Source organism: Streptomyces sp. NPDC006655, from assembly GCF_040703965.1.
GTDB lineage: Bacteria > Actinomycetota > Actinomycetes > Streptomycetales > Streptomycetaceae > Streptomyces.
In genome coordinates, this window is record NZ_JBEYJU010000029.1 from 54,518 (window position 1) to 95,078 (window position 40,561).

The 40,561-nt window shown below is 70.6% G+C and carries 70 protein-coding genes (1 of these 70 only partly in view); 15 read left to right on the plus strand and 55 right to left on the minus strand.

What is annotated here, in order from left to right:
* The 10 genes from AB0958_RS18840 to AB0958_RS18885 form a co-directional block, all read right to left on the minus strand.
* Nucleotides 1-214 carry the 5' portion of a PhlD gene (locus AB0958_RS18840; RefSeq protein WP_366891560.1) on the minus strand. 860 nt of this gene lie to the left of the window's left edge, so the window shows 214 of its 1,074 coding nt (coding positions 1-214); it begins with the start codon at nucleotides 212-214; its stop codon lies off the left edge, out of view.
* A 97-nt stretch (nucleotides 215-311) separates the two neighbouring features.
* On the minus strand, nucleotides 312-1,163 hold the full coding sequence (locus AB0958_RS18845) for a helix-turn-helix domain-containing protein (RefSeq protein ID WP_366891561.1): 852 nt from the start codon (nucleotides 1,161-1,163) through the stop codon (nucleotides 312-314).
* A 481-nt stretch (nucleotides 1,164-1,644) separates the two neighbouring features.
* A complete protein-coding gene (locus AB0958_RS18850; RefSeq protein WP_366891562.1) occupies nucleotides 1,645-1,941 on the minus strand; it encodes a hypothetical protein in 297 nt (98 codons plus the stop codon).
* A gap of 12 nt (nucleotides 1,942-1,953) precedes the next feature.
* Complete coding sequence (locus AB0958_RS18855) at nucleotides 1,954-2,688, minus strand: hypothetical protein (RefSeq protein WP_366891563.1); 735 nt, start codon at nucleotides 2,686-2,688, stop codon at nucleotides 1,954-1,956.
* Nucleotides 2,685-3,194, minus strand: a complete 510-nt coding sequence (locus AB0958_RS18860) for a hypothetical protein (RefSeq protein ID WP_366891564.1) — start codon at nucleotides 3,192-3,194, stop codon at nucleotides 2,685-2,687. The genes AB0958_RS18855 and AB0958_RS18860 overlap by 4 nt, the downstream gene beginning before the upstream one ends.
* Nucleotides 3,191-3,856, minus strand: coding sequence for a hypothetical protein (locus AB0958_RS18865; RefSeq protein WP_366891565.1), 666 nt, complete (start codon nucleotides 3,854-3,856; stop codon nucleotides 3,191-3,193). Before AB0958_RS18865 ends, AB0958_RS18860 begins: the two co-directional genes overlap by 4 nt.
* Nucleotides 3,853-5,037, minus strand: a complete 1,185-nt coding sequence (locus tag AB0958_RS18870) for a DUF2637 domain-containing protein (protein ID WP_366891630.1) — start codon at nucleotides 5,035-5,037, stop codon at nucleotides 3,853-3,855. The genes AB0958_RS18865 and AB0958_RS18870 overlap by 4 nt, the downstream gene beginning before the upstream one ends.
* A gap of 93 nt (nucleotides 5,038-5,130) precedes the next feature.
* A complete protein-coding gene (locus AB0958_RS18875) occupies nucleotides 5,131-5,325 on the minus strand; it encodes a hypothetical protein (protein WP_366891566.1) in 195 nt (64 codons plus the stop codon).
* On the minus strand, nucleotides 5,325-5,516 hold the full coding sequence (locus AB0958_RS18880) for a hypothetical protein (RefSeq protein ID WP_366891567.1): 192 nt from the start codon (nucleotides 5,514-5,516) through the stop codon (nucleotides 5,325-5,327). Before AB0958_RS18880 ends, AB0958_RS18875 begins: the two co-directional genes overlap by 1 nt.
* 225 nt (nucleotides 5,517-5,741) lie before the next feature.
* Nucleotides 5,742-5,999, minus strand: coding sequence for a hypothetical protein (locus AB0958_RS18885; protein ID WP_366891568.1), 258 nt, complete (start codon nucleotides 5,997-5,999; stop codon nucleotides 5,742-5,744).
* 208 nt (nucleotides 6,000-6,207) lie between these two features.
* Here AB0958_RS18885 and AB0958_RS18890 point away from each other — a divergent pair, with 208 nt between their 5' ends.
* Genes AB0958_RS18890 through AB0958_RS18910 form a run of 5 tightly spaced genes read left to right on the plus strand, consistent with a single transcriptional unit; the run spans nucleotide 6,208 to nucleotide 8,609 of the window.
* Nucleotides 6,208-7,038 (plus strand): hypothetical protein, encoded by an 831-nt coding sequence (locus AB0958_RS18890; RefSeq protein ID WP_366891569.1) that lies wholly within the window; start codon nucleotides 6,208-6,210, stop codon nucleotides 7,036-7,038.
* Nucleotides 7,035-7,400 (plus strand): hypothetical protein, encoded by a 366-nt coding sequence (locus AB0958_RS18895; protein ID WP_366891570.1) that lies wholly within the window; start codon nucleotides 7,035-7,037, stop codon nucleotides 7,398-7,400. The genes AB0958_RS18890 and AB0958_RS18895 overlap by 4 nt, the downstream gene beginning before the upstream one ends.
* A 10-nt stretch (nucleotides 7,401-7,410) precedes the next feature.
* Nucleotides 7,411-7,539, plus strand: coding sequence for a hypothetical protein (locus AB0958_RS18900; protein WP_366891571.1), 129 nt, complete (start codon nucleotides 7,411-7,413; stop codon nucleotides 7,537-7,539).
* Nucleotides 7,540-7,551: 12 nt separating this feature from the next.
* Complete coding sequence (locus AB0958_RS18905) at nucleotides 7,552-7,986, plus strand: hypothetical protein (protein ID WP_366891572.1); 435 nt, start codon at nucleotides 7,552-7,554, stop codon at nucleotides 7,984-7,986.
* Nucleotides 7,983-8,609 carry a hypothetical protein gene (locus tag AB0958_RS18910; RefSeq protein ID WP_366891573.1) on the plus strand — a complete coding sequence of 209 codons (627 nt, stop codon included), beginning with the start codon at nucleotides 7,983-7,985 and terminating at the stop codon, nucleotides 8,607-8,609. The genes AB0958_RS18905 and AB0958_RS18910 overlap by 4 nt, the downstream gene beginning before the upstream one ends.
* Before the next feature lie 154 nt (nucleotides 8,610-8,763).
* Here AB0958_RS18910 and AB0958_RS18915 read toward each other — a convergent pair whose 3' ends face one another.
* The 3 genes from AB0958_RS18915 to AB0958_RS18925 all read right to left on the minus strand — a co-directional run bounded on the left by AB0958_RS18915 (nucleotide 8,764) and on the right by AB0958_RS18925 (nucleotide 9,944).
* The gene (locus tag AB0958_RS18915; RefSeq protein WP_366891574.1) at nucleotides 8,764-8,916 is read right to left on the minus strand and encodes a hypothetical protein; all 153 of its coding nucleotides are present in this window, start codon (nucleotides 8,914-8,916) and stop codon (nucleotides 8,764-8,766) included.
* Nucleotides 8,917-8,952: 36 nt separating this feature from the next.
* Entirely contained in the window at nucleotides 8,953-9,087 is a 135-nt protein-coding gene (locus AB0958_RS18920) for a hypothetical protein (protein ID WP_366891575.1), read from the minus strand.
* A 221-nt stretch (nucleotides 9,088-9,308) separates the two neighbouring features.
* On the minus strand, nucleotides 9,309-9,944 hold the full coding sequence (locus AB0958_RS18925) for a hypothetical protein (protein ID WP_366891576.1): 636 nt from the start codon (nucleotides 9,942-9,944) through the stop codon (nucleotides 9,309-9,311).
* 123 nt (nucleotides 9,945-10,067) lie between these two features.
* Between AB0958_RS18925 and AB0958_RS18930 the strand changes: the two genes are divergently transcribed.
* The 10 genes from AB0958_RS18930 (at nucleotide 10,068) to AB0958_RS18975 (ending at nucleotide 15,298) form a co-directional block, all read left to right on the plus strand.
* A complete protein-coding gene (locus tag AB0958_RS18930; protein WP_366891577.1) occupies nucleotides 10,068-10,490 on the plus strand; it encodes a hypothetical protein in 423 nt (140 codons plus the stop codon).
* A gap of 355 nt (nucleotides 10,491-10,845) precedes the next feature.
* A complete protein-coding gene (locus tag AB0958_RS18935; protein ID WP_366891578.1) occupies nucleotides 10,846-11,499 on the plus strand; it encodes a hypothetical protein in 654 nt (217 codons plus the stop codon).
* Between the two features lie 140 nt (nucleotides 11,500-11,639).
* Nucleotides 11,640-11,984 carry a hypothetical protein gene (locus tag AB0958_RS18940; RefSeq protein WP_366891579.1) on the plus strand — a complete coding sequence of 115 codons (345 nt, stop codon included), beginning with the start codon at nucleotides 11,640-11,642 and terminating at the stop codon, nucleotides 11,982-11,984.
* Nucleotides 11,985-12,073: 89 nt separating this feature from the next.
* A complete protein-coding gene (locus tag AB0958_RS18945) occupies nucleotides 12,074-12,490 on the plus strand; it encodes a hypothetical protein (RefSeq protein ID WP_366891580.1) in 417 nt (138 codons plus the stop codon).
* Nucleotides 12,491-12,648: 158 nt separating this feature from the next.
* Nucleotides 12,649-12,987 carry a hypothetical protein gene (locus AB0958_RS18950; RefSeq protein WP_366891581.1) on the plus strand — a complete coding sequence of 113 codons (339 nt, stop codon included), beginning with the start codon at nucleotides 12,649-12,651 and terminating at the stop codon, nucleotides 12,985-12,987.
* A gap of 90 nt (nucleotides 12,988-13,077) precedes the next feature.
* Nucleotides 13,078-13,467, plus strand: coding sequence for a hypothetical protein (locus tag AB0958_RS18955; RefSeq protein WP_366891582.1), 390 nt, complete (start codon nucleotides 13,078-13,080; stop codon nucleotides 13,465-13,467).
* A gap of 79 nt (nucleotides 13,468-13,546) precedes the next feature.
* Complete coding sequence (locus tag AB0958_RS18960) at nucleotides 13,547-13,774, plus strand: hypothetical protein (protein ID WP_366891583.1); 228 nt, start codon at nucleotides 13,547-13,549, stop codon at nucleotides 13,772-13,774.
* Nucleotides 13,775-13,848: 74 nt separating this feature from the next.
* Nucleotides 13,849-14,046, plus strand: coding sequence for a hypothetical protein (locus tag AB0958_RS18965; RefSeq protein WP_366891584.1), 198 nt, complete (start codon nucleotides 13,849-13,851; stop codon nucleotides 14,044-14,046).
* A 66-nt stretch (nucleotides 14,047-14,112) separates the two neighbouring features.
* Nucleotides 14,113-14,577 carry a hypothetical protein gene (locus tag AB0958_RS18970; protein WP_366891585.1) on the plus strand — a complete coding sequence of 155 codons (465 nt, stop codon included), beginning with the start codon at nucleotides 14,113-14,115 and terminating at the stop codon, nucleotides 14,575-14,577.
* 64 nt (nucleotides 14,578-14,641) lie between these two features.
* Nucleotides 14,642-15,298, plus strand: coding sequence for a hypothetical protein (locus AB0958_RS18975; protein ID WP_366891586.1), 657 nt, complete (start codon nucleotides 14,642-14,644; stop codon nucleotides 15,296-15,298).
* A gap of 60 nt (nucleotides 15,299-15,358) precedes the next feature.
* Here AB0958_RS18975 and AB0958_RS18980 read toward each other — a convergent pair whose 3' ends face one another.
* The 42 genes from AB0958_RS18980 to AB0958_RS19185 form a co-directional block, all read right to left on the minus strand.
* A complete protein-coding gene (locus tag AB0958_RS18980; RefSeq protein WP_366891587.1) occupies nucleotides 15,359-16,483 on the minus strand; it encodes a hypothetical protein in 1,125 nt (374 codons plus the stop codon).
* On the minus strand, nucleotides 16,480-16,722 hold the full coding sequence (locus AB0958_RS18985; protein WP_366891588.1) for a hypothetical protein: 243 nt from the start codon (nucleotides 16,720-16,722) through the stop codon (nucleotides 16,480-16,482). The genes AB0958_RS18980 and AB0958_RS18985 overlap by 4 nt, the downstream gene beginning before the upstream one ends.
* Nucleotides 16,719-16,949 (minus strand): hypothetical protein, encoded by a 231-nt coding sequence (locus AB0958_RS18990; protein ID WP_366891589.1) that lies wholly within the window; start codon nucleotides 16,947-16,949, stop codon nucleotides 16,719-16,721. Before AB0958_RS18990 ends, AB0958_RS18985 begins: the two co-directional genes overlap by 4 nt.
* Before the next feature lie 166 nt (nucleotides 16,950-17,115).
* Entirely contained in the window at nucleotides 17,116-17,319 is a 204-nt protein-coding gene (locus AB0958_RS18995; protein WP_366891590.1) for a hypothetical protein, read from the minus strand.
* A complete protein-coding gene (locus AB0958_RS19000; RefSeq protein WP_366891591.1) occupies nucleotides 17,316-17,513 on the minus strand; it encodes a hypothetical protein in 198 nt (65 codons plus the stop codon). The genes AB0958_RS18995 and AB0958_RS19000 overlap by 4 nt, the downstream gene beginning before the upstream one ends.
* Nucleotides 17,510-17,758, minus strand: coding sequence for a hypothetical protein (locus AB0958_RS19005; protein ID WP_366891592.1), 249 nt, complete (start codon nucleotides 17,756-17,758; stop codon nucleotides 17,510-17,512). The genes AB0958_RS19000 and AB0958_RS19005 overlap by 4 nt, the downstream gene beginning before the upstream one ends.
* A complete protein-coding gene (locus AB0958_RS19010) occupies nucleotides 17,758-18,108 on the minus strand; it encodes a hypothetical protein (protein WP_366891593.1) in 351 nt (116 codons plus the stop codon). The genes AB0958_RS19005 and AB0958_RS19010 overlap by 1 nt, the downstream gene beginning before the upstream one ends.
* Nucleotides 18,105-19,718, minus strand: coding sequence for a hypothetical protein (locus tag AB0958_RS19015; protein WP_366891594.1), 1,614 nt, complete (start codon nucleotides 19,716-19,718; stop codon nucleotides 18,105-18,107). The genes AB0958_RS19010 and AB0958_RS19015 overlap by 4 nt, the downstream gene beginning before the upstream one ends.
* Entirely contained in the window at nucleotides 19,711-20,148 is a 438-nt protein-coding gene (locus AB0958_RS19020) for a hypothetical protein (protein WP_366891595.1), read from the minus strand. Before AB0958_RS19020 ends, AB0958_RS19015 begins: the two co-directional genes overlap by 8 nt.
* On the minus strand, nucleotides 20,141-20,506 hold the full coding sequence (locus AB0958_RS19025) for a hypothetical protein (protein WP_366891596.1): 366 nt from the start codon (nucleotides 20,504-20,506) through the stop codon (nucleotides 20,141-20,143). Before AB0958_RS19025 ends, AB0958_RS19020 begins: the two co-directional genes overlap by 8 nt.
* Nucleotides 20,499-20,942, minus strand: coding sequence for a hypothetical protein (locus AB0958_RS19030; RefSeq protein WP_366891597.1), 444 nt, complete (start codon nucleotides 20,940-20,942; stop codon nucleotides 20,499-20,501). The genes AB0958_RS19025 and AB0958_RS19030 overlap by 8 nt, the downstream gene beginning before the upstream one ends.
* Entirely contained in the window at nucleotides 20,935-21,429 is a 495-nt protein-coding gene (locus AB0958_RS19035) for a hypothetical protein (protein ID WP_366891598.1), read from the minus strand. Before AB0958_RS19035 ends, AB0958_RS19030 begins: the two co-directional genes overlap by 8 nt.
* Before the next feature lie 307 nt (nucleotides 21,430-21,736).
* Nucleotides 21,737-22,066 carry a hypothetical protein gene (locus tag AB0958_RS19040; protein ID WP_366891599.1) on the minus strand — a complete coding sequence of 110 codons (330 nt, stop codon included), beginning with the start codon at nucleotides 22,064-22,066 and terminating at the stop codon, nucleotides 21,737-21,739.
* Nucleotides 22,063-22,248, minus strand: a complete 186-nt coding sequence (locus AB0958_RS19045; protein ID WP_366891600.1) for a hypothetical protein — start codon at nucleotides 22,246-22,248, stop codon at nucleotides 22,063-22,065. The genes AB0958_RS19040 and AB0958_RS19045 overlap by 4 nt, the downstream gene beginning before the upstream one ends.
* Nucleotides 22,249-22,302: 54 nt before the next feature.
* Nucleotides 22,303-24,156, minus strand: a complete 1,854-nt coding sequence (locus AB0958_RS19050; RefSeq protein ID WP_366891601.1) for a DNA cytosine methyltransferase — start codon at nucleotides 24,154-24,156, stop codon at nucleotides 22,303-22,305.
* A gap of 345 nt (nucleotides 24,157-24,501) precedes the next feature.
* On the minus strand, nucleotides 24,502-25,083 hold the full coding sequence (locus tag AB0958_RS19055) for a single-stranded DNA-binding protein (protein ID WP_366891602.1): 582 nt from the start codon (nucleotides 25,081-25,083) through the stop codon (nucleotides 24,502-24,504).
* A gap of 20 nt (nucleotides 25,084-25,103) precedes the next feature.
* On the minus strand, nucleotides 25,104-25,379 hold the full coding sequence (locus AB0958_RS19060) for a hypothetical protein (RefSeq protein ID WP_366891603.1): 276 nt from the start codon (nucleotides 25,377-25,379) through the stop codon (nucleotides 25,104-25,106).
* On the minus strand, nucleotides 25,376-26,305 hold the full coding sequence (locus AB0958_RS19065) for a hypothetical protein (RefSeq protein WP_366891605.1): 930 nt from the start codon (nucleotides 26,303-26,305) through the stop codon (nucleotides 25,376-25,378). The genes AB0958_RS19060 and AB0958_RS19065 overlap by 4 nt, the downstream gene beginning before the upstream one ends.
* Nucleotides 26,302-26,778 (minus strand): hypothetical protein, encoded by a 477-nt coding sequence (locus tag AB0958_RS19070; RefSeq protein WP_366891606.1) that lies wholly within the window; start codon nucleotides 26,776-26,778, stop codon nucleotides 26,302-26,304. The genes AB0958_RS19065 and AB0958_RS19070 overlap by 4 nt, the downstream gene beginning before the upstream one ends.
* Entirely contained in the window at nucleotides 26,775-27,368 is a 594-nt protein-coding gene (locus AB0958_RS19075) for a hypothetical protein (protein WP_366891607.1), read from the minus strand. Before AB0958_RS19075 ends, AB0958_RS19070 begins: the two co-directional genes overlap by 4 nt.
* Nucleotides 27,369-27,384: 16 nt before the next feature.
* Entirely contained in the window at nucleotides 27,385-27,858 is a 474-nt protein-coding gene (locus AB0958_RS19080) for a hypothetical protein (protein ID WP_366891608.1), read from the minus strand.
* Entirely contained in the window at nucleotides 27,855-28,388 is a 534-nt protein-coding gene (locus AB0958_RS19085; RefSeq protein ID WP_366891609.1) for a hypothetical protein, read from the minus strand. The genes AB0958_RS19080 and AB0958_RS19085 overlap by 4 nt, the downstream gene beginning before the upstream one ends.
* Nucleotides 28,389-28,457: 69 nt before the next feature.
* A complete protein-coding gene (locus AB0958_RS19090; protein WP_366891610.1) occupies nucleotides 28,458-28,886 on the minus strand; it encodes a hypothetical protein in 429 nt (142 codons plus the stop codon).
* 184 nt (nucleotides 28,887-29,070) lie between these two features.
* Nucleotides 29,071-29,454, minus strand: a complete 384-nt coding sequence (locus AB0958_RS19095) for a hypothetical protein (protein ID WP_366891611.1) — start codon at nucleotides 29,452-29,454, stop codon at nucleotides 29,071-29,073.
* Nucleotides 29,455-29,658: 204 nt separating this feature from the next.
* A complete protein-coding gene (locus AB0958_RS19100; protein ID WP_366891612.1) occupies nucleotides 29,659-29,928 on the minus strand; it encodes a hypothetical protein in 270 nt (89 codons plus the stop codon).
* 16 nt (nucleotides 29,929-29,944) lie between these two features.
* A complete protein-coding gene (locus tag AB0958_RS19105) occupies nucleotides 29,945-30,508 on the minus strand; it encodes a hypothetical protein (RefSeq protein WP_366891613.1) in 564 nt (187 codons plus the stop codon).
* Between the two features lie 289 nt (nucleotides 30,509-30,797).
* Nucleotides 30,798-31,193 (minus strand): hypothetical protein, encoded by a 396-nt coding sequence (locus AB0958_RS19110; RefSeq protein WP_366891614.1) that lies wholly within the window; start codon nucleotides 31,191-31,193, stop codon nucleotides 30,798-30,800.
* A gap of 346 nt (nucleotides 31,194-31,539) precedes the next feature.
* Entirely contained in the window at nucleotides 31,540-32,505 is a 966-nt protein-coding gene (locus AB0958_RS19115; RefSeq protein ID WP_366891615.1) for a hypothetical protein, read from the minus strand.
* Nucleotides 32,502-33,485, minus strand: coding sequence for a ParA family protein (locus AB0958_RS19120; protein WP_366891616.1), 984 nt, complete (start codon nucleotides 33,483-33,485; stop codon nucleotides 32,502-32,504). Before AB0958_RS19120 ends, AB0958_RS19115 begins: the two co-directional genes overlap by 4 nt.
* 213 nt (nucleotides 33,486-33,698) lie before the next feature.
* The gene (locus tag AB0958_RS19125) at nucleotides 33,699-34,034 is read right to left on the minus strand and encodes a hypothetical protein (protein WP_366891617.1); all 336 of its coding nucleotides are present in this window, start codon (nucleotides 34,032-34,034) and stop codon (nucleotides 33,699-33,701) included.
* Between the two features lie 8 nt (nucleotides 34,035-34,042).
* The gene (locus AB0958_RS19130; protein ID WP_366891618.1) at nucleotides 34,043-34,591 is read right to left on the minus strand and encodes a hypothetical protein; all 549 of its coding nucleotides are present in this window, start codon (nucleotides 34,589-34,591) and stop codon (nucleotides 34,043-34,045) included.
* Between the two features lie 77 nt (nucleotides 34,592-34,668).
* Entirely contained in the window at nucleotides 34,669-35,790 is a 1,122-nt protein-coding gene (locus AB0958_RS19135; protein ID WP_366891619.1) for a hypothetical protein, read from the minus strand.
* A gap of 999 nt (nucleotides 35,791-36,789) precedes the next feature.
* Nucleotides 36,790-37,377: a hypothetical protein gene (locus AB0958_RS19140; RefSeq protein ID WP_366891620.1), complete on the minus strand. Its 588-nt coding sequence runs from the start codon at nucleotides 37,375-37,377 to the stop codon at nucleotides 36,790-36,792.
* Nucleotides 37,374-37,634, minus strand: a complete 261-nt coding sequence (locus tag AB0958_RS19145; RefSeq protein ID WP_366891621.1) for a hypothetical protein — start codon at nucleotides 37,632-37,634, stop codon at nucleotides 37,374-37,376. The genes AB0958_RS19140 and AB0958_RS19145 overlap by 4 nt, the downstream gene beginning before the upstream one ends.
* Before the next feature lie 12 nt (nucleotides 37,635-37,646).
* Nucleotides 37,647-38,381: a hypothetical protein gene (locus tag AB0958_RS19150; protein ID WP_366891622.1), complete on the minus strand. Its 735-nt coding sequence runs from the start codon at nucleotides 38,379-38,381 to the stop codon at nucleotides 37,647-37,649.
* Nucleotides 38,378-38,722 carry a hypothetical protein gene (locus tag AB0958_RS19155; protein ID WP_366891623.1) on the minus strand — a complete coding sequence of 115 codons (345 nt, stop codon included), beginning with the start codon at nucleotides 38,720-38,722 and terminating at the stop codon, nucleotides 38,378-38,380. The genes AB0958_RS19150 and AB0958_RS19155 overlap by 4 nt, the downstream gene beginning before the upstream one ends.
* A gap of 11 nt (nucleotides 38,723-38,733) precedes the next feature.
* Nucleotides 38,734-39,150: a hypothetical protein gene (locus tag AB0958_RS19160; RefSeq protein WP_366891624.1), complete on the minus strand. Its 417-nt coding sequence runs from the start codon at nucleotides 39,148-39,150 to the stop codon at nucleotides 38,734-38,736.
* Nucleotides 39,147-39,404, minus strand: a complete 258-nt coding sequence (locus AB0958_RS19165; RefSeq protein ID WP_366891625.1) for a hypothetical protein — start codon at nucleotides 39,402-39,404, stop codon at nucleotides 39,147-39,149. The genes AB0958_RS19160 and AB0958_RS19165 overlap by 4 nt, the downstream gene beginning before the upstream one ends.
* Before the next feature lie 17 nt (nucleotides 39,405-39,421).
* Nucleotides 39,422-39,658, minus strand: a complete 237-nt coding sequence (locus AB0958_RS19170) for a hypothetical protein (protein WP_366891626.1) — start codon at nucleotides 39,656-39,658, stop codon at nucleotides 39,422-39,424.
* Nucleotides 39,655-40,002, minus strand: a complete 348-nt coding sequence (locus AB0958_RS19175; RefSeq protein WP_366891627.1) for a hypothetical protein — start codon at nucleotides 40,000-40,002, stop codon at nucleotides 39,655-39,657. The genes AB0958_RS19170 and AB0958_RS19175 overlap by 4 nt, the downstream gene beginning before the upstream one ends.
* Nucleotides 39,999-40,253: a WhiB family transcriptional regulator gene (locus AB0958_RS19180; RefSeq protein WP_366891631.1), complete on the minus strand. Its 255-nt coding sequence runs from the start codon at nucleotides 40,251-40,253 to the stop codon at nucleotides 39,999-40,001. Before AB0958_RS19180 ends, AB0958_RS19175 begins: the two co-directional genes overlap by 4 nt.
* 58 nt (nucleotides 40,254-40,311) lie before the next feature.
* The coding region (locus tag AB0958_RS19185) for a hypothetical protein (protein ID WP_366891628.1) at nucleotides 40,312-40,561 on the minus strand (250 nt) is incomplete at its 5' end.

Sequence of the window (40,561 nt, forward strand, 5' to 3'; positions counted from 1 at the left end):
CGACCGGCTGGGTGACCTCCGGGAGGGTCCGGGACCAATACCGCTGCTGGACGCCCGAGTTGCGCATGAGGCGCTCCCAGACGGCCATGCTGCGGTGCGGGCGGCTGGGGTCGTCGGGATGCCGGTAGGTGGCACGTACGTGCTCGATGAGCGCGTCGGTGGTGACGCGATGCTCGGCGAGAGCGATCTCGGGTCTGCCAATGTGCGCGGGCACGGTTCCTCCGTCTCGGCGGTGCGGGCGGGTGGAGCAGGTTGAGCGGGGGCTGGCGGCCCGGCCAGGGGGTTGATCGGGCCGCCAGCCGATCGGGGGGCTACGCGCCGCCGTAGCGGGCGCGGAGCGGGGCGAGGGTCGGAGGGCGTTCCTCACCGAGGTCGAAGATCATCGTCATGGTGATGAAACGGTTCGACGATGCGGGCGTGGAGGTGTGGAGCGTCATCCAGCCGGGCCCTTCTTCGGGGTGGTTGAAGGGCCTGGTGGCGCCGTCGGGGTGGACCATGAACTCCCCGAAATCCTGGTAGATCGGTCCGGCTTCCTCGTCGGCGAGGATGCGCCGTTCGAAGTCCTTGAGGTACACGTCCGTGGGGTGCTTGGCCCGCGCGGACCAGACGTGCGGGGCGACCATCGGTGCCCACTCCGTGGCCCAGTCGCGGAGGATGTACCGGGCGTCGGGGCTCAGGAGCATCCACTCCATCGTGTTCGGGGGGACGCGGCGGCCGGGGAAGATCCGGGTGAAGTACTGGTTGTAGGCGACCAGTTCCCAGCGGTGGTTCGTGACGTAGCAGGCGTGCGGGAGGCTGTCGATGACGCGGCACCAGGACGCGGGGATCTCTTCCTCGTTGTCCGGCCGGAGCGGGCGCGGGGGGTCCTCGCGGCGGGCCATGCCCCACAGCCACGCCCACTCGTGAGCGTCGAGTTCGAAGAGTTTCCCGACGGCGGTGAGGACGTGTTCGGGGGCGTTGGCGTACCGGCCGCTCTCCAGGCGCTCGTACGTGCCGCGTCCGAATCCGAGGATCTCGTCGACCTGTGTCTGGGAGAGACCGCCGCCTGCGGGCCGCCGCCCCTGGGGGGCAACGCGGGTGATCCCGAGCTTTGCCGGGTTGAGTTCCGCTCGACGCTGTTGCAGCAGTTTGCGGAGGGCCTCCTTCAGGGCACTCTGCTCCAATTTGATCTCTCCCTGCGCGCTATTCCAGTCAGAACCATGATGGCTGATTCCGTGAGGTCATTTGCCTGCGAGATTTGCAGGACAAAGCTGTGGGTAACAGAGGGGCAGCATGGACTAGGCCAATTTTTGACCGAAGTACAGGCGCCTGACCTGCACTTTTATCACGTCAACTCGCGAGAGTCACCACTTCATCACGCTCAGACTGTTACGGAACTCCGTTTCGGAGTCGTGATGATCGCTTTGCAAAAACCGACGGAAAATCGACTCCCGGTCTGTTTTTTAAGATTTCCTTACCACTTCCCGGCCCCATAGGTGGCGCATGAAACAACGTGAACTTTCCTCGCGTTCGGCGATACCGAACAGTTCGCGCCAGCCGGGGATCCACACCCCGACTGGCGCACCGCTCCAACGCCCCGCCTACCCCGCCCCTTCCACCGCCCCCTCGGCGTGCCGGATCCCCACGAACCGCGCACCGCACGGCTCACCGCTCCCCGAGCCCTGCACCTGCGTGTGGTGGGAGTCGCGCCAGTTCGCTCCACCACCGCACGCACCACACTCCGAACGCCAGTTGGCGACCACCAGGATCGCGGTCCGCCCCGTCATGACCGGCCCCGCTGGCGCGCCATCTCGGCACGGATGTCGTCTGGGTGGCGCCGGCGTCGAGCGAGCGGCCCATCGCCTCCACCGGGATGCTCGGGTCGGTCAGACGGTCCGGGCCGTCGTGCGCGGGCACCTCGCGAGCAGCATCCTCGACAGCCTTCTGCTGGGTCATGTCCATGGGTACCTCCGGTCAGGCGAACAGTCGGGCGACAGCGTCGAAATGCGGGTCCACAGCAGCCTCCACACCGCTCTCCACGCCACTCTCCACCGGAGAAACCGGCTGGTCAGAGACGTGGAGAGGGGCTGTGGAGTTGCTGGTCTCCACAGTCGGGGGGAGGGCCTGGAGAAGGGCCTCGATCGTGGCCCGGGAGACCCCCGAGCGGCCCGACACACCACCCACTCGCAGGGTGCGGTCGACGGTGATGTGGTGGCGGTCCAACCAGGCCCTCATCTCGGGCCTCTTCAGATGGGCCAAGTCGGGGTGTCGGGTGAGGGTGCTGTGCAGCTCGGCGAGGTGGATGCCAGCACGATCCCGGGTGAGCTGGTCGAGCCAGTGGACGAGAAGCTCGTGGGGACTCATCACGAGCGCTTCTGGGGCGGCAGGTTCACGGTATGTTTTCGGCCGGTCCGCAGATTCTTCCTCGGAGGCCTCCGCGGCGGTTCTTCCAGCCCGCCAGGCGGCGATGGTCCAGGAGGTGCTGAACAGCCACAGCAGGGCCGGTACGGCGCGCACCAGCCGGTACAGCAGGTACGCGCCGAAGATGACGGCGAGCAGGCGCAGAACGCAGCCGAGGCCCGCACGCCACCCTTCCAGGTCGTCCCGACGGCCCCTGCGCACCCATGCGGCGATGCGGTTGCCGAGGCGCCGGGCAACCACGACGGACCCCGTGGAGAGCCGCGCGGCGGGGCGGGCGAGGCGGCTCACAGCAGACCACTCCCCTGGAACGCCGAGACGACGCCGTCCCCGGCCGCGTTGAGGGCGCCGGGCAGCCAGTGCAGGGCGCCGGCGACCCCGGCGGTCAGGGTCAGGGACGATCCGACGAAGAACCCGCCGACGATCCGCCGCCGGTCTGCCTTCCCTGCCTGCTTGTACGCGAGGAACACCAGGAACACCGCGATCGCGACGATGACCGCGCCGGTCGCGCCGAGTCCGACGAGTTGTCCGCTGGTCAGGTCGTTGCCGCTGTGGGTGCCGGTCGCGGCGGATCCGACGCCCTCACCTGCACCGTTGGCGACGCCCCCGGTGTGCTTGTGGGTCCAGCCGAGGATCCCGCCGGGGCAGGCCGCGGCGAGCGCAGCGGCGCCGCACCCCTTCCCGAACGGGGCGAGCATCTTCATGTCCCGGCCGCCCCTGTACCAGGGGTACAGGTTGGCGACGAGGACGAGCAGGGCGGCGAGCAGGCCGCCGAGGGTCAGGGTGGTGCCGGTCATCGGTGGACTCCGGTGATGAGGGTGATGGCGTCGAACCACTCGAAGACGCCGAAAGCGCCGATCAGGGCGGTGACGAACAGGAAGCGGGGCACGACGCGGTCGTTGCGCCGGTTGATGGCCCAGGCTGCGGTGAGGGCGACCCCGGCGATGGTGTACGCGGGGAGCACGCCGGCCTCGGTACGGGCCTGGTGGAGGGTGTGCGCCCATATCCCGACCGGGCTACGGCCGTAGGCCCAGGGGAACAGGGCGGCGAGGACGGCGATGAGCAGCCGCCAGGTGACGATCGCGTCCCACAGCCGTTCCCACAGGCGAGGCCCGCGCTCCGGCTCCGGGAGCACCATCTCGTGGACGTGGCGGACCACGAGGGGCTGCGGGTCCGGCGGGACGGGCACCGGATCCGGCACCGGAGGAACGACCGGAGGAGGCGGAGGCGCAGGAGGTGCGGGCGGAGGCGGCGCAACAGCGGTCCTCCACGGCGGGATCTCACCGCGCTGGGGCGCTCGGGCGGGCAGCGGGGCGCCGGACGGGATGATGCGGGTCGGGATGATGGGCTGATCGGTCATGGTGCTGGTCCTGTCGTGGGAGTGGCCGAGGGGGCGGGCGCCGAGCCGGGCCAGGAGGTAGCGCACGCGGCGCTCGTCGGGCCCTGGCTCACGGCTCACGGGTAGAACCCCATCCCGTCGCCGATCCGGGTCTTGGCCTCCTTGAGCCGCCGCCCGGCGGTGGCCTGGCTCACGCCGAGGAGCTGAGCCGCGGTGGTCTTGGTGAGCCGCTCCCCGGACTTGAGCCGGTGAGCCAGTTCGGTGATCTGCTGCTCGATCTCGTCGTCCGCCGAAGCGCCGGGCTCACCGGGCTCACTCGCCGTCTCAGGGCTCGGCTCAGGGCGGCTCACGAGGATCGGCTCAGCCGGGCTCAAGACGGGCTCACTTGAGACCTGCTGGTCAGCGGGCTGGGCGGGCGGCTTCACGGGGTCGGCCAGCGTGGGGCGCGGCTCACCGCTGGCGACGTGAAGCGCGGTGACGACGGTCGTCTCATAGTCGGCCGGCTCAGGCTCATCGTCGACCGGCTCAGGCTCACAGTCGCTCCAGTCGAGCGGCTCAAGCTCGGGCTCACGGCTCACGACCGGCTGAGCCGACGGCAGTTCACGGGGAGCCGAAGATGAGCCCAACGGCTCAGGCTCGATGTTGAGGACCCCGGTGACCGGAGCCAGCTCACGCCCGTACCGCGTGAGCCGCAGCGCCATGACGGCCTCCACCGGAGCCTTCCGCCTCCAACGCCGCCCGTATCGGGCACGCAGCCGAGCCCGCTCGACGATCCGCTCCTGCTCCAGCCGGATCACCTGGTCGTAGGAGCGCAGCTCCCACACCTTCATCCGCCGCCACAGCAGGAACGTGGGGATCGGGTCGAGGAACCACCGGACCAGGCGGACGGAGTCCATGTGCCGTCCGGCCGTGATGTCGGCGGTCCGGCCGATCGCGTGCCGGGCCGCCTCGACAACGACCACGAACAGGACCGGGATCACCGCGTGCATGCCGGTCCCGATCGGGTCGGGCCACGCGGTGGCCGCGTTGAACGAGATCGTGGCGATGGTCAGGAGCCACGCGGTGTGGCGGAGCATCCCGAGCGGCATGCGCAGCCACGTGAGGAGCAGGTCCAGGGCGAGGAGGACGAGGATGCCAGCGTCAATGCCGATCGGGAAGGCGAGAGCGAACCGGCCGAACCCCTTGGCCACGGCCAGTGCGCGGACGGCGGCGTAGGAGCCGACGAATCCGATGGTCGCGATCGCCGCTGCCCCAACGGCAACGGCGCTGATGATCCTGCGCTGCAAGGGGGTCAACTGGATGCGGTCGTCGGTGGGCGTCTTCACGGTGTGCTCCGGCGGCAGAAAAGGGGCCGCCCCGCGGGGGGAGGGAGCGCGGGGCGGCCGGTCTGGGGGTCAGCGGGCGGCGCGGTACCAGCCGCCTCTGCGGTCCTGCTTCCGGTCCCTGTCCTCCCAGGCCTGACCGCTGCGGGCGGCGCGGCGGGCACCGGTGGTCTTGGCGCGGAAGAAGCGGCTCGACGAGCCCGTGACGGATACTCCGGCGGCGGGATAGCTGCGCGTGCTCTGGCCGCGCTTGGAGAAGAGGCCCATCAGTTGGCCGCCGACATACGGGCGCGGGCGAACTGGTTACGGGACTGCGCGGCGGCGGCCTGGCGGCCGTTGGGGTCGCCCGGGTCGTTCCGGCGCAGGTCGCCCGCGCAGACGGCGGGGGTCGCCGGGGCGGCAAGGATCTTGTTGGGGCGCGGAGCGCGGGCACCCCGGGGGTCGGTACCGTTGGACACGGTCATTCCTCCTGTTGACGGCAGGTGGGAGTGATCAGGTCGTCCGGCGCAGCAACGCCGGACGACCCTGCCTCGGTCGGTGCGTCAACACCGGTCGAGGCTCGGGCCCCGTTTCGGTGCGTCAACACCGGGGTGGGGCCCTCTCTTGCATCTAGGTTGTACCACTCAGTTGTACAACCTAACGATGCGTCGGGGCATCGTCAAGCAAGTGGCGATTCGTGCGAGTTACTCGGCGGCCGGCGGGACGTCGCGGACGTTCGGCTGGTTGGCTCGGTCCTGCCGCCACCGCTCGATGGTGGACCGGTACCAGCTTGGGGTCTTGCCCCACATACGGTCAGGCTCCGGCAGGTCCGCCGGAGTGGCAGTACCGGCCGCGCGCCGACGTTTCGCCCGGCTGTTGTAGGTGCGCATCGTCGCGGGCTCGACACCGATGAGGGCCGCCACCTCGTCCATCTCCAGCAGCGGTTCGTCCTGATCGGCCACGTCGCGCCCTTCCCATCGTTCGAGTGAGTGGGACAACCGTAGCGTCGACGGTTCACCGAGCAGCACCGATACGAGTTCCACCACACCTCCCTCCGTGCGACGGCGGCAGCAACATGCCTGGAGAGTTGTACAACTCACTTGTACAATCACGCAAGCGCACTCGTCCTCGCAGCGCGGGGGCTGTCGGTGCCGTCCATAGCCTGGAAAGGTGACGATGACCGAGCCCTCGACTGCCGAGGAGCAGCTGGAGTACTGGCGCACCGAACTCTCCCGCGCGCTCAAAGCGAACTCGGCGCTCCCCTGGAAGAACCTCATCGACTGGGCGGAGGAGGCCGAGGAGTACGCGTCGAAGACGTGCACGGCCGGCGGCCGCGCCAGGGTCGTGAAGCAGGAGCAGCGGCTGGCCAGCATGGAGAAACTGGCGGCCGCGTGGCAGCAGGAGGCCGAACGGAACCGCACCGCTCTGGAGGTGCCGGCGGACGTGGCCGACGTCGCCGAGTTCCGGATCTGGTGCGCGCTCGACCGGCCGCTCACCGAGGAGGAAGTGCACGAGCACATCCGGATCCTCCGGAGCGTCCGGCGCCTGGCCGGCGACGGCCTCCTGATCGCGGCCAGCTCGTACACGGAGGCCAAGGCCCGCCTCACCGCGCTCCACACGCCCGTGGAACACCTGGGCAAGACCTGGTGCGCGGCGTGCTCGGTCCGGCGCTGGACGGGCCCGAAGACCGAGGAGTGGGTGGCATTCGTCCCTCACCCCTGCCCCACCCTCGACGCCGTGTCCGGCACCGGCTGGCCGCCGCCCGACCCCGGCCTCCCCGAGGGCCCGTTCGAGGAGTCCCGTGGCTACCAGGTCTGCGGTGACTGGGGCGTCGACTACGCCGAGGACGCCGAGGACGCACGGCGGCAGGTCGCGCAGGCCCTGGCCGAGTACCCGTCGTGCCGCGCCCGAGCCGAGTGGCGCATCGTCCGCACCTGGGACGACGACGCTGAGTTCACCGGGCCCTGGCAGCCCCTCGACGAGGAAGAATCCACGCGATGACCGAGCCGGTGACGATCCGCATGGTCGGTGAGCGGCGCATGCAGTGCAAGGACATCCCGGACGACGCGTTCCTCGCCGCGGTGCTGCGCACCCCGGGCTACCGCGGAACGCCGGTCGAGCCGCACAGGTGGCGGTCGCGCCAGGCGGTGCAGGCCGAGTTGGAGAAGGTAACCGGCCCGATTCCCGAGAATCTGTTCCTCGCGAAGGCGCGGCGCCTGGGCCGACGGGGGCTGCTGGGCGGCTGCACTAATTGCTCGTGCAGGGGCGACTACCACATAGCCGCCGCCTGCCGAGGGCGCGTGTACGGGTGCTGCGGAATGGAGATCCCTGACGTGCAGAACCAGCCCAGTTCGGAGACCTGACCGTGCGGTGGTGGCGATGATGCTTCGGGTGCTGGACTGGTTCCTCTTCACCCGGCTGGGCCGAGCCTGCCGGGCCGTCACCGAGGTCTCGCTAATCCTCGGACTGACCCTCCTTCTCGAACACCTCGGCCTGTACTGACGGAGGACGATCATGAGTGACGTGCTGAACGGGCCGCCGCTGCCCGCCGAGTACGCGGGGAAGGCGATCGCGTGGACGTCGTGGCGGGACCGGCCCGTGTGCGGTCGTACGGTCGTACAGTGGCCGTGCAAGGGCTGCGGGGCCACGGTCCCCTGGTGGACCGCGAACGGCGCTGCGGGCGGCGTGCAGCGGGTGTACGCGCGGTACTGCCCGGCGTGCGGGGAGCTGTGGGTGCACTGGAAGGTTCCGCCGCCGCCCGGCAAGTACGTGGGGCGCCTGGACCTGATCGAGCACAGCACGCGGCAGGAGCGCCGCGACGCGGCGATGGAACGCGCCGGCGAGCGGCTGCGGCAGGCCGTCCAGGTCGAATTGCGGCGCATGGCGCGGCGGTCTGCTGCGTGGCCCTTCGCTTCCCAGGCGGGCAGGGGCACGGGAGGACCGCGGTGACGGAACGGCAGTGGCCGACGCGTGAGGAGTGGCAGGCGAAGGCCGAGTATTCGGTGCGCACGCTGTGTACGCGGTGGGAGCGGCTCCCGCACGACGCCCGGTTCATCACCGCCGAGGAGGAGGCGGAGGCGCTGGCGTGGGCGCTGGAGGCTGCGAAGCGGTTGCGGCCGCCGCTCACCGCTGAGATCAACCGGCTTCGGGTGCTCGTCCCGGACCGGCCGGCGGCGGGCCGCGCTCGTGTCCGGTGGTGGCTCGACCTGTCGGAGGAGAAGGAGCGGGTGGCGAACGACCTTTCGGCGCTGGAGGACATCCGCCGTACCGTGGCGCGCGCCGCCCGTGAGAAGGCCTGGGACACGGTCGGTGGGCAACTCGGGCGGCTGTACCGGCACCAACGGCGCATCATGCTGGACGGCGGCCTCGACGAGCTGTGCGAGCGGCTGAACGCGCGTGCCGTGGAGGTGGCGGCACGGCGGGACGCGGAGGCGGTCCGGCTGGAGCAGAAGGCGATCGAGCGGGAGGTCGCACGACGGGCCACGGATGAGGCGTGGGAGAAGGAGTTGGAGTGGCGGGCGCGGGTGGAGCAGCCGAGGGTCACCCGAATCAGCTCAGGTTACGGAGAGTAGGTGCCCGCCCCCCAACGAATGGCACTTTCGTGACGGAGCGTAGAACAAGCGGTGGCCCCCGACCGGTCTGGCCGGGGGCCACCGTGCGCGTGCGTGGCACACTGGTCACGCACTCGGGCGTCCCGCCGCGTTGGGAGCGTGGCGGGGCCCTGTGTCAGATCGCCTGGGACACGGCCCAGCTGATGGCCGCCAGGGCCACGGCCGAGATCCCGAGGTTCCTCGCCTCTCGCCCAGCGATCTTGTGCAGCACTGCCGCGCCGATCACGGCGCCGGCGAAGACCGCGATCTGCTTGTCGCGCTTCGACATGATGTTCACCTCCTCTCCGTACTGCGCTCGATGATCTCAGCGCGGCGAGGTGAAAACCAGCAGAATCCCCAGGTTAGCCAGGGCTATTAGCCCCCAGAACCCCAGATGGTCGACGGCGTTCCAGAAGCCGTCACGCACATCGCGGAGCAGCGCGTAGGCCCGGTCGGCCACGTCACTCGTCCTCGAGACCGTGGGCTTTGTCGCATCGGACGTCGCCGCATCCGAGGTCGGGGTGTGCCTTGACGTGTCCGGCCTTCGCGCAGCGCTCGCAGTGGCCGGGGAGGCCGACCTCGGCGCGTTCCTTGCTGGCGCCGGCGAACGGGTGCGTGGGGTACGGGGCCGCGGGCCCGGCGCGGCGGGGACGGCCCTCTTGGCGCGGAGCTGTGCAGCGTTCATGTGGTCGCTCCTGAGGTGGTGGTGGTCTGGCCGCGGGCGGCGGCGAACCAGTCGTCGACGGTGGGGCGTTCGGGGAGGGCGGCGGCCGGCCTTCGGAGGAACCAGCGGACGAACGCGGCTTGCAGTTCCTCGGGGGTCATGCCGACGGCTGCTGCGGCGTGGACGAGGTCGTGGTGGTCGTCGAGGGCGGGGGCGTCGCCGAGCCAGGCGTCGAGCGGAGGTCGTTCCGGGAGCCGTGAGCCGCGCCGGCGCAGGACCCAGGCGATGTACTGCTGGACGAGTGTGCTGCGGTTGCTGCCGACAGCTGCTGCGGCGTGCTCGAAGTCGAGCCAGTCGTTGCCGATCCGTACTTTGCGCTGAAGGTCCGACGGCTTGTCCTTATCAGCGCGGGCGGCGGCGGCCCAGTCGGTGCGTTCTGGCCGTTGGGGCTCGGCTGCTCCGGGTCGGTGGAGGAACCAGGCGACGAAGGCGCGGATGTTCGCGGATCGGTCGAGTTGGCGCAGGGAGCCGGCGCGGCTCTCCGGGACGGGTGCGGCTCGGGCGGCGTGCTTGAAGTCGCGCCAGTCGTCCCAGGGGATGCGGATGAGGCGTTGCGGTGTGTGGGTGTCTTTCACCTCGGGTGTCGGTGACATGGCGGTCACCATACAGGTCTGTAGCCACATAACCAACAAGCTATGTGGTTGCATTGAACTACAGAGTATGCCTAGTATGTGGATACCGGCCGCAGCGGGCGGCCACCATGAAAGGCGTCAACCATGCAGACCAGTACGGACGTTGTCGACGACCGCCGCGACTGGGCCGTCCACGCCGTCACCGTCACCCTCGTAGCCACCAGCACCCGGGACGTCGCCGAGGAAGTGGCCGAGCAGGGTGACCACCTCACCGTCGTCTCCCGAGAGCCCGGCGGCGAGTGGCAGATCATCACCGACCCCGCGCAGCCCACCCGCTACACGTACCTCTTCGAGGGTGAGCTGCGCGCGGGCACCCTCGCCGACTACGCGAGGAACTGGAAGACCGCTCTCCCTGGCATGGGGCACATCACCCCGTACGTCCGTACCTGGGCGGGCGTACAGCTGAACGTCCACACCACCCGCCTGGGCGTCGAGAAGGGGTGGATGCGCTACCGGCTGGCCGTCGGCGCCGAGACGGTGGACGTCACGTTCGACGGCCGCGACTGACTCCCGTGGCCCGGTCACTCGACCGGACCGGACCACACACCCCTCGCCCGGCCGTCCAGCGCGGCGGTCGGGCGAGGGCCCGGCGCAACGGTCCGAAGCCGACGCCGCCCGAGCCCCGCAGCCCTCTGTGGATACGGAGGCGCTCGTCACCGCGCTGGACGCGGTACGGACGGCGCTGGCCGATATCGCCAAGAGGCTCGACCGGCCCTGATCTGCGTTTTATTGCCCCTGGTGCCGTGTGCCGGGGGCAACTGCGGTTTCTCCCCCAACCCCCTTACATGTATCCACACATATTCCTTAGTCTGTAGATACGACGGCGGGAACAGCCCGCCCCCCACCTCCCCGGAGGACCACCATGAAGGCCTACTCCTTCACCACCCGCAACGTCGTCACCGGCACCCGGAACGACGCGGGTGAGATGGTCCTCCGCACCCTCGGCGATGTCACCCTCACCCTGGAGGGCATGCTCCCCGCCGAGCTGGCCGAATGGGAGTGGGCTGCCGCCGCCCTGAACACCCGCGGCTGGGACGAGGCACAGTTCCTCCTGACCGTGCGCGGCTGGAAGGTCGTCCACCCCGAGGCGGGCGTGGTCGGCGTTCTCCTCCAGGGCGCGGGCACCCGCGTGCACGTCGAGTGGTACGACGCGGTGAACGGTGACTTCTTCTCCGCTGGCGGGGTGCGCAACCTGCGTCACGGCGCGGCGGCGATCGTCAATGCCCGCCAGCACGTGGGGCAGGGTCTCCCCGTGGACGTCGAGCCCGAGCCGTACCACACGCCGCAGCCGGTCGCCCCGGTGTGGCTGGACCGTGGCACGGTCGTCCGCTACCACGGTTCCCTCGACCAGCTGGTCGGCGGCACCTTCCGCATCGAGGAGTGCTACCGCGTCGAGGCGTGCGACCTCGACTGCGACGGGTACGCGCTGTACCGCGTCGGCGAGTACTGGCCGTGCGCCGTGCACGTCGGCCCTGGCCACGTGACCGCACTGGAGGAGGAGCCGGCGGCGGCCTGACCGGGCGTGGCCCGGCGCACCGCCGGGCCACGTAGCTGCGTGAACTCCTCCCCCAACCCCCTTACGCGTATCCACATACTTGCCTTACTCTGTAGATACACGCCGGAGCGCAGGGCCCGGCCGAGCAGGGAGAACACCCCATGTGCCGCACCATCGTTGACGTCCCGTTCATCTCGCCCGCCATGGTCCGCGCCGCGCGCGTCGCCGCCGCCCTCACCGAGCGCATGGGCGGCCCGGAGCGGTTCACCACCCTCACCATCCACATCGGCCTCTACGGGCGCGACTGGGGCTTCGGTGACGCCTCCCTCGCCTACGCGGACGGCGGCGTCCTGCGGATCTCCCCGTTCCGGGAGGTCGACCAGTGCAGCCCATTCGCCGAGGCCGCCCGCCGCCGGTTCGCGGCCGCCGAGGAGCTGCGCGCGCACCTGGCCGAACTCCCCTTCACCGGCGAGGCCCTGCCGATCCCGCTGCACGCCGCGCACTGACCCGCACGCCCCTCGCGGCTGCCCCTGCCACTCGACCGGGCAGGGGCGGCCCCCGTCCATCACACCGCATCCCCGAGAGAGGCCTCACCGTGCACCGTTCCACCTTCCTCCTGTCCCACTACGCCGGCCGGTCCTGGGAGGCCGACCAGCGCACGTCGATGGCCGACGCGCGCACCGCGCTGTGTATCGAGTCGGGCGTGGCCCTGGAGGACATCGACCCGTCCACCGGCTACGACCTCTCCCGGCGCGGGTACGACAGCGCGCGCGCATCCTGGGTCAGCGTGGTGAAGTACCACGGCCTGACCCAGGGGTACATCAGACCGGACCTGGCCAGCGCGTTCGCGTACTGGGCTCGGGTGCGGCCGGAGTTCGCCGCTGGGGATGACTGGGAGGCGGCGGCCGTCGCCGCGCACCGGGCCTACTGGGAGGGCGAGCTGGGGCGCCATTCGTGCGGCGCAGCGGGCTGTGCGGTCTGCTACCCGGTGCCGACCGAGTTGCTGGCGTAGCCGGTAGTTGGTGAGTGCCCCGCCGGTCTTCCGGCGGGGCACTTCCTTATTGACCTGGGATTTCTTGCCGATCACCCTTACCTGTATCCACATACATGCCTTAGTCTGTAGATACAGCGACGGGGACGGAACCGGCGCACCGCCCCAGGAGGCACACGATGAACAGCAACTCCCGTACCGCCCGCCGGATCATCCGCGACCGCGCGGCCGCCACCCGCCTCGCCCGCTCCGTCCGCCGGGGCCGCTCCCTCACCACCCACGCTCTCGCCGCCGGGGTCGAGCAGAAGACCGCCGAGGGCGTTGCGAACGGCCTGCGCTCCGTCGCCAAGCGCCTGGACATCAAGCCCGTGAAGGTCGCCCGCACCCACCGGGGCGCCGACCGTACCCGCGCCTCCCACCACTACACCCCCGCGCAGGTCGCCCAGCTCCGCGCCGCCTACAAGCCGCGCAAGCCGGAGTACATCGCGGCCGTCGCCCTCATGGCCCTCGCCGCCTGACACGCCCCCACCGCCGCGCTCCCGGCCACTCGACCGGGCCGGGCGCGCGGCCCCCGCACCAGACCGCACCAACCTCGGAGGACACGCCCCATGAGCACCCTGATCGACATCCACACCCAGTACGGCCGCATGCCCGACTGCGCCTGCGTGCGCGCCGCGTGCGGCGGTATCCAGTCCGGCCCGGACACCGTGTCGGCGCCGTGCCCCGTGGACCACATCAACTGGTGCGGCCGTAGCCACGTGGGCTACGACTGCCCGGCGCTGCCCGCCGACACCGACCTGTCCACGCTGTGGGTGCTGGTCCTGTCCGGCTGGTCGGCCACCGAGGGCTGGAGCACGATCTCCCCTCACCGGTTCGACCGGACGCTGATTTCCCGCCTGCGCCGTGAGGGCGTGACGTTCGACGTCGCGGAAGGGCCGGGTTGGCCGGAGGCGATCGCCGGGTGGCGGGAGCGCCTGTCGGTCCTGCGGAGAGCCTGACCCTGTTGCCTGCGCGGCCCGGCCACTCGACCGGGCCGGGCCGCGCCCGTACGACTGCACACACCTGAGAGAGGCCCCGATGGCAGCGACCCGCGATGAGCTGTTCCGTGTGGTGCGTCGGTTCGCCGACGCGTGGAAGTCCGATGACCTGAGAGAGGAGTTGGCGGGCTCCCTGTCCTGCACGGAGGTGGCGGCCCTGACCGACCTGCTGCGTGCAGGAGGGGAGCCGGAGCAGGCCAGGCAGTGGGAGTTGGCGCACGCGGAGGCGGACGTCACAGCGGGCGAGGAGTGCCAGTTCGAGGGGTGATTGGCCTCCCCGAACCCTTGCTTGTATCCACAGACTTGTTGTATCCTGTGGATACAACAACGGGAGGGAAACCCATGGAACTCGCCACACTCACCGCCCTGATGCAGGCCGGCACCGTGCACAACTTCCGAGGCACGTTCGGCGGCCGCCCCGAGGGCGCACGCGGCACCGTCATCAAGGTCGGCGCCCCCGCCGCCCCGAACACCATCCGCGTCCGCGACATCGCGGGCGGCCTCCACACGTGGGACCGCCGCACCATGAGCGTCGCCTGACGCTCCCCACCCCGCTGGGCTCCGGTCACTCGACCGGACCGGAGCCCAGCACCCGGAAGGACTGAGATGACCACCACGAACCACACGACGCCGATGATCCCGGCTCCGGCCGGCATCCCCGGGCCCGAGCACGACCACCGCTACGAGGACTTCGGCCCGCACGCGGGTGAGCGGTGCGTGACGTGCAACGCCCCGAAGCCGGACATGCAGGCTGTCGTGCAGGCGGCCGCCGAGGTACTCGCCCCCGAGCACACCCCGGCCGTCCGCAACGACTACGGCGCCTGCACCGAGGCCGGCTTCTCCGTCAACCCGGGCACCGACGGCCGCGCCCGCGTACACCACCAGCTCCCCAACCTGAACCTCTACGACCCGAACCGGCTCTCGGGCCACGCGCGGTGGGCGGTCTGCCGGGCCCGGGTCGAGACGTACGCGGCCACGCTGCGGGCGGCCGACTGGACCGTGGAGGAGAAGACGGTCACGTCCGGCGCCATCCTCCTCGCCGCCCCGCCCGCACCCATCAAGGACGCCTGACCCACTCGGCGGCCGCTGCCACTCGACCGGGCAGCGCTCATCCCAACTCACTGAGGAGCAGCACATGGCCGAACTGAACACCCCCGAGGAGATCCGCGACTTCCTGCGGCTCTGCCTCAACCCGCCCGGCCGAGGCGCCCGCACGCCAGCGCAGCTCGCGCAGATCATGCCGGACTGGGTACGCGGCCCCCTCCACGAGCACGCCCCGCACCTGGCCGCGCTGCGGGCCGAGGCCGAGCGGCTCGACGAGGCGGCGGCCCGCGCGCACCGGGCGCACGCGGCAGCGCTGGCGAAGTGGATCGAGGGCACCGAGCCCCCGAGCGCCGAGGGCGTCGCCGAGGAGCAGCACATGCCCGACATGCAGCCGAGCACCGACCGGACCGCCGAACTCGCGGCGATTCTCCGAGAAGTCCTCACCCACTTCGGTCCGATGCACGACGTGTACGGCGGGCCGGTCACGTACTACGACGGGTTCGCGGGCGTCGAGCCGAAGACGTACGAGCGCTGGCAGGCCGCCCTGGACGGGATCCCCGCCGGGCTCGACCCGGCCGAGGCCGACAACCCCACACCGCTCCGCTGGGGTCTGCACGACATCCTCTGGGGTGATGACGACAGCGTCACCCTGTGCTTGTCCGGCCCGGACGGCGAACCGTACTGGCTCGAACTCGGGCCCGAGCGGGCCGCCGTGATGCGGGACGACCTGCGCGGCCCCCACGACTGACCTCGGAACGACGGAGGCCCCCGAGCATCACCGCTCGGGGGCCTCAGCCATGCCCAGCCGTCACCGATCGGCCGGCGCGCGACCGGTGTACTGCGCCCCAGCAGCCTCCCACGACATCCACACCGCCCGCCCGTAGCCGCCCACCGGCCACCCGTACGCGCGGCCCAGGGTCTCCCACATGCCGCCCTCGCCGTACAGGCGACGGTCCAGGCCGTCCACCCACCACAAGCCGTTCTGCTCCACCGACACCGCCGACATGGCGCCCACGAGCTGCACACGGCCGCGCTCCAGGCGTTCGGTCTCCTCGGCCGTACGCGTCTCGCTGCCACGCTCGCCGCTCGGGGTCAGCAGCAGCTCGCGGAGTTCCTGGAACGCTTCGTCCGTGAGTCCGATGTCCACGGCCCACACCTGCGTGTCGAGGGACGTGAAGTCCGGCAGGTGCAGCACCACGCCCTGCCCGTCCGGACCCACGGTCACCCGGGGCACGTCGACCACCTCACCAGGCTCGCGGTCGAGGTCTTCCTCCCACGCGGCGAGCCCAGCCGGGTCGGGACGGTCGGCCTGCTGGACGAACTCCGTGCCTACATCGGTGCCGGCGCGCATCCCAACGACGAGCCAGCGGAAGACCGCGGTACGCACTTCTGCCTCGTCCCCCACGAGCACCGGACCGGCACCCACAGGAAGGGGGGCACCCTGCTCGTCGACGAGCATGAGCAACTCAGCCGTGACAACCTCTCGCGGTGACGCGGTCAGCCTCATCTTCAGCGCGCTGTCGATCCGCGCTCCCGTGTCGGCGTCGAGCAGCACGACGGATTCACCGACCTGAACACCGGGCCTGGACCACACGATGATCAAGCTGCCCTGATACTCGACAGGGCCGCCAGCCGACGGCGCCTCTCGAACCGGAGAGTTCACGCGCACGGAACCGCCATGACCTGGAGCCGCTCCGCTGGTCGTCATGACCTGCTGCTCTTCTCTCGTGACGGTGACGGGGACGTCGAGCTTGGTCACGATCGCCTCGCCGAGGCGTTGCCGGACTCCCCTCTTGATCACTTCCTGGGAGGCGGGGCTGTGGGCGCTCCAGAGGTCTGCTGATAGGGCTTCCTGCACGTTGATGGTCTGCTGATTGAGGACGACTTCGGCTCGGAGGACAACGGCGTCGAAGGGCTTCGTCGGGGTGGTCATCGGGTCTCCGTGGTGTGTCGCCAGAGGCGGAGGTTGGTGAGGGTGCGGCGGTGGTGGATGGTCCAGTCCCAAGCGAGGGCGGTGAGGAGGATGGGTACGACGATCCAGAACTTCCAGGCGTGCCGTCCGAGGTCGGTGGTGCGGTAGGCCCAGTTGGTCATGCGTTCGCCGGGGCGGATGCGAGCGATGGTGTAGCCGAGGGTCAGGGCGGTGGTGAGCGCGAGCGCGTGAATGATCATGTGGTGGTCGTTTCGGGGGTGTTGATGGCTCGGGCGATGGCGAGGGCGCGCTGTACGTGGGCGGGGAGGGTGGGGGTGTCGCAGGTGTTGGCGTACTCGGCTGCCGTGTTGAGCAGTTCGGTGAGGGGCTCGTGCAGTTCGTCGTCGAGGAGGAGGAAGGCCGGGCGACGAAAGGGGTTGTGGATGTAGAAGACGGCTTGGTGGAGTTCCTCGGCGGGGGTCTTCACTGCTGCTCCGGGGGTCGACATTGTGTGCACTGCGGGCATATGCAGTAGCCGGGGGCTCCCCTGGGGATGGAGGGGTTGGCGCATTGCGGGCACCGGCAGCAGCAGAAGTCCAGGTCTATCCGGGGTGGGTGAGAGCACGGGCGGGGTTCGGCGGTTGGGAGGGGCTTCACTGCGGCTCCGGGGTGTGGCGGTGGTGATGGAGGTCGGTCCACTCGGTGGCGGCGCAGGAGGCGAGGAGGATCGCGGCGCAGGCGAGGGTGATGGTGAGGCGGGGCCAGGGCAGGTACAGGGCGGTGATGGTCATCTCGGCGATGGCGACGAGGGTGCTGGTGGTGAAGAAGAGGGCCGCCGGGAGGCTGGGTTGGCTCATGGGTCGGTCCGGGGCGGTCTGGTGTGGGTGAGGGTGTAGTGGCGGGCCTGGGCTCGGGTGCGCGCCCACGACGGGCTGGTGGGCTGTTGTGGGGTGCGTGGGAGGGGTGCGGTGAGGGGGATGAGGGCGGGGAGGGCGACGCAGGCGGTGAAGAGGAGGCCGGCGGCGAGGCTGTGTGCCCAGTCGGGGATCACGGCTGTGTCGCCTCCTGTTCGCTCTTGGTGGGGTACATGGCCCAGCGGGCGGTGAGGATGAGAGCGGTGCCGAGGTTGATGGCGTCCCAGGGCCATGCCTGGGCGGCGAGGCAGTAGATGCCGGAGTTGAGGGCGCCGAGGGTGTAGAGGCTGCATCGGGTGCGGGGGGTGAGGCGGGCGGCGAGGATCGTGATGGCGAGGGCGATGTTGAGGGCTGCTGCGGTCGCGGTGTACCAGTGGGGCATCAGTGCTCCTCCGGGTCCGGGGTGGTGCGGTCGATGTCGTCGGCCCAGGCCTGGGTGAGGGCGGCGAGGGTGATGAGGCGGTTGCGCTGCTGGGTGGGGTCGGCTTCGCGGACGACGTCGTAGACGGCTCCGAGGAGGACGGTGGACCAGTCGGAGTGGATGTTGGGGTCGGGGTCGTAGTTGCGGGCGTTGACGCGGCCGTAGGAGCGGGCGTAGATCGCGTACTGCTCGCGGTTGAACTGCTGCGCGTCGGGGGTGCCGTCGAGGGCGGGGAGGTGCTGTTCGCCGAGTTGGGCGACGAGGGCGGCGACGGCGTCGGTGAAGGCCTGGGGGGTGGTGGGCTCGGTCATGAGTGCTGGGCTCCTGCGTAGTGGGTGGAGTAGGGGTCGATTCGGTTGGCGCCTTCCCGGACGTTGCGGGTCGATCCCGGCTCGTCGGCGTCGGCGGCGTTGGTGCGGGACCAGACGCGGAGGTCGTTGGCGATCTCGTGGGCGTGCTGCTGGAGGATGCGGGCGACGATCTCTCGGGAGCCGTGCCCTGTGCGGAGTCCCCACTGGGCGCAGAGGTTGAGGAACTCGGCGCGGGCGCTTCCGGCGGCGTTGTGGACGGGAACGGGGAGGGTTTTGCGGAGGATTTCGAGGTTGTCGCGGGCGTGCTCGGCGGCTTGGACGCGGCAGGAGTCGGCGGTGAGCGTGTTGAGGCGGCGGACGGCGTGGAGGGTGCGCATGAGGTGCTCGACGCGGGTGCCGAGTTGGGCGTGTTCGTCGCGGAGGGCGTCGAGCTGCTGTTCGGCGGTGCTCTCGCAGCGGTGGTTGCGGCCCTCCCAGACGCGGCGGCACGACTTGCACCAGGCCTCTGCGTCGCCGAGGTCGAGGAACTCCTCCAGGGCGGTGAGGACCGCGTTGGCTTCGCCGCGGTAGTGGGAGTTGGGGATGTCGTTGCTGGTGAGTCCGTGCTCGTAGTCGTATCGGTGGATGGCGAGGGCGAGGCGTCGGACGAGTTCGGTGCGGTGGGGGTCGGTGGCGAGGAGTTGCCATTCGCGGCCGCGGGCGTCGCGGTGGTACTGGGCCTCGGGGTGCGGTGCCTTGATGCACGGGCCGAGGGGATGTTCGTCGAAGATGCCCTCGCTGGCCGCGCCGCAGGTGGCGGTCGGGTCCTGGTCCGCGAGCACCTCGTCCCAGGCATCCCTGATGGTGGCGGCCAGTGCGTCGGCGGCCGGGAACTGTCTGGCGCCGGTCGCTTCGGTCGCTGGCCGGCCGATGGGGCATTCGGGGTGTGGGTGGACCTCCTCACCGTTCTCCTCGTAGCACCAGCCGCAGTCGAGGAGGCGGGCCGGGCGGGCGCCGCGGATGGCGGAGCGGAGGTCTGCGGCCATGGCGCGGCAGGCGGGGTCGGGGGCGTCGTCCCAGACGTCGCAGAGGCGGAGGGCGGCGTTGCGTTCGGCGAGGAGTTGCGCGGACTCGGTGTCGGCGACGGCCAGGGCGGCGTCGGCGATGTCGTGCTCGGTGGCGCCGAAGACTGACGGGCCGCCGGTGAGGGGAGTCGGCCCGGTGTGAGCCTTGATGTTGTCGCGGATCGCGGCCGCGTAGCGGTCGCGGCGTTTCGTGTCCGGGTGGTGGGGCGCCCGGTGCAGCGGGGGCAGGGCGTTGATGGCCTCGGCGAGCTTCTGGAAGGTGTGGGCGCCCTCGGGGCTGAGGGGGCCCTCGACGGTCTTGGTGGACAGCTTGATGGTGGCCGCGTCGACCAGGTCGTCGGTGCAGGTGCGGCACCGGCCGTTGATGACCGGGGCGAACGGGTGCTGTGCGCAGACCCCGAACACGGCAGCGGTGAGGCCGTTGAGGCCGTGCTCCTCGACGGCGCGCTTGCTGATCGCGGCCAGGCCGTGCTCGGGGCAGTTCAGGAGGTGCGCCGTCCCGGCGAACGTGCCGATGGGGCCGCAGTGCGGGCAGGTGTCAGCCATGGGTGGTGTCCTTCGTGGGGCCGGGGCAGAGGAACGGGTACGGCGGGTTGGTGCCTTTGCAGGCGGGGCAGTTCTCGGCGTTGGCGCCGGCGTCGAGGTGCTCGGGGGCTGGGTCGGGTGCGGTGGGGCGGCAGTCGGAGCGGCGCATGGGGTAGCCGGAGGGGGCGTCGAGGCGGTCGGTGTCGATGTCGATGAGCCCGAGTTCGGCGAGGTGGAGCAGGCCCTCGCGGAGGGCGCCGCTGACGATCTCGTGCATGGTCATGCCGGGCCGCTTGTAGGGGCCGTCGGGGCCCGTGACCCAGGCGGCGGCGGCGCGTTCGGCGATGTTGTCGATGCGGTGGAACGGGGTGCCTCGGCTGGTGTCGACGTCGATGCGGGGCCAGTCGTCGAACGTGCGGGCGGGCAGTGGGGGCTTCGGGGTGTCAGGCATCGGTGGCCGCGGGGTGGTCGCCGGGCTGCTCGGGAGCCGGGGCGGTGGTGGGGCGGCAGTCGGTGAGGCCCCAGGGGAAGCTGTCGCTGCCGTTGAGGCGGTCGGTGTCGACGTCGATGAGCCCGAGTTCCATGAGGTGGAGGAGGGCGGCGCCGACGGCGCCGCGGACGGTCGTAACCATCGACTGCTCGGGGTCCTGGTAGGGGCCCTCGGGGCCCATGATCCAGTCGTAGGCAACGCGCCGGCCGAGGGTGGTGAGCTGGTTGTGGGGGCTGCCGTCGGTGGTGTCGACGGGGATGCGCGGCCAGTCGGCGAACTTCACGGTGGGTACGGGCGGCTTGATCGGGGTGTCAGGCACTTCGGTCCCTGTTCTTGATCGCGGCGAGGATGGCGGCGGCGGCCGCGCGTTTCGCGGGGATGTACGCCCAGCGTTGGGCGAGGGTGGTGACGCGGCGGATGGCGGCCGCGTCGTCGGTGAGGGGCGGCTCGTCGACCGGTTCCGGCGGGGGCGCGGGGGGCGGGGGTGCCGGCGCTGTCGGGGCTGGGGCGGGGAGGAGTTTGACGAGCGCTGCTTCGGCGGTGGTTGCCGCGGTGGCCTTCCCCTTCCAGGTCTCCACCGACCTGCTGAGGTTGAAGTTCCTCTGGCGGAGTTCCGTGGCTTCCAGGGCGGTGCTGGTGAGTTGTCGGAGGCCGTCGCGGAGGCGTTGCGCCTCGATGGTGGTGAGTCCGGCCTTCCGCTCCGCGCGCTCGATCAGGTTGAGCATCTGGTCGACGGTTGGCGGTGGGCTACTCACGCGGGGGTCCTTCGGGGGTGGGGTGGCGGGGGCGGATGATGCGGGCGCCCTCGGCGCGCCAGTGCTCGCAGTCGCAGAACACCCGCCGCTCGGGGTGAACGGTGCATCCGCGGTGATAGCGCTCGACGGCGGCGACGAGGGTGGGGTGCGCGGGCCGGGCGAGGCCGACGCTGCCGGTGGAGGCCGGGAAGCCATTCCAGGTCGCGCGGACCGGGACGCCTCGGCGTTCCAGTTCGGCGGCCAGGTCGTCCAGCTCGCACGGGGTCAGCGGGTGTTCCTGGAGCCGCCCTGGGAGGAACCTGATCTTGCCGATGTTGATGACCACGACGGGCAGGTGCTCGGCGCCGTCCGGGCAGAAGCCGTAGTACCGGTTGTACTCGGGCAGGCCAATGGAGGTGCCGTGGTGTTGCTGGTGGGCGTCGTCGGGCTGGACGGTGTCGTACAGCCAGCCGAGGCCGGCGTCGAGGACGGTGGCGAGAGTGCGCATGTCGCTGTCCCCCGTCACCGTGCGGGCTGGTAGGTCCACCAGCCGTCGTATCCGTCGGGGATGAGGGGGTAGCGGTCGAGCATCGGCCGGAGGACGGCGAGGTGCTGCTCCATGACGGCGGAGACGGTGGCGGGCCTCCTGCTCCTCGACGGCGGCGACGTGGTCCGCGTAGCTGATGCCGCAGCCCTCGCAGGGCTTCGGCGGCGCGAAGATGAGGCCGGGGGCCTGGAGGGGGAACGAGTGCTTGCACAGGCTCAGGGTCATGAGCCGGGACCTCCTTGAGGGGACTGGCCGCCGGGCGGCGGGATCAGATGAGGGCGTCCTGCATGGCAGTCGGTTCCGGCGGCGGGGGCGTGTCGTCGGCGAGGGGGTCGGGGTCCCACTCGATCCCGGCGGTGGCCCAGTCGCCGGTCCGCATCTCGTCGAAGGAGAAGGCGCACCGCCAGAGCTGGCCGGCCATGACGGTGGTGACCATCCCGTCAGGGTGGAGCGTGCAGTCCAGGTGCGGTCGTTCGACGAGGTGGACGCGGAACCGGCGGGGTTCGGTGGGGAGCTCCACCGGCGACGTCAACGTCTTCTCGACGGGCCGCTCGACCGTCGTGTCCGTGCAGTACTTGCACGCGTGACCGCGGCTCATGCGAGGTTTCCGGCGAGCAGGGCCTCGGCGGTGGGGACGTCGACCCAGAGGGCAGCGGCGATCTCGGCGGTGCTGCGTCCCTCGGTGGCGAGATCGGTGGCCATCTGGGCCCAGGCGGCGGGCCTCTCGGCGGGCTCGACGTACTCGGTGCTCCGCCACGGGGTGGGGTCGTCGGTGTCCACGGGGTTCCTTCGGTGGGTTGGTCCCGGCCGCCAGCGCGGCCGGGCGGGTGTGGGTCAGATGGCGGCGACGGCGGCGTGGAGGCTGGCGCGCATGCGGGTGCCGATCCAGGTGCCGACCTGCCAGGAGACGGCGTTGCCGAATCCGTCGACCTGGTCGCGGGCGGAGCCCCAGACGATGAAGGTGCCCTTGTAGCCGGGGAAGTCGACGTCGAAGCCGCAGCCGCGGCCGACCTCGTGGGCGCCCATCATGCGGAAGTAGCAGTCCTCCAGCGGCAGATCCTTGAGGGCGGCCCGCCACTCGGCCATGTACGGCGTCATCGGGTCGTTGGCGAGCGCGTGGTTCTGCTCCCAGCCGGAGAAGAGGAGGGACTGGGAGGCGGCGGAGCCGACGAGGGTGCCCAGGGGGTCGCTGACGGGGTGGGCGCGGTAGTGGGCCTCGTCGATGGAGCCGTTGTTCTTGATGGTTCCGGCGGCGGTGAGAAGGCCCGGTATCTGGTCGGAGGTGACCGTCGGCATGGCCTGGCCATGGACGGTGGGCAGCGTGTTCTGCCGGAACGGGATGACGCCGGCCGATACGACGGCGAGGGTTTCCGATCCGACCTGGGTCGGCAGGGGGGTGTCGGCGCCGCGCGGGCTGCCCTGGTAGTTGTCCACGGCGAGCGCGACGGGCGGCGTGATGATGCCGGTGGTGTTGGTGGCGGTCTGAGCCCACAGGGGTTCGTCGAAGCCTCGTGAGCGGCAGTTGGATCCGGGCCGCTCGAAGGTGTTACCGGCGGCCGCCATCAGGGAGCCGGTCGACAGGATCGACGTTTCCTGCTGGCTGGTCTGGGTCGACATCGGCTGCCAGGGGTGCCGTTCGGTGCCGTGCACGGCCTTCGCCGGCATGAGGACCGCGGGGAAGTCGGGGAAGCGCTGGCGGCAGCGTTCCGCGCGGGCCATGGTCGCCCGTGCGAGGGGGCCGACGAATCCGTCCTTGAACGTCTTGACCGGCTTGTCACCGATGCGGGTCCCGAGGTCGGTGAGGTCGAGCGCGGCCAGGGAGGGGGTCATGGGCGGGACGACCGGGCGGTGGCAGGACGGGCACCGGTATTCGTACTGCTTGCCGTAGCGCACCGACCCGGACTGCGGGATGCCGGTCTTCCAGCTCCACACCGCCTCGACGGCCCGGTCGCAGTGGTGGCAGTGGGACACCGGGCGGTGGTCGAGGTCGGGTTCGGGGAGGGACTTCTCCCAGAACACGATGTAAAGCCGGTCTCGGGACTGGGGTACGCCGAAGAACTGGGAGTTGAGGTACAGGACCCGGTGCCGGTAGCCGAGGTTGCCGAACTGCTGGAGCCACCACCGGTAGGTCGTGCCGTCCCCGATCTTCGGCTTCCCGGGGATGGCCGGTCCCCAGGAGGTGAGTTCGGTGGTGCATTCGACCAGGATCATCCGCGGCCGGTGCCGGTCGGCGTACTGGAGGACGCAGGTGGCGGTGGCCCGGTCGCGTTCGGACCTGGTGACCCGGGCCTCGTAGTCGGGGTCGTCGAGGTCGAACAGGGACGCGCCCTGCTGGTACGCCTTCTGCGTGTTGGCCTGCGAGTGATTAACGCATGAAATTCCCGCAACCAGCAGGTCAGCGGCGGGGAGGTCGGCCGCGGAGTGGTAGTCGGAGGCCTCGCGGTCGACCAGGTCGGCGATCCAGTGCTCGGCCTCGGGGTGGTTCGCCTCGTGGACCTCGACCTTGTAGCGCTTGTGGTTCGCGGCCATGATCACCAGGAATCCGGCGGCCTTGATGCCGTCGGTGAGTCCGCCGAACCCGGAGAACAGGTCGCATGCGGTCAGGGTGTCGTGGCGGAAGCGGCGGGGCCTGACGGCAGGGCGGTGGGTGGCGGTGCGCGGCTTCTTCTTGGTGATCGTGCGGGCCATCGGGCGGCGTTCCTCTCCGTATTGCCGCCCTGGACGAACGTGCGTGCAGGGACGTGCAGTTACTTCGGGGGATGGTTCATGTCGGCCCCCCAATACTATTGCGGCCGCAATAGTATTGGCAAGGGTGGGAAGGCACTTCAGGCCCGGTCCCCGAGGGGTGGCCGGGCCTGCGCGTGGAGGGGGCGTGTCAGCTCGTCGTGGGCGCCGGCCTGTCGGTTCCCGGTGCACGGTGCAGGCTGCGGGGGCGGTGCTCGTCGCAGCGCCATCCGGCCGCGTACGGACGCGCCGGCTTCCCGCACAGGGGGCGGCCGGTGTCGCACGGGCCGCGCGTGGGCTCGTCGGCCATCAGAACGGAGGCTCGTCCGAGTAGCCGCCGGCCGGGGCCTGGCTGGCCCAGGGGCCACCTTCGGGCTGCTGGCCGCTGCTCCAGCCGCCGCTACGGTCCTGCTCGCTGCTCCAGCCCCCGCCGCCCTGCTGCTGGCCGCCCTGGGGCCGCTGGGCGCCGTTCCATCCGCCGCCGTTCTGCTGCTGGCCGCCGCCGTTGTTGTAGCCGCCGTTGTCGCGGCGGGCCTTCTCCACCTTCGCGGTCGCGCTGCGCAGGGACGGCCCGACCTCCTCGACGTCCAGTTCGTACACGGTGCGCCTCACGCCCTCGTTGTCCTCGTACGAGCGCTGCTTGAGGCGGCCCTGGACGATGACGCGCATGCCGCGCTGGAGGGACTCCGACACGTTCTCGGCGAGCTGCCGCCAGGCCGAGCAGGTGAGGAACAGGCTGTCGCCGTCCTTCCACTCGCTGGTCTGGCGGTCGAAGACGCGGGGGGTGGAGGCGACGCGGAACTTCGCGACGGCGGCGCCGGCCGGGGTGAAGCGGAGTTCGGGGTCGTCGACGAGGTTGCCGATGACGGTGATGATGGTCTCGCCGGACATGGCGTGCTGCTCCTTGGGGTTCAGGCTGCGGTGTAGTGGCCGTGGTGGCCGTTGACGTAGGGGGATCCGGCGCGCAGGTAGGTCTGGTGGCCGGGCGGGTTCCCGACGTGGAAGCCGGGGCAGTAGCGGCACTCGTAGATCTGGAGGTGGCGGCGGCCGGGCTGGCGCCGCAGCCACTTCCAGTGCTTCTTCGCCTGGGATTTGCTGGGGAACGGGACCTTCGTTCGGCAGGAGATGTCCCGGGGGCTCGGCCGGTACGGCTCCAGCGGGGATACCGCGACCAGGACGAGCGTCATGCCGCGCGCTGGTAGTCGGTGGGGTGGGTGAACGCGGGATCGGTCCACTGCGGGGCGTCAGGCCACTTCTCCCCCTCGGCGCGGGCGCGGGCCTTGATGCGCTCCCACGTCCGTTTCACGGAGTCGACGTCCATGGCGAGGAGTTCGGCGATCGCGTCGAAGGACAGGCCGCGGGTGCGGGCGCCGTACTCGATGGCGGCGGTGTTCTCCCAGCCGCTCAGCGGGAGGTTCTCGCCCTCCAGGCGGCGCATGACCTTCGCCATGTCGACGCTGCCGTCTTCCTTCCGGCCCCGCCGCGGCCGGGCCTTGGGGTCGTCGATGGTGTCGTCGTCCCAGGCGAGCGGGCCGTGCCATTCCTTCGAGGCTGCGTCGTTCCGGGTCCGCTTCTGGATCCAGCCGGGCACCTCGTCCTCGTTGGGGCTGCGGTGCCAGAGTTCGTTGTAGAGGTCGCGGACGATGCGGACGGTTGCAACGCTCGTGGTACGCGTGCCCTTCTGCATGATCGTGGTGAGGCGTACGGGGTGGATGCCCTTCCGGGCCGCCAGGGCAGGGCGCGTCCATCCGAGGGTCGCCAGGGCCTGGAGGCGTCGACGAGAGCCAGTGGCGTCGTAGTCCGCTCCGGGCGGGTAGTCGTCGAAGGTCGGCCGGTAGGCCATGATCTTTTCGGCGTTCTCGGTGAACATCCGAGCAGTCGGTGGGGTCTCACCGTTCCCGTACAGGAGGCTGTCGATCATCGTCAGGGTGACGCCGCTACGGTCCGCGATCACGTGCCGGGGCACGCCCGCGTTCATGAGCTTCCGGACGTAGGCGCGGACGGGCTCGGCGTCGCGCCACGGGTCCCACCGGCCGTAGTGCTTGAGACGGGTGATTTCGCGAGCGCGGCGCGCAAGGGCCGCACGGACAGCAGGGGAATGTGTGCTGCTCATGCTGCTCGGGCTCCTTCCTGGGCGTTGCGGGTGGCGGCGAGGCGGCGGACGTTGTCGCAGCCGCGGCATCCGGGCGAGCCGTTCGCGGCGGCGTAGCCCCACTCGGAAAGTTCGTGGATGCCGGAGTGGCACATGCCGGTGAGGGGGACGCCGATGAGGGCGGCGTACTGAACGCGTTCGCGCTGGCGGATGACGTCGTCGGTGAGGTGCGGGCCGCGCAGGCACAGGGCGATTCCGCAGTTGGCCTTGACCAGGCCTACAGGCGGGGTGTCGCGGTGGAGTGCCCAGGCGATGTGTCTGGCCCGGTAGCGGACGACGCCGACGTACAGGTAGGGGATGCTGCGGCTGGTTGTTGTGCCTGGCCAGATGAGGTGTTCGCCGTCGGGGCGTAGCCGGTCTTGGAACGCCCGTACGACCTCGGTGGGCACCGCGCCCGGGATGACGGGCGCGGTGCGGATGATCCGGCAGTTCACGACGTGGGGAGCGTGGTCGGCCAGTCCGCCTTTTCGATGGCGGCCCGGTGTGCCTTCGGCACGGTGGCGAGGGGTTCGCCGAGCCGGTCGCGGCCGGCGGCCATGAGGACGACGGCGTCGGCGCGGTTGTCGTCGCCGTCGGTGGCCCAGGCGGGCCAGCGGCGGGCGACGGCGTCGATGACGGGGCCCTTGCTGCCGGTGCTCTTGCCGGTGGCGTACAGCTTGAGTTGCTGGATGGCCAGGAAGCCGACGGGGATGCCCTGGTCGATGAGGCGGCCGTAGGTCTCCCACCACAGCCAGGCGCGTTCGTGGGCGCCTCCGCCGGAGCGTGAGGGGGCGGGCCGTTCGATGACGACGAGTTCGGGCGTGCCGACGGCGGTGATGATGCGGGCGCAGAGCGCTTCGAGTTCGTCGCGGCGGCGCGGGATAGGCAGGTTGGTGATCTTCTCCTTGCTCGTGCTGCCCTTGAAGCCGACCACTTCGGTGCGTCCACAGCTGGAGGCGATGCCGGTGGCGGTGAGGGAGATGTCGAGGCCGACGACGTGGGGGCCCGGGTCGGCCGTGGGGTCGGCGGGGGTACTGGTGGTCACAGTGTTCTCCGAACGGTCAGGAGACGGTGGTGGGCCGGCGGTCGCGGCCGGGGGTGTCGGCGGCGCGGGTGATGAGCCAGAGCGGGGCCGGGGGGTCCGGGGCCTCGGGGGCGGCGGCCGCCGGGTCCTCGACGATCCGGAGCGTCATGGTCGGCGTGTCGGCGACCGGGGCCGGGCGGGGCGCCGGGGCGGCGGCACTGCACTCGGCTGTGGCGGCGCGGACTTCGTCGAGCTGGGCCGGAGTGCTGACGCCGTAGCGGTGCCGTCGGTGAACGTTGCACGGGATGATCGCGTCGAACTTGTGCATCTCGTCGCCGGTGAAGAGGAGCGTGGTGCCCTCGTCGTCGGTGAACTTCGCGGTGCCGTCGTCGCAGCCGATCCAGTCGTCCATGACGATCCCGAAGCCGGAGGCGATGCCCTGGACGTAGGCCCAGGCCTGTCCGACTTCGGCGTTGGTCGGTATCTGCCGGACGTTGTCGGGGGTGCTCACTTGGCACCCCCGGATGTCAGCTGGGGCAGGCCGTCGATGTGGGCGAGTTCGCCGGCACGCCAGGCGGCGGCGATGGCGGTACGGCCGGTCTTCTCGAAGGTGACGGAGTGGGAGGCGCTACGGGCCGTCTTCATCTCGACGCCCTCGACATCGAGGATTTCGCCGTTGTCGGGGTCGATGGTCTCGGCGGCGCCGCGCTGTTCCATGGCGTCGAACAGCTTCTTGAGGTAGGCCGGGCGCACGACCCTGATGGTCATCACCTCGTCGGGGGCGATGTCCTCGACGAACGCGAGGAACGCGGCCTCGTCGGTGATGACGGGCTTCGGCGTCGGGTTGGAGACGGTGATGGAGGCGACGCGGCTGCCGTCGGGGAGGCTCACCGCGATGCGCTCGGCGCCGAGGGCCTCCAGGGTGGTCTGCATGTCGGTGCGGAAGCCGGTGAGGGTGTCGCCGATCGTCTTGTGGATTGCGGTCAGCGCAGCCTCGCGGAGGGCCTGCTCGGGGAGGGGGAGGTTGGTGGTGCTGTCCACGTGCTGGTGCTCCTTGCGGTGGGCGGGCCGTCGCCGGTCGAGGGGCGGCGGCCCGCGGTTCGGTGGGTGTCAGACGGCGGCCGGGACGGTCGCGGCGAGGTCGAGGGTGTGCGCGATGTCGCGGAGGGTCTGGGTGATGAGGGCGGGGGTGACGCCGAGGAGGTTCGGCCAGTTGGCGAGCCGGTCGATGGGGTCGTCGGTCCAGTCGAGGTCGGGCCAGGCCTTCGTCATGTGCTCGGCGATGACGTTGAGGATGTCCATGGCGGCCGGGGTGGCCTCGATGTAGCGGCGGGCGTCGGCGGTGGCGGCGTCGGTGGGGAGGGTGAAGACGCGTGGCAGGTATCCGGCGGCGGCCCTGTAGGCGCTGGCGGGGATGTCGAGGCGGCGGCCGGTGTGGCTGGCGAAGTTGGGGCCGCCGGTCCACACGCCGTTGCGGTCGAGGTGGATGGCCATGTCGAGGAGGTGGTCGGCGGTGGCCGTGAGGGTGCTGGTGGGCATGGCGGGTTCTCCCGTCGGCGGGATGGTGTGTGGGTGGCGGTGCGGCCGGGCGGGCGGGAGGTCGGCTCTCGACCGCTGCGCCCGGCCGCACCGGGGTTCCCCGCCCGGTGGGGGTCCGGGGCGGGGTGGGTGCCGGGCCCCTCCCCCTGGGAGGGGGTTGGGGGCGGGGGTGGGGCCCGGCGGGTCAGGACCGGTAGAAGTCGGCCCAGGGCTCGTACGAGTGCGACGGGGGGATCGCGCGGTGGTCGTGGCGGCAGCGATGGCAGCGGATGATGCCTGCGTCCTCGTCGGTGAGGGCGCCGTCGACGATGTCCGCGCAGTCGTAGCACTGGGCGATCTCGGCGTCCGGGGTGAGGGCGAGGCCGAGGGACCAGGCGGCGACGGCGCTGAGGCTGAGGCGTTCGGCGCGGTCGGTGTACGGGACGGGCGGCTGGTCGTCGGCGAGGCCGTCGGCGGTGCCGAGGCGGGTGAGGACGTGGCCGAGGACGAACTGGGCCTGGGTGTCGGTGAGGTGGGCGGCCGGGATCCGGCGGCGGCCGGTCGGGGGCGCGAGGGTGCTGGTGGTCATGTCTTGGGTCCTCCGCGGTGGGAGATTCGAGCAGGAGGGCGGTTGCCCTGCTGCCCTGTCGGCATGAACCACGCTAAGGCATTCCTATTGCGGCCGCAATAGGAATGAGGGGGGTTTTCGCAGGTCAGCCTTAACCCGTTCACCCCCAGGCATGCCGAAGGCCCCACCCCCGGGGGATTGGGGCAGGGCCTTCGGGTCTGTGGGTTACGCGCGCCGGCCGTTCTTCGGGATCCAGCCGTTGACCAGGTCGCGGTGGAACTCCAGGACGGCGGACCGGCTGACGTACTCGCCGCGGGCTCCGTACACGCGCCAGAGCGGGCGGTCCGCCGCCTTGTACTTGCGGCGCAGGTCGCGGGCGCTCATGGGGCTCGGGCTGGTGGCGACGGCGGCCTCGGCCTGGTTCCAGGTGATGAGGTCATCCGGCGGTGTGCGGTAGAAGGCTGCGGTGGCGCAGCGCGGGGGGTCGGTCGGCACGGTGGATCCGTCGGGGTCAGGCGGCGGTGGCGTCGCGGCGGGGCTTGAAGTGGTGCCGGACGACGGCGCGGAGGGAGTGGACGCGGGGGGTGCCGGGCTCGGGGGCGCAGCGGACGACGCGGCAGGCCACGGCGCGGGCCCCGCTCGGGGCGCGCGTGCCGACCAGGGACCAGCACTTGCAGGCGGGGCAGACCAGCTTGCCGAGGAGGTCGTCCGCGTCGCCGATGGCGAGGGCGGCCCGCAGGTCGTGCAGGAAGCACAGCTCCTCGTACTCGGCGCGGGCGGCGCCGCCGCGCTCGGCGAGCCGGGCCGCGTAGTCGGCGACCGCGGTGCGGCCGGTGGGGATCTCGACGTCGACGCTGTGGCGCTCGGCGAACTCGGCGAGGTCGCTGTCGAGTTCGAGGGCCAGGTCGTAGACCGTGAGGTTGTACGGGGTTCCGGCGCTGCTGCGGGTGGCTCGACGCTCGGGGAGTTCGAGGGGGCCGCCCTGCCGGGTGGAGCCGGCGGTTACCCAGTGCGGGTCGCTGGCGATCTCGTAGGCGAGGGCGGTGCGGTGCGGCGCACGCTCCGGTTGACTCATATGTGACGCCCCCCGTCATTGCGGTTACAGATGGTGTGTCAATCTCAGCGCACGGTAAACCCCCTGGCGGGGAGGCCGGAGTGAGGGATTCCGTGTCACCGGATGCTCACATACTGCCAGCACGCCAGAGGCGTGTGGAGTTGACGTGAAGGAATGTTCAAGCCAGAGGCGAGGCTTTGCTCGTACGATAGGAATTCTTTACGTGAGTACCGTCGGTAACTTTGGCCGCACGTACAACCATGCCCGGATTGACCACCTTTGACGGGTCGCCAGAAGCGTTGGCCAGAGGTCAGCCGCGCTCGGCGCGTGCGCCGTCGACGGCGCTCATGAGATCGCGGAGGGCGCCACGCATCTCGATGGCACCCGTCTCGTCGAGGCCGGCCTCAGGGTTCGGCGGCCGATCGCCCTGCCCCTCACGTACCGAGCGGAAGCCCAGCACGATGCGGTCCAGGTGCTCGACCAGAACCGACGTGATGGTGGAGACGTGGGGCGCCGCGAGGTCGAGGCCCGCCCCGGCGAACACCTGCGTCCAGTACTTGCGGGCAGCTTCGGCGAGAAGGGGATCCGCGTCACCGGTAGCGGCCGCGGGCGCGCTGAGCGCCTTCCGTAGGCTCCTCTGCCGGTCGAGAGGCACAACCGAAGCGAGGTCGCCCTCGTCCGGCCGCCGAGCCGCATTCGCAGGCATGGTGTCTCTCTCCGTGCTGAGGGGGTGGCATCTCTGCGTGTAGACAACATCTAGTGTCGATGTATCTCCACTAGCAGGGTGACAGACCGGTTTCCCAGCCGCTACCCCTTCCAGAATCTCCAACTGTGGCGTAACCCACGAGTACCCACCATACGCGCAGGTAGACGCCCATAAAGGAACCGCCCCCTCCACTCACGCCCAAGTTTTGCCGACATGAATATGAGTGGAGGAGACGGCGAGTCCCACAAACTGTGTTAAGGGAAAGACCTCACACGAGGGGGATTGTAGAGCGGCCTCGCGGCAAACCGCTACCCCCCTCAGCGGTAGGCCTGTTGTGGTGCTCCGTTCACCGTCGGCGGCCGGACGCTGGCAACTGAGGCAGGAACCTGTCGAGCACGCCCTCCAGGAACGAGGAGCGGTCGGCGAACCCGTACGCCGTCTGGAACGCGTCGTACGTCGCCAACTCCTGCTTGGACGGCCGGAACGACTGCTGCCCGGAGTCCCGGACGCGGCCGCGAACCGCACGCCGGCCGACCACCGCGCCGAGGAGGCCGTCCTCGTCGTAGTCCTCCACGTCGACCGCGTTGGCCTGGTGGTAACGCTCCTTGAGGATCTCCAAGAACAAGTTGTTGCGGCGGGCGTGGAGGAATGCCCGGCGTACCACCAGAGCGTTGGAGGGCTCGGCGTCGCCGGCCATCTTCTTCTCCAGCTGGTAGCGGGCGAAGCGGTCGCGCACAGCACTGCTGATCATGATCGTGCACTGGGTCGCGTCGGTCCCGGCGATACCGAGGTTGGGCACCCGCACCTCGATGACACCGTCCTCCGTGAGACCGGGAGGCAGCACGTCCCGAGTCATGGGCACCGAGACGGCCCGCACCTCCACATCCCTCGCCGAGGGGTTGCGCTCTGCCTCCCCGGCAGCCGCCGCAGTGTCGCCGCGGTGGTCGGGCGATGCCGTCTGGTTGGGGACGGCTGCCCGCTGTTCCTCTGCCGGTGTCGTCGGTTCGGTGGTCTGGGCAGCCTCGTCGTGGTGCTCGACGGCGACGGTGTGCACGGGCTGCTGCGCAGGGGCGGGCGCTGGTTCGGGATCCGGGGCGGCCTGAGCCGCAACTGGCGCTTCCTCGACAACCGCGGGTGCAGGCTCGGGCGCGGGTGCGTCCTCCGCTGGGGTGGGACTGGTGTCGCTGGTGGCCTCGGCCGGCTCCCCCTCCCCGTCCTTCCTTCGGCGACGGCGCCGGCCGCCGCCGAGGGCGTCGTTCGCGAACGCCGCGAGGGCATCGTCGTCAGGGAGTGTGCTGTTGACGTCACTCATTCGGCGTCACCCTCGGATTCGAACTTGGTACGGAGGGCCGTCATGGCCTGCAAGATCTCCATGGTGAGGGACTGGTAGTCACCGGCGAGGGCCTTCATGGACTTCTCCATGCCGTTCGGCAGATCGGTGGCCGTGCGCAGCTCCTGGGGAACCTTCCCGCGTAGCCGTGCCTCGACAGCGGCGGCTTCAACATGCCTGATGGCCTGCTCGAACAGCGGAGCGCTTCCCCTCAAGTCCTGTTCGAGGTGCTCCCGGATGTTCTTCTGCACCTTCGTCGCGGATGTGTTCGTGGCGAACAGCACGACACCGAGCAGGTTCAGGACGTCGTTCTTGTCCTTGGCGGTGGCGAAGCGCTTGGCCACGGCGCGCAGGCCCTTGCGGGACGAGGGGTCCGACTTGGAGGGCACCAGGACGTAGTCGGCGGCGGCGAGAGCGGCGAGTTGCAGCACCTCGGAGCCGGGGGCGACGTCGAGGATGATGACGTCGTAGTCATCGCGGACCTGGTCGATGGCGGCCGCGTACATCCCCATCCACGCAGTCTTCTCGTCGGGGTCGTCCATCTTCTTCGCCGCACGCCTCTGGCAGTACAGCTCTTCGACGACCTCCTCCAGCTCATCGCCGCCCGGGAGGACGTACAGATGGGGGCGCGCTTGACCGGTGGGAGTCAGGGGCTTGCCTTCGAGGATAGCGGCGGCCTGCGCTGCTCCCCGGTCGTTCATCGCGGTGTTGGAGATGCCGAGGTCTTCGCAGTTGTTGCCCTGCTCGTCCAGCTCGGCGAGCAGGGTCTCCTTCCCGAGTTTGGCCAGGGCGGCACCGAAAGCGGAGGACAGCGACGACTTCCCGACACCGCCCTTCCCGTTGACCACGGCGATGACCTTGGGCTCATGCTCGCCCGTGTCGATGAGGTCGTACCGACGCTCGTACCGCCGCTTCACCTCGCCGAGGTCCACGATTTCGAGCGAGGTCTGTACTAGTGCCATGAGGCCGCCTTCCTGCCGGGGAACGGGTGGGTGTCGATGAACGACCCTATCCGGCCCGGTCAGGGCGGAGTTGCAGACCCGGGCGCATACGTCCGAAGGAGGGGGCCATAGCGTGGTAGCTAGCGTGCTATATGGCGTGACGGATAGCGGACGTCATAGGACGGCTCCTAGCTTCGTTGCTAGCCCTTTACCTAGCGTGGTCCTGATGGGGCATCACGCGCTGAGCAGGGCCCCGGGATGGTCCCGCCACTCATCCGGCTCCTCGGACAGATCATCGCAGGTCGCAGACCAGGACGCCGCCGGGGCGGTCTCGTGGTACGGCAGACCGTCGACATACACCGGCTCCTGGAAGTAGGCCGGCGGTATCCGCTTCCGCGCGACAGCGCGGGCAGCGGCCGCCGCCTCCAGGTCGTGCTGGCGGCACCGGCCGGTACCGGGGTGGTCGGTGCCGAAGCCCGCAGTGCGCGGGCAGTGCAGGTCGCCCACGGCGACCGGGCAGCGCGGGATGACGATGGTGTCCGCCAGGCGGCGCGGGGTCGAGGTCTGCATGGGCTCTCTCACTTCGACAGGGCCGGGTTCAACCGGCGGGTGGTGGCGGGTGCGTGCTGGCGGACGAGCCGGTTGAGGATGCGCTGCTCGACCTCCAGGACGTAGGCGTCGCGTGCCGCTCGGCCTCCGAGGTGGTGGTTCATGAGGTACTCGGCGTAGGCGCGCATGCAGGCGGGGCCATGGTCGGGGTGGATGTCCTCGTGGAGGAGACACGGCCGCGGCAGGGCCGCCATGCGGCGCATGCGCTCCACGAACCGCTCCCGCGCGATCAGCGCCGGGGACGGCGTCATGGCCATGAACCGGTGGGCCCAGGCCTGCACGTACTCGCAGCCGGCGGCTGGGCAGCGCCAACCGTCGACGGTGGCGACCAGGACCCCGGGGTTGTCGCGGTGCTCGTCGCGGCGGCCGCAGGTGAACGGGTGGAAGACGCCGGCACGCTGGTGGCGGTTGAGGTTGGCGACCTGGTCCTCGCTCCAGGGCGCAGTCAGGACGGTCGGATCGTTGGGCCAGACCAGGCCCGGGGCGGGTGCGGCGGCAGAGGGCAGCGGCAGCGTCATGAGGGGCTCCTTCGAGGGGTTGACGAACGGCCGAAGGTGACCGTCGTACGGGTGGTGAGCGGCCGTGGCCGCAGGGGTCAGGCGTTGATCCCGGCCGCCGTGAACTCGGCGTGCTGGTCGAGGATCTGGGCGCCGAGGGTGCCGTACATGGCCACCGCGGCGTCCCGGCCCAAGATGCGGGCGGCGGACCGGACCAGGCCCGGATCGGTCCGAGCGACGTCCCGCAGATCCCATTTCTCCGAGTCCGTCAGGGGGACCTGGTCGTCCTCGCCGACGGTTGCAGCCACGTCGGGGGTTCCCTCGGTGCGGGCGCGAAGGGTCTCCCTGGCGGCGGCGAAGGCGGCGTTCGGGGCAGTCGTCGGCATGTCTTCCTCGGCTTCCAGGTGGGCAGGGACAGACCTCTTGGCGTCCTCCGTGGCCATCCGGTGCAGAGCTGCGGCGATGACGCGGTGAGGTGCGCGGGGGCGCCAGCGGGGCGCGTCGATATCCCGGCCGAGGCGGCCGAGCCAGACGACGATCTGCTGCTGCGACCAGTCCCGGGCGACCAGGTCCATGAGCACCCAGGAGAGTTCCTCGAGGGTGGAGCGCTGTACCCAGTTCACGAGCGGGCGGATTGACTTGGTCATCTGGCGGGCCTGCTCGATGCGTTGCCCGGTGATCTTGTAGCCGGTGACGGTGAGCTTCCTCTTGCGGCGGGGTGACTTGGAGGCTGCCGCGCTCGCGGTAGAAGTTCCTTCACCACCCACTACCTGAACCTGACCCACTTCCTTATCCACCCAGAGGGAAGGGGTCCGCGTCTGAGCAGTGCCGGAGTTTTCCACAGCCTCGTTACCCGCAGTATCCACAGGGGATTTCGGGCGGTGGTCGACGATGATCCGAGCGTTGTACCCGGTGCCGACGAGGACGTGGCCGACCAGGGCGTCGTAGGCCGGGGGGATCGTCGCGGCGTACACGGTGGCCGTGCGGGCGTACCCGCCGAGCCCGAGCCGCGTCAGCGCGTTGCGCTTCGAGCCGTGCTCGACCCAGGCCAGCCAGCCACCGGCGCGGAGCATCCTCACGTGGTCCGTGACGGCGGTCTTGCCCAGGCCGGTGCGCTCCATGACGTCCTTCATGACGTAACGGGCGTGCCCGGTGTCGAAGCACATCCGGGAGGCGATCACCTCGATGATGGCCTGCGTCGTGGCCGTGAAACCGGGCACGAGGCCCGCCTCGACGGCACGTTCCAGGGCGCGCAGCCACGCGCGCGGACCGGTGCGGCGGGACGTCGTGCAGGCGACCGTCTCGGCCGGATCGGGCGCCCAGGCCTTCCGTTTCCCGGAAGCACGTTCGATTCCAGGAGTGGACTTCTCGACAAAATGGGCGCGCGGGGATGCGTCAGGCTGACAAGTGGCGGAAGCGTAAGGCATACTCGTTCTCGCTTGTAGGCACACGAAGACCCCTTGGCGGGGGCTCGTGAGGAATGAGGCCCGGCTGACTACCGGGTTCTTCGCCGGGGCTCGGGGTGGCACCCGATACCGGCGGTGGCAGATGGCCGACTAGGTCAGGTGGTGGTACACCAGACATCGGCCGGGGCGGGATGAGGCTCGTGGCAGAGCCGGAACCGCCCCAGACGGATTAACTTCCCTTCATCACCCTCCTGAGGTGCGCCCTGGAACCCCTGCGGCCGGCGGCCCGGGGAAGTACAACGACGGCGCCCAGGCCCCGGACACGGCAAAGCCCGCTCCTCGACGGCGGTGTGATCCTCACGCCGGAGTAGCGGGCCAGGGTGTGCGAAGTGGCAGGTACGCCAGTAACATTCATCGTGCGACGCCGATCTCGTGTGTTAGGTGTCGTCAGCGGAGAGCTTGCTGAAGGCGTCTCCGCACCTGGGGTCCGTCTCCCGCCTTGGTCACGCCAATGACCTCTGGGAGAGCCGGGCCCCAGTTCGTTTTGAGCTGGGCCCCAGGTTCGCTATTCAAGTTTCGGTGGCCGTGCGGTGAGGTCCGAGGGATCTTGCACCGCTGGCGCGCGCTAAGCGTACATCCATCTCGCGGCAAAAGCGCCTCCATCCGGCCGACCAAGTTTCAGCAGGTCGCAGGATCGTGACCAGCCGTCATGCCCCGTCCGGACTCGTGTCCGATAAAGTGTCCAAGTAATGGGGGGCCCGAGACGAGACCGCGTGTCTCGAGACCCCGACACCAGCCCCAGCCAGGCAGGGATTACGACTTGCGCACCGGCGCGCGGAGTACGCCCAGTTGGGAAGCTTGCACCCCGAAGGCCTGGAGGATGCCGCGCTGGATGTCGTCCACCGCCAGCTCGTTCGCCAGGGCCATGGGCGTCACGTACCCCTCCCAGCGGCCGTCGCGGAACAGGATCTGCCCTGCGTCCCGGTACGCGCGGTCTGCCAACTGCGAGCAGATCATGTGCCCGGTTGACTCGATGTAGCGGCGCAGGCCCGGCACGGGGATGTGGAAGCGATGCAGGGCGAGGGCGACGTAGTCGAGGAACGAGTACGGGACACCCTGGTACTTGAGGGCGCAGTCGGCGATCGCTTTCCGCTGTGCCGGGGTGAGGTCGGCGGGCGAGACGTACAGCACCTGGCGGTCGTCGTACTTCGACAGGGAGTCGACGAGGGCTCCCCCCGGCATCGCCTCGATGAGGCGGGCGCCGGGCAGGACGATGAACGCGTGCTGGAACGCGCCGAATCCGTCGCCGTTGAGCCACTGCCCGACCTTGATGAGCCAGCCGACCGGGCCGGTGATGGAAGTGAGACCGATGTCGCCGGGCTGCGGGACGGAGCGGATCACTCGTTGCCTCCCTCTCCGGGAACGGGCGTGAGGGCGATGAGGCTGCGCTGGGTCCAGGTGAACACCAGGCCCTCGGCGGTGTGGCGTGACCAGCCGCGGGCGAGGAGATCGGCGCGCATCCCGTCGGCGGTGTCGAAGACGACGGCGTGCATCTCGCGTGCGGCCGCGCAGTTGGCGGCGATGACGCTGAGGCCGTGCTCCAGGGCGGCGGCCTGCTCGGCCGCGAGCGGGGAGGGGTCGGGCGGCATCGGGTCCATAACGGTCGCCTCCTAGGCGGCGGTGGTGAGGGGGAGGGTGAACAGGCCGGCGGCGGCGCCGAGGTGGTGCCAGTCGGTGACGGCGTACGTGCGGTGGCAGGTGTCGCAGCGGATGACGACCTTCCGCGGGTCGAAGGTGAGGGTGCCGTCGCAGCGGGGAGCGTCCTGGTCGTCCTCGGCGTGCCCGCGCGCGGCCATCGGGCAGGCGGGGGTGAGGGCTTCGCGGCGGCGCCGGTCTCCGGTGATCGCGCCGCGCATCTCGCCGAGGACCCGGCCGAGGGCGCTGGAGAGGTCGTCGACGTCCGGGTAGGCGTGGCAGGCCCACAGGAGGTTGTTGCGCAGCCAGGTGACGCAGCCGGTGAGGGTCTGGGTCTGGGTGCCGCGGAACGGGGTGAGCGGGTAGTGCCGGGTCTTGCGCAGTTCCCGACGCCAGGCGTCCTCCTCGGCGAGCAGGGGCTGCGTGACGGCGCCGGCGAGGAGGTTGAGCACGGCGACGTCGGCCGGCGGCCGCGATCCGGTCGGGCCCGCCGCACCCGGGGTGTCGCCACCGCCGCCGGTGGGCGCGGTGCCCGGGACGACGACCTGGTGCAGCTGCTGCCACAACGTGAGTACCTCGGTGAGGTCCTTGGCGATGCGGGCCTCGCACAGGCGGCACACGGTACGGCCGTGCTTCGCCTCGATCGCGAAGAGCCGACGCGGGCAGCACCGGCACACGGGGAAGGCCGGGCGGATGTCGCAGCTGGTCATAGCGAGAGCCTTCTCTTGAGCGCGGGGACGGCGGAGGCGTAGCGGACACGCCAGTTGTCGAGGGTCATCTCCATCGGCTGGGCGTCGGCCGGCCAGGTCACCCAGAGCTGGGCCTGGCTGGCGAGGGCCTCGATGGTGGTGAGGGCCGGGGCCACGTCGGCGTCGTCGGCCCGTACGCGGCCCCAGCGGGTGCGGGGAGTGGTGAGGAGCATCCAGACGCCGTACTCGGTGCCCTGCTCCCAGCGGACGCCGTGCGCGGCCTCGGAGATCTGGGACATGGCGTCGAACATGACGGCGGCCGCCCCAGTGAGTTGGGGCGGCCGCAGGGGATCGTGGTCCACGGGGTTCTCCTTCACGCGGTGTCCGCCAGCGGCGGCCCTGCGGTGTCGTCGAGCAGCGCGTAGACGTTCACCCGCTCCCCGCCGACGGGAAGTTCGTGCGGGGTGCGCTGGAGTGGGGTGACGGGTGCCGCGACGGTGGCCTTGCGCCGGAGACGCGCCTCGGTGGCGGCCGCCGTACACTCGGGGCTGCGGCACCGGTTGTTGACATAGCAGGACTCGGACGGCTCGTGCCGGGCCCTCGCGGCGTCGCGGGCCCGCTTCATCGCCGCGCCCATCTCGGGGACGCGGTCGGCGAGGTTGTAGAGGGTGGCGCGGGTGACGCCCATCTTCTTCGCGGCGGCCGGCATCGACAGCCCGGAGTGGAGCAGCCCGAGGAGTTCCCCGTACCGCTCCGGGCCGATCTTCGGTGGCTGTCCCTTGCCGCTCAACGTCCAGCTCCTCGGCTGTCCATGCCCCGCAGGACGTCGGTGATGATCAGGTTGGCTTCGCGGGTCACCAGCTCGTCCACGGCGAGGGTGAGGAAGCTGGTGCGCAGTTGCGCGGTCTCGGCGCGGGCGCTGGTGACGTCCCGGTCGTGCTGGTCGTGCTCCTGGGCCAGCCGCCGCAGCATGTGCCGACGGACGACCCAGGTTGCGGTGGCGCCGCCGAGGATGGCGGCGCCCGCTATGGCGAGCCACCACACGGCGGCCCCCTCTCTGGTCAGGGATGGTGGTGGGTGTCGCGCCACGCGGCCTGAACGATGGCCTCGGCCGACGACACCGCGGGGACGTCGCCGAGACTCTCGGGCGGCGCGGTACGTGCCCACTCCAGGTAGGTGTCGCGTGTCTGGTCGCGGCGCGGGATGGTCTCGTCGCCGCCGTCGATCCAGTCGGCGGCCTTCCCGAGGATCGCCCAGGCGATGATGACGGCGGCCGCGATGCTCGGGACCCAGGTCATGCGGCTGCCTCGGCTTCCTCGGCCGGCGGCTCGTACCACCGGTACACGCTGACCCCGTGCCCCTTCGTCCCGGGCGACGTCGAGGGGACGCGGTCGCCGGTGTTCACCAGGCGCGGGCCGTGCTGCTGGTGGGTGAGGGAGTTGAAGGCCGCGGCGATCAGCCAGTGGTGCCGCTCGTCCAGGAGCTTGCGGATGTCGTTCGCGGAGATCTCGCCGTGCTTCCGGGCGGCCGCCAGAACGACCTCCTTGACGTGGTCGACGTTCCAGACCCCGGTGGAGTCCAGGAGGCTTTCGAGGGTGGCATCGCGGACGGCGGCCGCCTGCTGCACGGTGATCCGGCTCATTTCCCTGCCCTCTTTCGCTGGAGCTTGCGTCGTTCTTTCTCGGTGAGGCCGCCCCAGATGCCGTCGGTGATGGACAGCTCCAGCGCGAACTGGAGGCACTGGCGTTCCACCGGGCAGCGGCGGCAGTACGACTTGGCCTCCTCGGCCTGGTGCTGGGCGGGGCCGCTCTCACCGACGGGGAAGAAGAGGTCTGTCTCCTCTCCCTTGCAGGCGGACAGGTGCCGCCATTCCGTCTCGTCCGGCTGGGCCACTTCGAACAGAGGGAGCCGGGCACCGGGCCCGGCTCCCTCGTCGGACGGCCAGCGGGAGTCATCCCGCAGCGTCATCCCCGTATCCCCAATCCTCGTCGTGGCCCGCGTACTGGTGAGCGGCCTCGGCGGGCTGTCCGGCGCTCGTGCGGTTCTGCGCGGCGGCCTGGCGCAGCGCGTTGATCTGCCGTCGGATGACCTGCCCGAGCGTTCCCTCCTGCGGCGCTTTCACGTTGGCGGGGGCGTTGGTGACCCGCAGCTGCCGCGCGGTCTTGTGCAGCTCCTCCAGCGCCTCGGGGTCGTGCCAGATG

Coding starts and splice junctions, on each gene's coding strand:
- AB0958_RS18850 (WP_366891562.1), bottom strand. CDS start 1,941: ATGGACATGACCCAGCAGAAGGCTGTCGAGGATGCTGCTCGCGAGGTG.
- AB0958_RS18860 (WP_366891564.1), bottom strand. CDS start 3,194: ATGACCGGCACCACCCTGACCCTCGGCGGCCTGCTCGCCGCCCTGCTC.
- AB0958_RS18875 (WP_366891566.1), bottom strand. CDS start 5,325: ATGGGCCTCTTCTCCAAGCGCGGCCAGAGCACGCGCAGCTATCCCGCC.
- AB0958_RS18895 (WP_366891570.1), top strand. CDS start 7,035: ATGACCGAGCCGGTGACGATCCGCATGGTCGGTGAGCGGCGCATGCAG.
- AB0958_RS18905 (WP_366891572.1), top strand. CDS start 7,552: ATGAGTGACGTGCTGAACGGGCCGCCGCTGCCCGCCGAGTACGCGGGG.
- AB0958_RS18915 (WP_366891574.1), bottom strand. CDS start 8,916: ATGTCGAAGCGCGACAAGCAGATCGCGGTCTTCGCCGGCGCCGTGATC.
- AB0958_RS18925 (WP_366891576.1), bottom strand. CDS start 9,944: ATGTCACCGACACCCGAGGTGAAAGACACCCACACACCGCAACGCCTC.
- AB0958_RS18930 (WP_366891577.1), top strand. CDS start 10,068: ATGCAGACCAGTACGGACGTTGTCGACGACCGCCGCGACTGGGCCGTC.
- AB0958_RS18935 (WP_366891578.1), top strand. CDS start 10,846: ATGAAGGCCTACTCCTTCACCACCCGCAACGTCGTCACCGGCACCCGG.
- AB0958_RS18940 (WP_366891579.1), top strand. CDS start 11,640: ATGTGCCGCACCATCGTTGACGTCCCGTTCATCTCGCCCGCCATGGTC.
- AB0958_RS18950 (WP_366891581.1), top strand. CDS start 12,649: ATGAACAGCAACTCCCGTACCGCCCGCCGGATCATCCGCGACCGCGCG.
- AB0958_RS18955 (WP_366891582.1), top strand. CDS start 13,078: ATGAGCACCCTGATCGACATCCACACCCAGTACGGCCGCATGCCCGAC.
- AB0958_RS18960 (WP_366891583.1), top strand. CDS start 13,547: ATGGCAGCGACCCGCGATGAGCTGTTCCGTGTGGTGCGTCGGTTCGCC.
- AB0958_RS18965 (WP_366891584.1), top strand. CDS start 13,849: ATGGAACTCGCCACACTCACCGCCCTGATGCAGGCCGGCACCGTGCAC.
- AB0958_RS18970 (WP_366891585.1), top strand. CDS start 14,113: ATGACCACCACGAACCACACGACGCCGATGATCCCGGCTCCGGCCGGC.
- AB0958_RS18975 (WP_366891586.1), top strand. CDS start 14,642: ATGGCCGAACTGAACACCCCCGAGGAGATCCGCGACTTCCTGCGGCTC.
- AB0958_RS18980 (WP_366891587.1), bottom strand. CDS start 16,483: ATGACCACCCCGACGAAGCCCTTCGACGCCGTTGTCCTCCGAGCCGAA.
- AB0958_RS18985 (WP_366891588.1), bottom strand. CDS start 16,722: ATGATCATTCACGCGCTCGCGCTCACCACCGCCCTGACCCTCGGCTAC.
- AB0958_RS18995 (WP_366891590.1), bottom strand. CDS start 17,319: ATGAGCCAACCCAGCCTCCCGGCGGCCCTCTTCTTCACCACCAGCACC.
- AB0958_RS19005 (WP_366891592.1), bottom strand. CDS start 17,758: ATGCCCCACTGGTACACCGCGACCGCAGCAGCCCTCAACATCGCCCTC.
- AB0958_RS19010 (WP_366891593.1), bottom strand. CDS start 18,108: ATGACCGAGCCCACCACCCCCCAGGCCTTCACCGACGCCGTCGCCGCC.
- AB0958_RS19015 (WP_366891594.1), bottom strand. CDS start 19,718: ATGGCTGACACCTGCCCGCACTGCGGCCCCATCGGCACGTTCGCCGGG.
- AB0958_RS19020 (WP_366891595.1), bottom strand. CDS start 20,148: ATGCCTGACACCCCGAAGCCCCCACTGCCCGCCCGCACGTTCGACGAC.
- AB0958_RS19035 (WP_366891598.1), bottom strand. CDS start 21,429: ATGCGCACTCTCGCCACCGTCCTCGACGCCGGCCTCGGCTGGCTGTAC.
- AB0958_RS19040 (WP_366891599.1), bottom strand. CDS start 22,066: ATGAGCCGCGGTCACGCGTGCAAGTACTGCACGGACACGACGGTCGAG.
- AB0958_RS19050 (WP_366891601.1), bottom strand. CDS start 24,156: ATGGCCCGCACGATCACCAAGAAGAAGCCGCGCACCGCCACCCACCGC.
- AB0958_RS19055 (WP_366891602.1), bottom strand. CDS start 25,083: ATGTCCGGCGAGACCATCATCACCGTCATCGGCAACCTCGTCGACGAC.
- AB0958_RS19060 (WP_366891603.1), bottom strand. CDS start 25,379: ATGACGCTCGTCCTGGTCGCGGTATCCCCGCTGGAGCCGTACCGGCCG.
- AB0958_RS19065 (WP_366891605.1), bottom strand. CDS start 26,305: ATGAGCAGCACACATTCCCCTGCTGTCCGTGCGGCCCTTGCGCGCCGC.
- AB0958_RS19090 (WP_366891610.1), bottom strand. CDS start 28,886: ATGCCCACCAGCACCCTCACGGCCACCGCCGACCACCTCCTCGACATG.
- AB0958_RS19095 (WP_366891611.1), bottom strand. CDS start 29,454: ATGACCACCAGCACCCTCGCGCCCCCGACCGGCCGCCGCCGGATCCCG.
- AB0958_RS19105 (WP_366891613.1), bottom strand. CDS start 30,508: ATGAGTCAACCGGAGCGTGCGCCGCACCGCACCGCCCTCGCCTACGAG.
- AB0958_RS19110 (WP_366891614.1), bottom strand. CDS start 31,193: ATGCCTGCGAATGCGGCTCGGCGGCCGGACGAGGGCGACCTCGCTTCG.
- AB0958_RS19115 (WP_366891615.1), bottom strand. CDS start 32,505: ATGAGTGACGTCAACAGCACACTCCCTGACGACGATGCCCTCGCGGCG.
- AB0958_RS19120 (WP_366891616.1), bottom strand. CDS start 33,485: ATGGCACTAGTACAGACCTCGCTCGAAATCGTGGACCTCGGCGAGGTG.
- AB0958_RS19125 (WP_366891617.1), bottom strand. CDS start 34,034: ATGCAGACCTCGACCCCGCGCCGCCTGGCGGACACCATCGTCATCCCG.
- AB0958_RS19130 (WP_366891618.1), bottom strand. CDS start 34,591: ATGACGCTGCCGCTGCCCTCTGCCGCCGCACCCGCCCCGGGCCTGGTC.
- AB0958_RS19145 (WP_366891621.1), bottom strand. CDS start 37,634: ATGGACCCGATGCCGCCCGACCCCTCCCCGCTCGCGGCCGAGCAGGCC.
- AB0958_RS19150 (WP_366891622.1), bottom strand. CDS start 38,381: ATGACCAGCTGCGACATCCGCCCGGCCTTCCCCGTGTGCCGGTGCTGC.
- AB0958_RS19170 (WP_366891626.1), bottom strand. CDS start 39,658: ATGACCTGGGTCCCGAGCATCGCGGCCGCCGTCATCATCGCCTGGGCG.
- AB0958_RS19175 (WP_366891627.1), bottom strand. CDS start 40,002: ATGAGCCGGATCACCGTGCAGCAGGCGGCCGCCGTCCGCGATGCCACC.